General features: G+C 70.0%; 55 protein-coding genes and 1 tRNA gene (2 of these 56 only partly in view). 32 read left to right on the top strand and 24 right to left on the bottom strand.

Annotated features, from left to right (window positions below):
• From ACMGFG_RS02490 to ACMGFG_RS02475, 4 genes are all read left to right on the top strand, one after another.
• Positions 1–56 carry the 3' portion of a class I SAM-dependent methyltransferase gene (locus ACMGFG_RS02490; protein ID WP_436928770.1) on the top strand. Its footprint begins 772 nt before the window's first position, so the window shows 56 of its 828 coding nt (coding positions 773–828); its start codon lies off the left edge, out of view; it ends in the stop codon at positions 54–56.
• 58 nt (positions 57–114) lie between these two features.
• Positions 115–1,071: a lipoyl synthase gene (gene lipA, locus ACMGFG_RS02485; protein ID WP_436928769.1), complete on the top strand. Its 957-nt coding sequence runs from the start codon at positions 115–117 to the stop codon at positions 1,069–1,071.
• Positions 1,072–1,164: 93 nt separating this feature from the next.
• A complete protein-coding gene (locus ACMGFG_RS02480; RefSeq protein ID WP_436928768.1) occupies positions 1,165–1,899 on the top strand; it encodes a 2-phosphosulfolactate phosphatase in 735 nt (244 codons plus the stop codon).
• The gene (locus ACMGFG_RS02475; RefSeq protein ID WP_436928767.1) at positions 1,899–2,675 is read left to right on the top strand and encodes a PHP domain-containing protein; all 777 of its coding nucleotides are present in this window, start codon (positions 1,899–1,901) and stop codon (positions 2,673–2,675) included. Before ACMGFG_RS02480 ends, ACMGFG_RS02475 begins: the two co-directional genes overlap by 1 nt.
• Positions 2,676–2,716: 41 nt before the next feature.
• Here ACMGFG_RS02475 and ACMGFG_RS02470 read toward each other — a convergent pair whose 3' ends face one another.
• The 3 genes from ACMGFG_RS02470 to ACMGFG_RS02460 are packed head-to-tail and all read right to left on the bottom strand — an operon-like array spanning position 2,717 to position 6,360.
• On the bottom strand, positions 2,717–3,676 hold the full coding sequence (locus ACMGFG_RS02470) for an energy-coupling factor transporter transmembrane component T family protein (RefSeq protein WP_436928766.1): 960 nt from the start codon (positions 3,674–3,676) through the stop codon (positions 2,717–2,719).
• Positions 3,673–5,478 (bottom strand): ABC transporter ATP-binding protein, encoded by a 1,806-nt coding sequence (locus ACMGFG_RS02465; RefSeq protein WP_436928765.1) that lies wholly within the window; start codon positions 5,476–5,478, stop codon positions 3,673–3,675. The genes ACMGFG_RS02470 and ACMGFG_RS02465 overlap by 4 nt, the downstream gene beginning before the upstream one ends.
• An 18-nt stretch (positions 5,479–5,496) precedes the next feature.
• A complete protein-coding gene (locus tag ACMGFG_RS02460; protein ID WP_436928764.1) occupies positions 5,497–6,360 on the bottom strand; it encodes a DUF8171 family membrane protein in 864 nt (287 codons plus the stop codon).
• A gap of 392 nt (positions 6,361–6,752) precedes the next feature.
• Between ACMGFG_RS02460 and pdhA the strand changes: the two genes are divergently transcribed.
• Genes pdhA through ACMGFG_RS02445 form a run of 3 tightly spaced genes read left to right on the top strand, consistent with a single transcriptional unit; the run spans position 6,753 to position 10,636 of the window.
• On the top strand, positions 6,753–7,856 hold the full coding sequence (gene pdhA, locus ACMGFG_RS02455) for a pyruvate dehydrogenase (acetyl-transferring) E1 component subunit alpha (protein WP_436928763.1): 1,104 nt from the start codon (positions 6,753–6,755) through the stop codon (positions 7,854–7,856).
• 2 nt (positions 7,857–7,858) lie between these two features.
• Positions 7,859–8,890, top strand: coding sequence for an alpha-ketoacid dehydrogenase subunit beta (locus ACMGFG_RS02450; RefSeq protein ID WP_436928762.1), 1,032 nt, complete (start codon positions 7,859–7,861; stop codon positions 8,888–8,890).
• A 3-nt stretch (positions 8,891–8,893) separates the two neighbouring features.
• The gene (locus ACMGFG_RS02445; RefSeq protein ID WP_436928761.1) at positions 8,894–10,636 is read left to right on the top strand and encodes a dihydrolipoamide acetyltransferase family protein; all 1,743 of its coding nucleotides are present in this window, start codon (positions 8,894–8,896) and stop codon (positions 10,634–10,636) included.
• A gap of 1 nt (position 10,637) precedes the next feature.
• Here the strand turns inward: ACMGFG_RS02445 and ACMGFG_RS02440 are convergent, their stop codons facing one another.
• From ACMGFG_RS02440 to ACMGFG_RS02430, 3 genes are all read right to left on the bottom strand, one after another.
• Positions 10,638–10,970, bottom strand: a complete 333-nt coding sequence (locus ACMGFG_RS02440) for a DUF5615 family PIN-like protein (protein WP_436928760.1) — start codon at positions 10,968–10,970, stop codon at positions 10,638–10,640.
• A gap of 1 nt (position 10,971) precedes the next feature.
• A complete protein-coding gene (locus tag ACMGFG_RS02435; protein WP_436928759.1) occupies positions 10,972–11,289 on the bottom strand; it encodes a DUF433 domain-containing protein in 318 nt (105 codons plus the stop codon).
• 110 nt (positions 11,290–11,399) lie between these two features.
• Positions 11,400–12,032 carry a hypothetical protein gene (locus ACMGFG_RS02430; RefSeq protein ID WP_436928758.1) on the bottom strand — a complete coding sequence of 211 codons (633 nt, stop codon included), beginning with the start codon at positions 12,030–12,032 and terminating at the stop codon, positions 11,400–11,402.
• Between the two features lie 283 nt (positions 12,033–12,315).
• Between ACMGFG_RS02430 and lpdA the strand changes: the two genes are divergently transcribed.
• Entirely contained in the window at positions 12,316–13,740 is a 1,425-nt protein-coding gene (lpdA, locus tag ACMGFG_RS02425) for a dihydrolipoyl dehydrogenase (RefSeq protein ID WP_436928757.1), read from the top strand.
• 99 nt (positions 13,741–13,839) lie between these two features.
• A tRNA-Arg gene (locus ACMGFG_RS02420) sits at positions 13,840–13,914 on the top strand.
• A 198-nt stretch (positions 13,915–14,112) separates the two neighbouring features.
• Here the strand turns inward: ACMGFG_RS02420 and ACMGFG_RS02415 are convergent.
• From ACMGFG_RS02415 to ACMGFG_RS02400, 4 genes are all read right to left on the bottom strand, one after another.
• Positions 14,113–14,409, bottom strand: a complete 297-nt coding sequence (locus ACMGFG_RS02415) for a type II toxin-antitoxin system RelE family toxin (RefSeq protein WP_436928756.1) — start codon at positions 14,407–14,409, stop codon at positions 14,113–14,115.
• Positions 14,399–14,596: a hypothetical protein gene (locus tag ACMGFG_RS02410; RefSeq protein ID WP_436908312.1), complete on the bottom strand. Its 198-nt coding sequence runs from the start codon at positions 14,594–14,596 to the stop codon at positions 14,399–14,401. The genes ACMGFG_RS02415 and ACMGFG_RS02410 overlap by 11 nt, the downstream gene beginning before the upstream one ends.
• A 361-nt stretch (positions 14,597–14,957) precedes the next feature.
• Complete coding sequence (locus tag ACMGFG_RS02405; RefSeq protein WP_436928755.1) at positions 14,958–15,257, bottom strand: hypothetical protein; 300 nt, start codon at positions 15,255–15,257, stop codon at positions 14,958–14,960.
• Between the two features lie 45 nt (positions 15,258–15,302).
• The gene (locus tag ACMGFG_RS02400; protein WP_436928754.1) at positions 15,303–16,076 is read right to left on the bottom strand and encodes a creatininase family protein; all 774 of its coding nucleotides are present in this window, start codon (positions 16,074–16,076) and stop codon (positions 15,303–15,305) included.
• Positions 16,077–16,185: 109 nt separating this feature from the next.
• Between ACMGFG_RS02400 and ACMGFG_RS02395 the strand changes: the two genes are divergently transcribed.
• Positions 16,186–16,977, top strand: a complete 792-nt coding sequence (locus ACMGFG_RS02395; RefSeq protein WP_436928753.1) for a class I SAM-dependent methyltransferase — start codon at positions 16,186–16,188, stop codon at positions 16,975–16,977.
• A gap of 56 nt (positions 16,978–17,033) precedes the next feature.
• Here ACMGFG_RS02395 and ACMGFG_RS02390 read toward each other — a convergent pair whose 3' ends face one another.
• Entirely contained in the window at positions 17,034–17,684 is a 651-nt protein-coding gene (locus ACMGFG_RS02390) for a DUF7344 domain-containing protein (protein WP_436928752.1), read from the bottom strand.
• Between the two features lie 227 nt (positions 17,685–17,911).
• A complete protein-coding gene (gene hemL / locus ACMGFG_RS02385; protein WP_436928751.1) occupies positions 17,912–19,252 on the bottom strand; it encodes a glutamate-1-semialdehyde 2,1-aminomutase in 1,341 nt (446 codons plus the stop codon).
• Between the two features lie 172 nt (positions 19,253–19,424).
• On the opposite strand from hemL, the gene ACMGFG_RS02380 reads away from it, so the two are divergent.
• From ACMGFG_RS02380 to ACMGFG_RS02370, 3 genes are all read left to right on the top strand, one after another.
• A complete protein-coding gene (locus ACMGFG_RS02380) occupies positions 19,425–20,456 on the top strand; it encodes a Gfo/Idh/MocA family protein (RefSeq protein ID WP_436928750.1) in 1,032 nt (343 codons plus the stop codon).
• A gap of 106 nt (positions 20,457–20,562) precedes the next feature.
• Positions 20,563–22,224 carry a sulfatase family protein gene (locus ACMGFG_RS02375; protein WP_436928749.1) on the top strand — a complete coding sequence of 554 codons (1,662 nt, stop codon included), beginning with the start codon at positions 20,563–20,565 and terminating at the stop codon, positions 22,222–22,224.
• Positions 22,225–22,281: 57 nt separating this feature from the next.
• Positions 22,282–23,331 (top strand): AAA family ATPase, encoded by a 1,050-nt coding sequence (locus ACMGFG_RS02370; RefSeq protein ID WP_436928748.1) that lies wholly within the window; start codon positions 22,282–22,284, stop codon positions 23,329–23,331.
• Positions 23,332–23,730: 399 nt separating this feature from the next.
• Here the strand turns inward: ACMGFG_RS02370 and ACMGFG_RS02365 are convergent, their stop codons facing one another.
• Entirely contained in the window at positions 23,731–23,886 is a 156-nt protein-coding gene (locus tag ACMGFG_RS02365) for a hypothetical protein (RefSeq protein WP_436908755.1), read from the bottom strand.
• 119 nt (positions 23,887–24,005) lie between these two features.
• Between ACMGFG_RS02365 and ACMGFG_RS02360 the strand changes: the two genes are divergently transcribed.
• The 3 genes from ACMGFG_RS02360 to ACMGFG_RS02350 all read left to right on the top strand — a co-directional run bounded on the left by ACMGFG_RS02360 (position 24,006) and on the right by ACMGFG_RS02350 (position 27,958).
• The gene (locus ACMGFG_RS02360) at positions 24,006–24,905 is read left to right on the top strand and encodes an alpha/beta fold hydrolase (RefSeq protein ID WP_436928747.1); all 900 of its coding nucleotides are present in this window, start codon (positions 24,006–24,008) and stop codon (positions 24,903–24,905) included.
• A 693-nt stretch (positions 24,906–25,598) separates the two neighbouring features.
• Entirely contained in the window at positions 25,599–26,789 is a 1,191-nt protein-coding gene (locus ACMGFG_RS02355) for a hypothetical protein (RefSeq protein WP_436928746.1), read from the top strand.
• Positions 26,790–26,824: 35 nt separating this feature from the next.
• Positions 26,825–27,958, top strand: coding sequence for a hypothetical protein (locus ACMGFG_RS02350; RefSeq protein ID WP_436928745.1), 1,134 nt, complete (start codon positions 26,825–26,827; stop codon positions 27,956–27,958).
• 34 nt (positions 27,959–27,992) lie between these two features.
• On the opposite strand, the gene ACMGFG_RS02345 is transcribed toward ACMGFG_RS02350, so the two are convergent.
• The gene (locus tag ACMGFG_RS02345; RefSeq protein ID WP_436928744.1) at positions 27,993–28,532 is read right to left on the bottom strand and encodes a TspO/MBR family protein; all 540 of its coding nucleotides are present in this window, start codon (positions 28,530–28,532) and stop codon (positions 27,993–27,995) included.
• A gap of 217 nt (positions 28,533–28,749) precedes the next feature.
• Between ACMGFG_RS02345 and thsA the strand changes: the two genes are divergently transcribed.
• The gene (thsA, locus tag ACMGFG_RS02340; RefSeq protein ID WP_436928778.1) at positions 28,750–30,432 is read left to right on the top strand and encodes a thermosome subunit alpha; all 1,683 of its coding nucleotides are present in this window, start codon (positions 28,750–28,752) and stop codon (positions 30,430–30,432) included.
• Positions 30,433–30,843: 411 nt separating this feature from the next.
• Here thsA and lrp read toward each other — a convergent pair whose 3' ends face one another.
• On the bottom strand, positions 30,844–31,299 hold the full coding sequence (gene lrp, locus ACMGFG_RS02335; protein WP_179910192.1) for an HTH-type transcriptional regulator Lrp: 456 nt from the start codon (positions 31,297–31,299) through the stop codon (positions 30,844–30,846).
• Between the two features lie 127 nt (positions 31,300–31,426).
• On the opposite strand from lrp, the gene glnA reads away from it, so the two are divergent.
• From glnA to ACMGFG_RS02315, 4 genes are all read left to right on the top strand, one after another.
• Complete coding sequence (gene glnA / locus ACMGFG_RS02330; protein ID WP_436928743.1) at positions 31,427–32,800, top strand: type I glutamate--ammonia ligase; 1,374 nt, start codon at positions 31,427–31,429, stop codon at positions 32,798–32,800.
• Between the two features lie 240 nt (positions 32,801–33,040).
• Positions 33,041–33,823, top strand: coding sequence for an endonuclease/exonuclease/phosphatase family protein (locus tag ACMGFG_RS02325; protein ID WP_436928742.1), 783 nt, complete (start codon positions 33,041–33,043; stop codon positions 33,821–33,823).
• Positions 33,820–35,058 (top strand): GNAT family N-acetyltransferase, encoded by a 1,239-nt coding sequence (locus ACMGFG_RS02320; RefSeq protein WP_436928741.1) that lies wholly within the window; start codon positions 33,820–33,822, stop codon positions 35,056–35,058. Before ACMGFG_RS02325 ends, ACMGFG_RS02320 begins: the two co-directional genes overlap by 4 nt.
• 77 nt (positions 35,059–35,135) lie before the next feature.
• The gene (locus ACMGFG_RS02315; RefSeq protein ID WP_436928740.1) at positions 35,136–35,822 is read left to right on the top strand and encodes a DUF502 domain-containing protein; all 687 of its coding nucleotides are present in this window, start codon (positions 35,136–35,138) and stop codon (positions 35,820–35,822) included.
• Between the two features lie 105 nt (positions 35,823–35,927).
• Here ACMGFG_RS02315 and ACMGFG_RS02310 read toward each other — a convergent pair whose 3' ends face one another.
• Positions 35,928–36,215, bottom strand: a complete 288-nt coding sequence (locus ACMGFG_RS02310) for a hypothetical protein (RefSeq protein ID WP_436928739.1) — start codon at positions 36,213–36,215, stop codon at positions 35,928–35,930.
• A gap of 144 nt (positions 36,216–36,359) precedes the next feature.
• Here ACMGFG_RS02310 and ACMGFG_RS02305 point away from each other — a divergent pair, with 144 nt between their 5' ends.
• From ACMGFG_RS02305 to ACMGFG_RS02285, 5 genes are all read left to right on the top strand, one after another.
• Complete coding sequence (locus tag ACMGFG_RS02305) at positions 36,360–36,836, top strand: peroxiredoxin family protein (protein ID WP_436928738.1); 477 nt, start codon at positions 36,360–36,362, stop codon at positions 36,834–36,836.
• A 587-nt stretch (positions 36,837–37,423) separates the two neighbouring features.
• Positions 37,424–38,662 (top strand): outer membrane protein assembly factor BamB family protein, encoded by a 1,239-nt coding sequence (locus ACMGFG_RS02300; protein ID WP_436928737.1) that lies wholly within the window; start codon positions 37,424–37,426, stop codon positions 38,660–38,662.
• A gap of 84 nt (positions 38,663–38,746) precedes the next feature.
• Complete coding sequence (gene purM / locus ACMGFG_RS02295) at positions 38,747–39,739, top strand: phosphoribosylformylglycinamidine cyclo-ligase (RefSeq protein WP_436928736.1); 993 nt, start codon at positions 38,747–38,749, stop codon at positions 39,737–39,739.
• Positions 39,740–39,843: 104 nt separating this feature from the next.
• The gene (locus ACMGFG_RS02290; RefSeq protein WP_436928735.1) at positions 39,844–40,257 is read left to right on the top strand and encodes an SCP2 sterol-binding domain-containing protein; all 414 of its coding nucleotides are present in this window, start codon (positions 39,844–39,846) and stop codon (positions 40,255–40,257) included.
• Between the two features lie 34 nt (positions 40,258–40,291).
• Positions 40,292–40,480, top strand: a complete 189-nt coding sequence (locus ACMGFG_RS02285) for a DUF7470 family protein (protein ID WP_436928734.1) — start codon at positions 40,292–40,294, stop codon at positions 40,478–40,480.
• Here ACMGFG_RS02285 and ACMGFG_RS02280 read toward each other — a convergent pair.
• Both ACMGFG_RS02280 and ACMGFG_RS02275 read right to left on the bottom strand, forming a co-directional pair.
• Entirely contained in the window at positions 40,477–40,929 is a 453-nt protein-coding gene (locus tag ACMGFG_RS02280) for a hypothetical protein (RefSeq protein ID WP_436928733.1), read from the bottom strand. The genes ACMGFG_RS02285 and ACMGFG_RS02280 overlap by 4 nt on opposite strands.
• Before the next feature lie 124 nt (positions 40,930–41,053).
• Entirely contained in the window at positions 41,054–41,479 is a 426-nt protein-coding gene (locus tag ACMGFG_RS02275; protein ID WP_436928732.1) for a hypothetical protein, read from the bottom strand.
• A gap of 189 nt (positions 41,480–41,668) precedes the next feature.
• Here ACMGFG_RS02275 and ACMGFG_RS02270 point away from each other — a divergent pair, with 189 nt between their 5' ends.
• Complete coding sequence (locus tag ACMGFG_RS02270) at positions 41,669–42,445, top strand: MOSC domain-containing protein (protein WP_436928731.1); 777 nt, start codon at positions 41,669–41,671, stop codon at positions 42,443–42,445.
• Positions 42,446–42,496: 51 nt separating this feature from the next.
• Here ACMGFG_RS02270 and ACMGFG_RS02265 read toward each other — a convergent pair whose 3' ends face one another.
• The 4 genes from ACMGFG_RS02265 to ACMGFG_RS02250 all read right to left on the bottom strand — a co-directional run bounded on the left by ACMGFG_RS02265 (position 42,497) and on the right by ACMGFG_RS02250 (position 47,057).
• Positions 42,497–42,751, bottom strand: coding sequence for a hypothetical protein (locus ACMGFG_RS02265; protein WP_436928730.1), 255 nt, complete (start codon positions 42,749–42,751; stop codon positions 42,497–42,499).
• A 206-nt stretch (positions 42,752–42,957) separates the two neighbouring features.
• Complete coding sequence (gene ric, locus ACMGFG_RS02260) at positions 42,958–43,674, bottom strand: iron-sulfur cluster repair di-iron protein (RefSeq protein ID WP_436928729.1); 717 nt, start codon at positions 43,672–43,674, stop codon at positions 42,958–42,960.
• A gap of 14 nt (positions 43,675–43,688) precedes the next feature.
• Positions 43,689–44,885: a DUF2249 domain-containing protein gene (locus ACMGFG_RS02255; RefSeq protein WP_436928728.1), complete on the bottom strand. Its 1,197-nt coding sequence runs from the start codon at positions 44,883–44,885 to the stop codon at positions 43,689–43,691.
• Positions 44,886–45,077: 192 nt separating this feature from the next.
• Positions 45,078–47,057 (bottom strand): DUF460 domain-containing protein, encoded by a 1,980-nt coding sequence (locus ACMGFG_RS02250; RefSeq protein ID WP_436928727.1) that lies wholly within the window; start codon positions 47,055–47,057, stop codon positions 45,078–45,080.
• A 145-nt stretch (positions 47,058–47,202) separates the two neighbouring features.
• Between ACMGFG_RS02250 and ACMGFG_RS02245 the strand changes: the two genes are divergently transcribed.
• A complete protein-coding gene (locus ACMGFG_RS02245) occupies positions 47,203–47,595 on the top strand; it encodes a VOC family protein (protein WP_436928726.1) in 393 nt (130 codons plus the stop codon).
• A 29-nt stretch (positions 47,596–47,624) separates the two neighbouring features.
• Here ACMGFG_RS02245 and ACMGFG_RS02240 read toward each other — a convergent pair whose 3' ends face one another.
• Complete coding sequence (locus ACMGFG_RS02240) at positions 47,625–47,990, bottom strand: DUF7522 family protein (RefSeq protein ID WP_436928725.1); 366 nt, start codon at positions 47,988–47,990, stop codon at positions 47,625–47,627.
• Positions 47,991–48,149: 159 nt separating this feature from the next.
• Here ACMGFG_RS02240 and ACMGFG_RS02235 point away from each other — a divergent pair, with 159 nt between their 5' ends.
• Together ACMGFG_RS02235 and ACMGFG_RS02230 are read left to right on the top strand one after the other, a co-directional pair.
• Positions 48,150–49,121: an aldo/keto reductase gene (locus ACMGFG_RS02235; RefSeq protein ID WP_436928724.1), complete on the top strand. Its 972-nt coding sequence runs from the start codon at positions 48,150–48,152 to the stop codon at positions 49,119–49,121.
• 147 nt (positions 49,122–49,268) lie between these two features.
• Positions 49,269–50,069, top strand: a complete 801-nt coding sequence (locus ACMGFG_RS02230; protein ID WP_436928723.1) for an acetoacetate decarboxylase family protein — start codon at positions 49,269–49,271, stop codon at positions 50,067–50,069.
• On the opposite strand, the gene ACMGFG_RS02225 is transcribed toward ACMGFG_RS02230, so the two are convergent.
• Entirely contained in the window at positions 49,995–51,542 is a 1,548-nt protein-coding gene (locus ACMGFG_RS02225) for an FAD-dependent oxidoreductase (protein ID WP_436928722.1), read from the bottom strand. The two genes, ACMGFG_RS02230 and ACMGFG_RS02225, sit on opposite strands and share 75 nt — an antisense overlap.
• A 205-nt stretch (positions 51,543–51,747) precedes the next feature.
• Here ACMGFG_RS02225 and ACMGFG_RS02220 point away from each other — a divergent pair, with 205 nt between their 5' ends.
• Together ACMGFG_RS02220 and ACMGFG_RS02215 are read left to right on the top strand one after the other, a co-directional pair.
• A complete protein-coding gene (locus ACMGFG_RS02220) occupies positions 51,748–52,659 on the top strand; it encodes an SDR family NAD(P)-dependent oxidoreductase (protein ID WP_436928721.1) in 912 nt (303 codons plus the stop codon).
• Positions 52,660–52,791: 132 nt separating this feature from the next.
• Positions 52,792–55,238, top strand: the 5' portion of a protein-coding gene (locus ACMGFG_RS02215) for a sensor histidine kinase (protein ID WP_436928720.1). It continues 7 nt past the right edge of the window; the window shows 2,447 of its 2,454 coding nt (coding positions 1–2,447); it begins with the start codon at positions 52,792–52,794; the stop codon falls past the right edge of the window.

The following is a 55,238-nucleotide window of genomic DNA, read 5'->3' as shown; positions in this document are numbered from 1 at the left end:
ACGACCGCACCGTCGCCGATATGTCCGCCCACATGCTCGCCGTCTGTCGGGCGTAGCGGGACTCGCCGCTCGGCCGCCGGCCGGGACCGGGGCGGACCCGACTCCCGCACCCTTTTGCCCGACCGAACCCAAGCTTCGACAATGAGTCGCGCTCGCAAGCCCGAGTGGCTCAAGAGTCGACCCCCCTCGGGCGAGCGCTTCACGGAGATCAAGGAGACCCTCCGGGACCACGACCTCAACACGGTCTGCGAGGAGGCCAACTGTCCGAACCTCGGGGAGTGCTGGTCCGGTCGCGACGGGCCGGGCACGGCCACGTTCATGCTGATGGGCGACCGCTGCTCGCGGGGCTGTAACTTCTGCGACGTGGAGACCGGCGGGATGGAGCCGCTAGACGACGAGGAACCCGAGCAGGTTGCCGACGCCGTCGCCGAGATCGGGCTGGACTACGTCGTCCTGACATCCGTCGACCGCGACGACCTGCTCGACCAGGGCGCCGGCCACTTCGCCCGCACCATCGAGGCGATCAAGGAGCGCCACCCGGGCATCCTCGTCGAGGCGCTCGTCCCCGACTTCCAGGGGGAAGAACGGCTCGTGCGGAAGGTGCTGGACGCCGAACCGGACGTGTTCGCGCACAACGTCGAGACGGTCGACCGCCTGCAGTGGCCGGTGCGGGACCGCCGCGCGGGCTACGAGCAGTCGCTCGGCGTCCTCCGGCAGGCCGCCCGCGGGTCCGACTCGTACGTCAAGACCAGCCTGATGCTCGGCGTCGGCGAGTACGACCACGAGGTCTACCAGACGCTCTCCGACCTCCGGAGCGTCGGCGTCGACGTGGTGACGCTCGGCCAGTACCTCCAGCCCTCCCGGTCGCACCTCGAAGTCTCGGAGTACGTCCACCCCGACGCCTTCGACACCTGGCGGCGGGTCGCCGAGGAGGAACTGGGCTTCCTGTACTGTGCCTCGGGGCCGATGGTCCGCTCCTCGTACCGCGCGGGCGAGCTGTTCGTCGATGCGGTAGTGCGGGACGGCAAAAGCGTCGAGCGGGCGCGCGCCGAGGCGCGAGCGGGCGACTGAGAGAACGGACCGTTCGGTACGGCTATAGACCCGAAACCCGCCGACAATAGGGCTCTTAGCAAGGGGCTTCCGTCCGGTCCGCGCCCATCGGGTATGGCGTCGCTCGCCGACACCGACCTGGAGGACCGACTCATCGACCGCATCCTGCCCTCGCGCGCCCGGATCCCCGCGGACCCGCCCGCGGGCAACTACGTCGTCATCGACGTGACCCACTTCTCGACGACCGTCGTCGAACTGTTCGAGAACGGCGCCGAGTACGTCCACGTCACCGAACAGCGCGGCGACGAGCACGCGTTCAAGGACGAGCACCCCGAGGCACGGATCGGCGGCGGGTCCAGCGACGACTACACCCCAACGGAGGGCTACGACTTCTTCAACTCGCCGACGTGGGTGAACGACACCGACGTGGCCGGGCGCCCGACCGCGCTCACCTCGACCAACGGCGGGGCGGCGGTGACGGACCTCCGGCTCGCCGGCGGCGACGACGTGGACGTGTACGTCGGCACGCTCGCCAACGCCCGCGCGGTGGCCGACCACCTCGACGGGACCGAGAAGCCGACGTACATGGTCGCCGCGGGCTCGAAGGGCAAGCCCTCGCCCGAGGACACCGTCGGCGCGGTCGTCATCGGGCGGCACGTCTACGGCGATTCGCCGACCGACGCCGAGCGGGATCTGTACCGCCAGGTCACCAAGCTCGGCAAGGCGCCGAAGTACGAGGGGAAGGCCGACATCCGGCTGAACGACCTCCTGGAGTACGACCTGCGGTTCAGCGAGAGCGCGGTCGTCCCGAAGCTCAAGGGCCAGCGGCTCCACGACGTGAGCGAGTGATGTACGCCGACCTGCACGCACACACCACCTACTCCGACGGGTCGCCGCTGCCGGCGATGTGCCGCGCGGCGGAGGCGGCGGGCCTGGACGCCGTGGGGTTCACCGACCACTGCATCGTCGTCGACGACGAGTTCGGCCGCCGGGAGCGCTACCGCCTCGTCGAGACCTACGAGCGCCGCCGCGAGGCGATCGAACGGTTCCGCCCGCGGACCGGCCTCACGGTCTACGACGCCGCCGAAGTCAGCTACGTCGGCGACGCGGAGACGGAGACCGCGGAGTTCCTCGCCGCCGCCGACTTCGATTACACCATCGGGAGCGTCCACTTCGCCGGCGAGTTCGATTACACTACCCCCGCACAGTACGCCGACGCGAGCGAGGCGGAACGGCGGGCCGCCGTCGAGCGCTACTACGACGCCGTCGTCGCGGCCGTCGAGTCCGGACTCTTCGACGTGCTCGGCCACCTCGACCTCCCCGAGCGGATGGGCGCCCTCCGCGGCCACGCCCGCCGCGAGGACTACGAGCGGGTCGCCGCGGCGCTTTCCGACTCGGAGACGGTCCCCGAGGTCAACGCCGGCCGCGTCCACGACTCGCTCGGGCGCGTACACCCGGACCCCGCGATGCTCGACTGCTTCCGCGACCGGGACGTGCGGTTCGTGCTCGGCACCGACAGCCACTCGCCCGCCGAGATCGAGCGCCGCGTCCCCGCGCTCCGCGAGGTCGTCGACGAGTACGGAATCCCGGTGGCCGAGTTCGAACCGGCAGCGGTCGTCCAGTAGCCTCGCGCGGAACGTTTCGGAGAGCGGAAAGTCGGCGACCGTCAGGTGAACGCCCAGACGGCCGCGACGAAGAGGATCGACCCGAAGACGAACGAGACATCGCGCGTCCGGATCATCATCCCTTCGGTCCGGAGGGCGCGGCTCTCCTCGTCGCCGAGCGAGCGGGAGAAGCCCTTGGTCTCCATCGCCTCGACGGTGACCCGGGCGCGCTTGGCGACGTTGAAGATGAGCGGGTAGAACGCCTTCACCGACAGCTTCAGCAGATAGGCGTAGTACCGCCACTTGAGGAAGCCGGTGTTCTCGGGCACCTGGCTCCGCAGGCGGAAGGAGTTGACCAGCGCGTGGTACTCCTCGACGAGCAGCGGCATCATCCGGTAGCCGTAGGCGATGGCGAAGGTGAGCTGGCGGGGGACGCCCAGCCGTAACATCCCCTTGGAGAGCTTCCGCGGGCTCATGGCGGAGAAGACGGCGAGGCTGACCACCGAGATGATGGTGAGTTTCAGGAAGAAGGGGACGACGGCACCGACGGCGTCGATCCCGACCTCCTGGCTGGTGAGCGCGGTGTCGACGCCGCGGGCGGTCGCCCCGGCGGCGACGGCCCAGATCTCGCCGAACACGGCGGGATCGAGCGTCGCGAGCGCCTCGGTGACGCGGCCGGTGTTGTCCCCGAGGTACCCGAACGCCCGGATCGCCCCGCCCATCGCCGGGACCATCACGACGAAGAAGCCGATGTTCGTGACCTGGCCGAACAGCAGCAGGGCGAGCAGGTACTTGCTGACCTGCGAGAGCGCCGCGAGGACGAACGCCGCCCCGAGCAGGACCGCGAGCGGGAGCGGGTCGTAGAACAGCCACGGCACGACCATGAACAGGACGCTCCACAGCAGGACCACCCGCGGGTCGAACGTGTTCAACAGCGCGCGGTCGTTGTCGTAGGCCGTCCGCATCAGGTCGACCTTGATGTCCGCGATGGAGATGTCGGTGACCGCGTCGACGTACCTCATCGCCGCTCGCCTCCCCGAGCCCGACCGCCGTCGGCGCGGGCCTCGGTCGGCTCGTCACCGGAGAGGCGGCCGACCAGTTCCTCGGCGGTCAGCGCGGGCGGGTCGACGCCGAGCCGGTCGCTCAGTTCGACGACCTGCGGGCGGCGCAGGCCGGTCCGCGCCAGCAGGTCCGGGTCGTCGAAGACGACGCCCGGCGGGGCGTCTGCGAGCACCTCGCCGTCGCCCATGACGACGACCCGGTCGGCCCAGCCGGCGACCAGTTGCAGGTCGTGGGAGGCGATGACGACCGTCTCGACGCGGCTCTCGGCCTTCCGGAGCATCCCGGTCACCTCGCGGCGGCTCTGCAGGTCGAGGCTCCCGGTCGGCTCGTCCAGCAGGACGACCGTCGGGTCGGTCGCGAGGCCGATCCCCAGCGAGGCGCGCCGTTGCTGGCCGAGGCTCAACAGGCGTCCGTCGCGGTCCGCGAACTCCTCGAGATCGAGATAGTCGACGATCTCGTCGACGCGCTCGTCGACGTTCGGGTCGCCGCGGTTCCGCAGATAGTAGCCGATGTCCTTCCGGACGGTGTCCTCGACGAACATCTCCTCGGGGTTCTGGTGGATGTAGACGGTGTCGTCGGCCAGTGTCTCCGGTAGCGTCTCGCTCGTGTCCTTCCCCAGGACCGTCACGGTTCCCTCGTCGGGGGATTCGAGGCCGGTGATCAGCCGCAACAGCGTCGACTTGCCGGCGCCGTTGGCGCCGACCAGCGCCACCCGGTCGCCCGCGTAGAGGTCCAGATCGACGCCGTCGAGGACGCGGTTGTACCCCTCGCGGAGCGTCGGGTAGCCGTGGCCGACCCCGTCGAGCGTGACCAGGGGGGCGTCGGTGTCGTCGCGGCCGGCCCCGGTCCCCTCGGTGGCCGACGCCCGTCGCTCGGCCCGCCCGCCGCCGTCCGCCGCCGGCGGTCGCTCACCGCGGCCGACCGACGGGAACGCGTCGGTCGCCTCGCCGACGGTGACGGGGTAGCGCCCGTCGGACAGCTGGCCCGCGTCGCCGGGCAGGTCGGCGGCGATCCCCGTGACCTGCGGCGGGTGGATGTCGTGGGCCGCCATGTCGTCCAGTCTGTTGAGGCCGACCTCGACCGGCTCCTTCCAGGCGACGCCGCCGTCGGACACGAGGACCATCTCCTCGCAGTAGTCGGCGATGAACTCCGAGTGGTGCTCGATGACGATCACCGTCTTGTCGTGGTCCTCGTGGAGTCGCCGGAGCTGGTCGTAGGTCTCGCGGGCGTTCTGGGGGTCAAGCTGCGCGGCGGGCTCGTCGACGAAGACGAACTCGGGGTCCATCGCGAGCACGCCCGCGAGGGCGACGAGGTGTTGCTGCCCCCCGGACAGCTCCCAGACGAAGCGGTCCGCCAGGTGGTCGAGCCCCACCAGTTCCAGCGCGCGAGTCGCCCGCTCGGCGTAATCGTCGAGGCCGTAGTTCAGCGGGGCGAACTCCACGTCGTCGCGCACAGTCTCCTGGACGAGCTGGTTCTCGAAGTCCTGGAAGACGTACCCCACCGTCCGGGAGAGGTCCGCCACGTCCGACTCGCGGGTGTCCGTGCCGGTGACGGACACTCGGCCCTCGAACCGGCCCTCGAAGAAGTGAGGAATGAGCCCGTTGAACGTCTTGCACAGCGTGGTCTTGCCGCTGCCGTTGCCGCCGACGACGGCCGTGAACTCGCCCGGCTCGATCCGCAGGTTCGCGTCGCGCAACACCGGCTCGTCGCCCCCGGGATACTGGAACGTCAGATCCTCGACGACGATGTCTGATGAACTCATAAAAGAGGGACCGTCGGGTTACACTCCGCCCTCGACCTTGCGCTGGCGGTAGGCGACGAGGCCGAACGCGATCAGGGCCGCGGCGGCGATCGGCACGAACAGGAACGTCTGGCCGTAGGTCTCGACGAACTGCGGCGTGAACGTGATGAGGCCGCCGCTGGTCTCGCTGAGCGTCTCGACGGCGAACGCCACGGGCAGCAGCCCCACCCACGCGGCGAGCCGCTTCAGCGACGAGCGCGTGAACATCGGTCCGTCGCGGCCCTCGACGGAACGCATCCCCAGCAGCGGCTCGATCTTCCCGCGCAGCCGCGGGTAGAGGAACAGCGTCGGGATCGCACCGAAGACGATGCCGGCGACGATGATCTGGATGAACGCGCCCATCCCCTCGGTCGCCCACACCGTCTCGGGGAGCCAGGAGATGGCCTCCAGTTCCTCGACGCCGACGTAGAACTTCCCCACGTCGATGAACCACGCGGCGGTCTCCTCCATCGCCTTCGCGAGGAAGCCGACCGCCGCGATCTGTTTCACATCGGCCGGGTCGGTGATCAGCGACATCGCGAAGAACCAGGACGCCGTGATGACGACGAGCCCCTCGACGGCGCCCAGCGCGCTGAAGTCGCCGATGAGGATCTCGCCGAAGACGATCCCGCCGACCGGGATCGCGAGACACGCCCAGAACGACCGGAACAGGAGGACGACCGACATCGCGACGAACCAGAACGGTCCGATCGAGACGCCGAGGCCGCCCACCGAGAACTCCGGCAGCAGCTCCGTGATCATGCTCTGCAGACCGTGCAGCGACATGACGAGGATGAACACCATCATGTCCCTGTGGTCGAAACTGAACACTCCACCTGACTCCGTGGATGCGGTCGTTGCCATACGAGCGGTGATCCACTGACTCGACCCTTAACCGCTGGTATGAGCCCTCTATCGCCGGACAGAGCGTTCGATACCGAGATGTCAACCCGGTAGACGATCCCACACCTATTGAGCAGTCATAGCCCGACGGACTCGCAACGTCACCGACGGTCGGGCAAGCGGCGCGGAAGCTCCTCGAGGGACCGGCGTGCCCACGAAGGCAGGCCCATCCGCCTGGACGAATGCCCAGCTTCAGCCCGTTTCGGACGCGGAAATCGTCGGGATATCGGACCCGATCGGCCCGTTTCGCCCACCACGACCGGCAAGAATGGACCACAGCGAAAGCTATTTACGAAAATCCTTAAGCCGACAGCCCCCGTTGGCTCGGGTATGTTCCCGAGGAGGGAGTTTTCGTGAGTACTCTACAGCGCGACCCGGAGGACCGGGTCCAGGTCCTCGACGAGGACGGCCAGGTACGGGAGGGGGCGACCGTCCCGGACCTGTCGGAGGAGCGCCTCGTCGAGATGTACCGGGAGATGAAACTCGCCAGGCACTTCGACCAGCGGGCGGTGAGCCTCCAGCGCCAGGGGCGGATGGGCACCTACCCGCCCCTGTCCGGCCAGGAGGGCGCCCAGATCGGCAGCGTCCACGCGCTGGCCGACGGCGACTGGCTGTTCCCGAGCTACCGCGAGCACGCCGCAATGGTCCACAGGGGGCTGTCGCTGAAGCAGACCCTGCTGTACTGGATGGGTCACGAGGAGGGCAACGTCCGCGACGAGGAGAACATCTTCTCGGTGGCGGTGCCCATCGCCACGCAGATCCCCCACGCGACGGGGGCGGCGTGGGCGTCGAAACTGCAGGACGAGGACACGGTCTTCCTCTGTTACTTCGGCGACGGGGCCACCTCGGAGGGGGACTTCCACGAGGGGCTCAACTTCGCCGGCGTGTTCGACGTGCCCGCGGTGTTCTTCTGCAACAACAACCAGTGGGCCATCTCGGTCCCGCGGGAGCGCCAGACCGCCAGCGAGACGCTCGCACAGAAGGCCGACGCCTACGGCTTCGAGGGCGTCCAGGTCGACGGGATGGACCCTCTCGCCGTGTACCAGGTGACGAAGGCCGCCGTCGAGAAGGCCAGACACCCCAACCCCGACGAGCTGCGGCCCACGCTCGTCGAGGCGGTACAGTACCGCTTCGGCGCCCACACGACGGCCGACGACCCCTCCGTCTACCGCGACGACGAGGAAGTCGAGGAGTGGCGGGCGAAAGACCCCATCCCGAGGATGGAGACGTTCCTCCGCGAGCGGGGGATCCTCGACGACGAGCGCGTCGAGGCCATCCAGGCCGATATCGAGGACGAGGTGGCCGACGCCATCTCGGCGGCGGAGTCGGTCAAGCGGCCCGACCCCGAGGAGCTGTTCGCGCACGTCTACGAGGGGATGCCCGACCGGCTGGACGAACAGCTCGCGTACCTGCGGCGGCTGCGCGAACGACACGGCGACGAAGCCCTGCTGGAGTGACCATGAGCGAGACCACCGACACCCAGAGTGAGACCGACGGCGACGCATCGAACGGCGAGACGGAGAGCCTGACGCTGGTCCAGGCGGTCCGCGACGGGCTGGCGACGGAGATGGCCCGCGACGACCGCGTGCTCGTGATGGGCGAGGACGTGGCCGAGAACGGCGGCGTCTTCCGCGCCACCGAGGGCCTGCTCGACGAGTTCGGCGAGGACCGCGTGATCGACACGCCGCTGGCCGAGTCGGGCATCGTCGGCACCGCAATCGGCATGGCCGCCTACGGGCTGCGCCCGGTGCCCGAGATCCAGTTCATGGGGTTCATCTACCCCGCATTCGACCAGATCGTCTCCCACGCCGCCCGCCTGCGGACCCGCTCGCGCGGGGAGTTCACCTGCCCGCTCGTCGTCCGGGCGCCCTACGGCGGCGGCATCCGCGCCCCCGAGCACCACTCCGAGTCGAAGGAGGCCTTCTTCGTCCACGAGCCGGGCCTGAAGGTCGTCATCCCGAGCACGCCCTACGACACGAAGGGGCTGCTCGCCTCGGCCATCCGGGACCCCGACCCGGTGATCTTCCTCGAACCGAAACTGATCTACCGGGCGTTCCGCGAGGACGTGCCCGCGGGCGACTACACCGTGCCGCTCGGCGAGGCCGCCGTCCGCCGGGAGGGGTCGGACATCTCCGTCTACACCTGGGGCGCGATGACTCGCCCGACGATGGAGGCCGCGGAGAACCTGGGCGGGGAGGTCGACGTGGAAGTCGTGGACCTGCGGACGCTCTCGCCGCTGGACGAGGAGACCATCGTCGAGTCGTTCAAGAAGACCGGCCGGGCCGCGGTGGTCCACGAGGCACCGAAGACGGGCGGGCTCGCCGGCGAGATCACCGCGACCATCCAGGAGGAGGCGCTGCTCTACCAGGAGGCGCCGGTCGAGCGGATCACGGGGTTCGACGTGCCCTATCCGCTGTACGCGCTGGAGGACTACTACCTGCCCGAGCCCGAGCGCATCGAAGACGGCATCAGGGACGCCGTCGAGTTCTGAGCCATGGTCCGCGAGTTCAAGCTCCCCGACGTGGGAGAGGGCGTCGCCGAGGGCGAACTGCTGGAGTGGCACGTCGAACCCGGCGACCAGGTCACGGAGGACCAGGTCGTCGCCGAGGTCGAGACCGACAAGGCCGTCGTCGACGTGCCCGCCCCGGTGAACGGCACCGTCCGCGAGCTGCTCGCCGAGCCGGGCGACGTGGTCCCCGTCGGCGAGGTCATCATCACCTTCGATGTCGAAGGCGAGGAATCGGCGGAGACAGCGGCCGAAGCGGACGACGGCGAGTCGGCCGGCGAGGCGACTGACGCGGGGGCGACCGCCCCGGAGTCGTCGGGTGAGTCCGGGGGCGCAGCCGCCGAGACCGCGGAGTCGTCGGTCAACGGCAAGGGCGGGCGCGTCTTCGCCGCGCCGAGCGCGCGGCGGCTCGCCCGTGAACTCGGCGTAGACATCGCCGCAGTCGACGGCGCCGGCCCCGGCGGCCGGGTCACCGAAGCCGACGTGCGCGCCGCCGAGGGCGACGCGGGCGGCACCGAAGGGGGCGCCGCCGGGAGCGAAGCGGGCGAAAGCGACGACGGTAAACAGCTCAAGTCCGCCGTCTCGCGGATCGACGACGGCGAGTCCGGCGACGGCAAGTCGAGCGGCGGCGACGGGCTGAAGTCGGCGGTCTCCCGCGTCGACGACGGCGAGAGCGGTGACGGAACCGGGAGCGACGAGGGGGGCGCGGCCGCCTCGCGTGCAGCCGGGGCGACTTCCGTCGAGGCCGCGGGGCGCGAGCGGACGCTGGCCGCGCCGGCCACCCGGAAGGTCGCCGACGAGCTGGGCGTCGCCATCGACGACGTGCCGACCGACGAGGTGCGCGACGGCCAGGCGTTCGTCGACGAGGCCGCCGTTCGCGAGTACGCCGAGGCCCAGCGACAGGCCCAGGAGGCCGACGCCGAGGCGCTCGCGAGCGCCGAGAGCGCCGGTGATACCGGGGCCGAACCCGCCGCGGGCGCTGAACCGGCGGGGGCGGCCGAGCGCGACGCCGCGCGGACGGTCGACGCGGCGGAGGGCGACCGCCGCGAGCCCTACAAGGGCGTCCGCAAGACCATCGGCCAGGCGATGGAGCGCGCGAAGTTCACCGCGCCCCACGTCACTCACCACGACAAGGTCGACGCCACCGCGCTCGTGGAGACACGCGAGAAGCTCAAGGAACGGGCCGACGAGCAGGGCGTGAAGCTCACCTACGTCCCGTTCGTCATGAAGGCGGTCGCCGCCGCGCTGGACGAGCACCCGGTGCTCAACACGCAACTCGACGAGGACAACGAGGAGATCGTCTTCAGGGGCGACCGGAACGTCGGCGTCGCGACCGCGACCGACGCGGGGCTGATGGTCCCAGTCGTCGACGATGTCGACGAGAAGGGCCTGCTGCGGCTGGCCTCGGAGACGAACGAACTCGTCGCGAAGGCCCGCGAGCGGTCGATCGCCCGCGAGGAGATGCAGGGCGGCACGTTCACGATCACCAACTTCGGCGCCATCGGCGGCGAGTACGCCACGCCGATCATCAACTACCCCGAGACCGCGATCCTGGGGCTCGGTGCCATCGAGGAGCGACCGATGGCCGTGGACGGCGAGGTCGTGGCGCGGGACGTGCTGACGCTGTCGCTGTCGGTCGACCACCGGGTGATCGACGGCGCCGACGCCGCGCGGTTCGTCAACACCCTCAAGGAGTACCTCGAGGACCCGACGCTGCTGCTCCTGGAGTAGGTTACAGCCAGTCGCCGACGTAGGCGACCGACCCGTCGAGTTCCGGATAGGCGCGGTCGATTCGCCGTACTGCGCGTCGAACTGCGCCACCCGAGCCGGAGGGATCAGCGACGATCACGATGCCGGCGTGGTCGTCGCGGGGCGGGTCGGCGAAGTCCGACCGGTCCGCCGTCAGGAGTACCCGGTCGGCTTCTGCGGCCGCCGCCAGGACGAGCGGATCGGCCGCACCGGGGGACAGCGAGTCGGCGTCGACGGCGCGGACCACGTCGTGGCCGTCGTCGGAGAGCGCCCGAAGCCACTCGGCGTCCGTGTTCTCGTCCGCGAGTAGCCGCATCTCACTCCGCGTCCTCGGGGCGGACCCGGTCGGTCGCCGCCTCGCGCGCCGCGCGGTCCCGCTCGGCGATCGCCTGCATCTGGTCCGCGTTCGAGAACCCGTAGGCGAGCGCGGCGTGGACCGCGGCGAGCGAGATGTCGTACCCCGCGGCGATGCGCTCGGGCGACTCTCCGCCCTCGACGTGTCGCCGATAGACGTGAGCGACACCGACCCGCGTCCCCTCTATCCGCGGGTCCCCGCCCAGCACCTCGTCGCTGGAGACGATCCGCGGGACCTCGTCGGTCGTTCCCCCCGTCGGTCCCTGCCCGGTCTTCGCCATGTAGTCTCGGACGGAACTACGCCCGTCTCGACATAAAAACCCGCGGACGGTCACCCCGGTTCGGTACGAGGCGGTCCCGGAAGCGGGGCGTATCGCGCGGCGCGGCGCTACTACAGGTCCGCGAGCAGCGACTCGGTGTACCGGTGGGCGAGGGTGACCGCGGCGGCGCCGAGGATGGCTGCCGTCGCGAACGTCCGGACGGAGACGCCGAGGCCGCTCTGGCGGAACGGGCCCTCGCTGGCCGTCTCGACGTACGACGCGAGCATCGGTTCGCCGCCGAGTCCGAGCGCGAGCAGGCCGACCGTGGCGAGCGTCGCCAGTCCGCCGGTGCCGAAGCCGACGTAGGTGGCGAACGTCTCGGTGGTGAACAGCCGCTCGGCCTTCCGTTCGGTCAGCGGTTCGTTGCGCGCCCGGGAGACGACGACGCCGACCAGCAGCGCCGCCGTCCCGAGTTCGAGGACGAGCGCGAACAGCCCGACCACGAGGACGACCGGCGAGGCCGTCGCGGGGTCGGCCGTCGGCAGGTACGACGCCGCGCTCGCCGGGTACAGCAGGTACAGCGGCAGCGCCAGCGTCAGCGCGCTCACCAGCAGCGACTGGACCAGCAGCTTCTGGGGCACCGGCTGTTTGAAGTGTGAGAACCGCTCGGTCCGGACCCGGTCGTAGGCCGAGTCGCTCAGCACCCGCTGGAGGATGGGATCCTCCGGCGAGTCGTCCGATCCGTCCCTCGAGTTTCCGTTCATGCGAACCTCGTCTATCTTCCGGTCCACGATTCCGGTATAAGACCTTTGCGTTGCGAGCATCGATGGCAATAATCACCGTCGAGCGGCGCGCTTCCGACCGGTCTGTTCCGGGGACCGCGCCGGAATCGCGGCCAGTCGTCGGCGCCGAACCCGGCATCCGTCGCGGGCCTGCGACTGCAACCACCGCCGGTCGAGCCCGGGGTCGCGCGGGCCAGCGCGCGGTCGGAAACGGGGCCGGCGCGCACACCCGCCTCTTTTTAGCCGGGCACTCCACCCTCCGACAATGGTCGTCGGAGACGTGACTACCGGAACTGACGTACTGGTCATCGGCGGGGGGCCGGGCGGCTACGTCGCCGCCATCCGCGCCGGGCAGCTCGACCTCGACGTGACCCTCGTCGAGAAGGACGCCTACGGCGGCACCTGCCTGAACTACGGCTGTATCCCCTCGAAGGCGATGATCTCGGCGACGGACATCGCCCACGACGCGGGCGACGCCGAGCACATGGGCATCTACGCCGACCCCGCGGTGGACCTGCAGGGCATGGTCGAGTGGAAGGACGGCGTCGTCGACCGGCTCACCGGCGGCGTCGAGAAGCTCTGCAAGGCCGCGGGCGTCAACCTCGTCGAAGGCCGCGCCGAGTTCGCCGGCGAGGACCGCGCCCGCATCGTCCACGGTGGCGAGGGCCAGGGCTCCGAAACTATCGAGTTCGAGCACGCCGTCGTCGCCACGGGCTCGCGGCCCATCGAGGTCCCGGGCTTCGAGTTCGACGGCGAGCACGTCCTCTCCTCGCGCGAGGCGCTCGATCTGGACGCCGTCCCCGAGAGCATGGTCGTCGTCGGTGCCGGCTACATCGGCATGGAACTCTCGACGGTCTACCAGAAGCTCGGCTGTGACGTGACCGTCGTCGAGATGCTGGACGACGCCCTGCCGGGCTACGAGGACGACGTGGCCCGCGTCGTCCGCGAGCGGGCGGAGGACCTCGGGGTGGAGTTCCACTTCGGCCAGGCCGCCGATAGCTGGGAGGCGGCCGGCGACGGCATCACCGTCCGTACCGAGAACGAGGACGGCGAGATCGCGGAGTTCGGCGCCGAGAAGTGCCTCGTCGCCGTCGGACGCCAGCCCGTCACGGACACCCTTAACCTGGACGCCGTGGGCCTGGAACCGAACGAGGACGGGTTCCTCGAAACCGACCACGAGGCCCGGACGGACGTGGAGCACGTCTTCGCCGTCGGCGACGTGGCCGGCGAGCCGATGCTCGCCCACAAAGCCAGCGCCGAGGGCGAGGTCGCCGCGGAGGTCATCGCGGGCGAGCCCGCCGCACTGGACCACCAGGCGATCCCCGCCGCCGTGTTCACCGACCCCGAGATCGGTACTGTCGGGATGACCGAGGCGGAGGCCGAGGAGGCCGGCTTCGACCCCGTTGTCGGGCAGTTCCCGCTCCGGGCGAACGGCCGCGCGCTCACCCTGAACCACGAGGAGGGGTTCGTCCGCGTCGTCGGCGACGGCGACAGCGGCTTCCTCCTCGGTGCGCAGGTCGTCGCGCCCGAGGCCTCCGAGCTGGTCGCCGAACTCGCCCTCGCCGTCGAGATGGGCGCGCAACTGGAGGACGTGGCCGCCACCATCCACACCCACCCCACCCTCTCCGAGGCCGTCGGCGAGGCCTGCGCCAACGCGCTCGGCGAAGCGATCCACACGCTGAATCGGTGACCGGCCGCTGATCCGGTCTTTCTGTTGGTGGGGGTGCCCGAGCGCGCCGCAACTGAACCCGGGCCGCTTTTTACGCGCGGCCGTCCAACCCGAGACACGGGGCACGTAGCTCAGTCCGGAAAGAGCGTCGGACTTCTAATCCGACGGCCGTGGGTTCAAATCCCACCGTGCCCGTCCACCTTTTTCCGGACGGGGTTTCCTCGGTCGCCTGCGGCGACCTGCGGGAACCCCGCCCGCAAAAACGTGGGCGAAAAAGGCCGCTCGCGCTCCGCGCGAGCGGTGAACCGGCGCCTCCGGCGCCGGATGCTCGATCCCAATTCGGTCATAGCCGCTCTCGCGCTTCTGCTGGAGCCATTACGCTCCGTCGCCCATCTACTCGAATCCGTAGCGTTTGTGGGCTTCGTCGATATCCACGATCTCGATCACGCGGACTTCCTCGTCGGCTTCGAGAACGTCGTAGAACGCAGTGTGGGTCCGACCGATATGTAGTCGGTACAGTTCTTCCCCCTCGACCACCAGTTTCTCTTTGTCGCCGGACCCGGAATCCGGTCTCGGGTACGGATCGGCTGCCAGTTTCCGCAGATTGTCTTTTACGATGCGGGTACTCTTCTCGTCGAGCGCGGCGACGTACTCGCGGGCTTCCTCCGCGAGGAGGACCTCATAACTCATCGAGGGATGTCAGTTCCTCGCTGTCTGCTTCGCGGACCTCCTTCGCTCGCTCGGCGAGTTGTCGGCGCTGGTGTTCCTGGATCAGTTCCCCCAGTAGGTCATCGTACGTCTCGCCTGCCTCTTTCAGTTCGTTCAGTTCCTTCCACCGTTCCTCCGTGACTGGGATTCGCTTGCTGGCGTTGGACACGCGTATCGACTCCTACGTTCAATCCTTACAACGCTTACAGCCAAAAGGTTTCGGTGGACGGGTCACGTTCGTCGCTATCGAGGCCGCGTGTCGCCGGAGAACCAGAACCCACCGTGCCCGTCCATCTTTTTCCCGCCCGGGTTTCCTCGGCGCGCAAGCGCGCCTGCGGGGAACCCGGGCGGCAAAAACATGGGTGAAAAAGGCCGGACGACTCGGTCGCTCCGCTCCCTCGCATTCGGCTCCGCAGGAGTGAGCACCGCGAACGACTGCAGGCTCGTCAGAGTGTGCTAACAGTGAACCGGCGCCTCCGGCGCTGGATGCTCGACTCCAGTAGCCAGACGCTCCGGTCCGGGGAGACCGCTCAGAACCCCTGGTTCGGGTCGGCCGCGAGGTCGCCGTACCCGGCGATGCGGTACTCGCGGGAGTCGGTGCAGTCGTCGTTCGCCGACGCCAGGTCGCCGACGGCGTAGTCGAAGCGGTGCACGAAGTCACCGCTGTGGACCGCGACGCGGTCGAGCACGTCCTCGACGGTCAGGTCCTCGTCGTACTCGTCGCGGAAGGCGGCGGCGTTCCCGGCGGCCGTCGCCGCGGTGTCGGCGTCGGCGTCGAACTCGTCTTCGAAGGCCGCTGCCAGTTCCGTCTCGAAGTCGTCGTCGCTCATACCCGACGGTTCCGGGTCGTCACACCTGTCTCTTTCCACTCGGACTCAGACGTGGTCGCGGGGCATCAGGTCCTCGAAGGGCTGGTCGTCGAGCCACTCGGCCAGCCGGACGAGCTGGTCGCTGGCCGCCGCGAACAGCTGGGCCCCTTTCTCCCTCGTCGCGTCGGTCTGGTCGCCCAGCACCCCGCTCTCGGTGTTGTCGATGGCGTCGTAGAAGGTGCGGGCGCCGTGTTTCCGGAGGCCGTCGTAGTTCGCCACGTCGCGGACTCCCTCGTCGCGGGCGCGCTCGAACTGGTCCTCGCGGACGAGGTCGTCGTCGATGTGGAGCATCATCGCGGTCTCCTTGGGGCCGCCGTGGGGGCCGTTGTGTTCGAACAGGTCGTCGACCAGCTCGGGGATGGACTCGTCCCACATCCACTCGACGGCGTAGGCGACCTCGTCGTCGCGCAGACGGCGGCCGACTTCCCGGAGATGCTGGACGTTGCCGCCGTGGGCGTTGACGAAGACCACGCGGTCGATCCCGTGGTAGGTGAGGTTGCGGGTGAGCGACTCGACGTAGTCGCGGAAGACGCCGGGCTCGACCCACATCGTCCCGTTGAACTGGCGGTGGTGGGGGCTGACGCCGACGTTGACCGTGGGGGTACAGAGGTAGCCCGTCCGCTCGGCGGCCTCGCGGGCGAGTGCCTCGGCGATGCGGTGGTCAGTCGATTCGGGGAGGTGCGGGCCGTGCTGTTCGGTCGACCCCAGCGGCACCAGGGCCAGCGACTCCTCGGCGAAGTACTCGCCCAGTTCCGGCCACGTCCGGTCTCCGAGGTACATACCCCATCCCGAGGACCGCCCCGCCGTTACTGTTTCCCTCGCCGCGGGCGCGTGTGGGTGAGTGACACGGAACCCCGGGACTCATCCCCCAGCGGGTCGACCGTGGCGTATGGACGACGGTGCGACCGACGAGCCGACCGCCGCGGCGGCCCCGGAGACGGGCGACGCCGTCGGCGCGATGCTGCGCGCGTACGCCGAGGCGGGGGAGGGACGGGAGATCATCGAGCGCGACGACGGCTGGATCGGCGTCAGCGCCGGCGGCGAGTTCTACTTCGCCGACTACGACGAGTGGCCGGCGCCCGACCGCCGCGCCGCCGACCGCGCCGAGGGGCGCGTCCTCGACGTGGGCTGTGGCGCGGGCCGGGCGGCGCTGTACCTGCAGGAGCGGGGCCACGACGTGACTGCCATCGACGTGTCCGAGGGAGCCGTCGCGGTGGCCCGCGACCGCGGGGTCGCCGACGCCCGCGCGGTCGATATCGCGGACGTGGCCGAGGAGTTCGAGCCCGATACCTTCGACACGGTGCTCATGCTCGGCAACAACTTCGGGCTGGTCGGGACGGCAGAGACCGCGCCCGACCGCCTCCGGGGACTGGCCGAGGTGGCGACCGACGGCGCGACCCTGGTCGCCCAGAGCCGCGACCCGGTCGCGACCGACGACGAACACCACCTCGCGTACCACGAGAAGAACCGCGAGCGCGGCCGGCTCCCGGGCGCGCTCCGGATGCGCGTCCGCCACGAGCGGCTCGCGACCCCGTGGTTCGACTACCTCATGGCCGCGCCCGACACGATGGCTGACCTCGCGAGCGAGACGCCCTGGGAGTTTGTCGACACGCTGGAACCCGACGACGGGCTGGACCCGGCGGGCGGCGACTACGTGGGGATCCTGAAAGCGAACCACTGAGGCATCCGTGGTCGGCGGATCGCGGCGCTCGCCGCGGTGGGAGGGGTCCCGTCGACTCACTCGGCGGCCGCCCACTCGGCGATCGGGCTGGCCGCGACCCAGGGGTCGGACCGCCAGGGCATCGAACCGGCGACGACGGTCGCGTCATCGCGGGCGACGAAGCCCGCGCCGGCCAGCAGCGGCAGGTGCGTGTGTGCCAGCGAGAGTTCGACCACCTCCGTGACGGAGCCGGGGACGGTCGCCCGGTCGACGCCCCGCTCGTGGGCGGCCACGGCGACGGCCAGCTCGCGGTCGGTCGCCGGCCCCTCGACGAGGAGTTCGCGGAGGACGACCTGCCGGCGGCCGCTCGCCAGCGCGGCGAGCGTCGCGTCGTAGGCCGGGTCGGGGTGGTCGGTGACCAGGCGGGCGACCCACTCGCGGTCGAAGGGACACTCCGAGGGGGCCGCGACCAGCCCCGTCTCGGGGTCGAAGGTGACGCCGCCGGCCTCTGCCAGCGTCGGGAGGTGGACGTGGTGGAGCGCGGTCCGCAGGTCCGTCCGGTCGGCCGTCGCGTCGGGCCCCGCCGCGGCCGGGTGGTCCGCGAGCGCCGCGACCAGCTCCTCGACGGTCGCGGTCGCGTCGCTGTCGACCAGTTCGGCGAGCACCGCCCGCCGCGTCGCGTCGGCCAGCGCGTCGAGCACGACCGGCGACGCCGTCGGAATCGCCATCGTATGTCCCCTCCCGGCCGGCACCGCCATAAACCGTTGCGTGACGTTTCGCGTAGCGATACCGCCGCATCCCGCCGCCTCCCGCCGCGTCCCGCTCCTGGGGCCCGTTCCTGTCTCTCGAATATCAGAACTCGGAACTGCCGGCGCCTGCCGATGCCCCTGACGGCACCCGACACCTGCCGACGCCCGCCGACGCCTGCGACACCCCTGACCCACTGGCGATCCCCCTACAGCGCGTCCTTGTACGCCTCGAGGGTCTCCTCGACGTCGTCGTCGGTGTGGGCGTAGGTGACGAACTGCGCCTCGAACTGGTTCTGCGAGAGGAACACGCCCTGTTCTTTCATCTCCTGCCAGAAGACGCGCCGCCAGCGGTCGGTCTGGCCGGCCGCCACGTCGGCGGCCGACTTCGGACAGCTGTCGTAGCGCGGGCAGTCGGGCCGCTGGGAACAGCCGGCCTCGCAGTGGTTCTCGAAGGTTTCGGGCGCCTCGCGGGTGAACAGAACCTTGAAGATCCCCTCGGTGCCGGCGACGGTGTACTCCGGCGCCTGGTCCGCGACGATCTCCTGGAGTCCCGAACGGAGCCGCTCGCCCAGATCGTTGATGTGCTCGTGCACGTCGTGTTCGGCGGCGTAGCGCAGCGATTCGAGGCCGGCGGCCATCGTGACGGGGTGGCCCGAGAAGGTGCCGGCCTGGAACACGTCGCCCGAGGGGGTGAACTGCTCGATGAGTTCCGAGCGGCCGCCGATGGCGCCGACGGGGAAGCCGCCGCCGATGAGCTTGCCGAAGGTCGTGATGTCCGGGTCGATCCCGAACTTGCCCTGGGCGCACTGGAGGCCGCCGACGCGGAAGCCCGTGATCACCTCGTCGAAGACGAGCAGCGCGCCGTTGTCCTCGGTCAGGTCGCGCAGCGTCTCGTGGTAGCCGTCGACGGGGTGGACGATCCCCATGTTGGCGAGGATCGGTTCGACGAGGACGGCCGCGATGTCCTCGCCGTGGTCCTCGAAGACCCGGTGGGCCGCCTCCTCGTCGTTGAACGGCACCGCGAGCGTGTGCTCGGCGAACTCGTCGGGGATGCCCGGACTGGACGGCTCCACGTCGTCGTACTCGCCCTCGACGAGGGTGGTCTCCTGGGCACCGTGGTAGCCGCCCTGCATGACGACGATCTTGTCGCGACCGGTCGCCGCGCGGGCCAGCCGGCAGGCCGACACCGTCGCCTCCGTCCCGGAGTTGACGAAGCGGATCATCTCGACGCTCGGGACGTGGCGGGTGACGAACTCGGCGTGTTCGACCTCGATCTCCGTCGGCGCGCCGAACATCGGCCCCTCGCTGACGTGCGACTGGACCGCCGACTCGACGGGCTGGGGCAGGTCGTGGCCGTACAGCAGGGGTCCGAGGCCCATCACCCAGTCGATGTAGCGGTTGCCGTCGGCGTCGATCACGTGGCCGCCGTCGCCGCGCTCGACGAAGAAGGGGTAGGGCTCGATGGCGGCCCGCACCGAGGAGTTGACGCCGCCGGGCATGACCGACAGCGCGCGATCGTAGAGGTCCCGTGACCGGTCGTGGTTCATACCCCCCGCTTCTCACTCGTCGCCCAAATGCGTACCGAGGTGCGCCGGCGCTTCCGCGTTCGCGCCCGCCGCGGGGCCGAACGCGTTCGTTCCGGGCGCCCGCTCCCCCCGCGGGGCCGCCCGCGCTTCCGCGTTCGGTAGCTTCTTGGCTCGACACGCGGTGGCACACCCCATGACTGTACGACTCGCGGCGATCGGCCTCGGCGACCTCGGGCGGATGCAACTCGACGGCGTGACCGCCCACCCCGACGCGGACGTGACGGTCGTCGCCGGCGCCGACGTGGCCGCCGACGCCCGCGAAGCGTTCGCCGCCGACTACGACGCGCCCGTCTACGCCGACTACGAGGCGATGCTCGACTCGGAGGCGATCGACGCCGTCACCGTCGTCACGCCCCACACCCTCCACTACGAGCAGACCGTCGCCTGCCTGGAGCGGGGGCTGGACGTGCTCCTGGAGAAGCCGATGGTGGCCGACACCGGCCACGCCGTCGACCTCGTCAATCGCGCCCGCGAGCGCGACGCCGTCCTCCAGATCGGCTACCAGCGACACCTCCACCCCGGCTACCAGGCCGTCCGGGAGACGGTCCTCGGCGGCGAGATCGGCGACGTACACATGGCCGCCTGCTACCTCGCCCAGGACTGGATCAGCGGTACTGAGGGCACCTGGCGCGTCGACCCCGACCTCTCCGGGGGCGGCCAGCTCAGCGACTCCGGGTCGCACCTGCTGGACGCGCTGCTGTGGACGACCGACTCGCGGGCCCGCGAGGTCGCCGCCGTGATGGACGACCGCGACCACGCCGTCGACATCAACGCCGCGCTCTCGGCGACGCTCGACGGTCCCGACGGCCCGATCACCGCGAGCATCGGCGTCAGCGGCGACGGCACCGGCTTCGAGGAGTCGCTCGTCCTCTGGGGGACCGACGGCCACCTCCAGTTCGGTCACGGTGGACTCACCGTCTTCGACGGCTCGGGCGGCGAACCCGACCACCGCGAGTTCGACGCCGGCACCTACGCCGAGCAGACCACGAAGAAGGTCGTCGCCTTCCTCGACGCCGTCGAGGGGAACCGCGACAACCCCGTCCCGCCGGAGTTCGGGCTACGGGTCACCGCACTGACCGAGGGAGCCTACCGCGCCCGCGAGGCCGGCGAGACCGTCGACGTGACGGAACTCGTCGCCGCCGCGCGCGAGGAGCACGGGGCGTAGTCGGACAGCGGCCGTTCGGCGGACGACGCCCCGGGTTCGTCGGGACGGGACCGCTCCCGGACGACCACGCAACAACACTTAGGGCGCCGGCGGCCGCCCGTGGCGTATGCCCGGGGCCGACCGGCCGAACGTCCTCTGGATCGCGATGGAAGACACGACGCCCCGCCTGGGGTGTTACGGCGACGACCTGGCCCGGACGCCCGCGATCGACGGGCTCGCGGCCGAGGGGCGGCGCTACCCGAACGCCTTCTCGACCGCGCCGGTCTGTGCCCCCAGCCGCTCGGCGGTGATGACCGGGTGCCACCAGAACGCCATCGGCACCCACCACATGCGGACGACCCACACGAACGACGACGCGCCCGCACTCCCGACGCCCTACGAGGCCGTCCCGCCCCACTACGTGACGGCGGTGCCCGAGCTGTTCCGGCGGGCGGGCTACTACTGCACGCTCGACTCGAAGGCCGACTACCAGTTCGGGACGCCCTTCTCGATGTGGGACCACCACGGCGACGGTGCGGACTGGCGCGACGACGCCCGCGGGTCGGACCAGCCCTTCTTCGCGATGGTCACCAACGGCGTCACCCACGAGAGCGGCCAGTGGGACCCCACCGAGCCCGGCACCGACGACCAGTTCGGGGGGAGCGTCGCGGACCCGGATACCGACCCCGACGCGGTCGAGGTGCCCCCGTATCTCCCCGACACCGAGACGACCCGGCTGGCCATCGCCCGCCAGTACGACAATATCGCCCGCTCGGACGACTGGGTCGGCGACGTGCTCGACCGCCTGGCGGCGGACGGGCTGGCCGAGGACACCATCGTGGTCCTCTGGAGCGACCACGGCGAGGGGCTGCCCCGCAGCAAGCGCTGGCCCTACGACGGGGGGATCCACGTTCCCCTGGTCGTCCGCTGGCCCGGCGAGCTGGACGCCGGGAGCGTCGACGACCGCCTCGTCAGCATGATGGATCTGGGGCCGACGATGCTCGACGCGTGCGGGCTCGACGTACCGCAGTACATGAGCGGCCAGCAGTTCTTCGGCCCGGACGCGGACGCTCGCGAGTACGTCGTCGCCACCAGGGACCGCTACGACGAATCGTACGACATGGTCCGGGCCGTCCGCGACCACCGGTTCAAGTACGTCCGCCACTACCGACCGGGGACGCCCTACCGCCAGTGGATCCCCTTCCGGAACCGCCACCCCGTCATGCGCGAGCTCCTGGAGCGCGCCCGCGAGGGCGAGCTGGCGGGGGCCCAGCAATGGTTCGACGCGACCCGGCCCGCCGAGGAGCTGTACGACCTCGCCGCCGACCCGTGGGAGGTCGACAACCTCGCCGACGACCCCGAGTACGCCGACACGCTGGCGCGGATGCGGGCGGCGTTAGACGACTGGCGCGACCGGGTCGACGACGCCGGCGACACCGCCGAGGCCGAGACGGTCCGCGACCGCTACGGCGGGGACGACCAGCCCGAGACCGCCGCGCCGCGGTTCGTCGTCAACAGCCCGAACCACGACGAGCGGACGGCCAGGACGAGCGGGCTGGAACTCGATGGGCCGGCGACGCTCTCGCTGTACTGCGCCACCCAGGGCGCGTCGATGGCCTACGCGTTCGCCGACGACCCGGTGAAAAACGACGGGTCCGACCCCCAGTGGGAACTCTACACCGGACCGATCGAGTTGCCCGAGGGCGAGACGGCGGTGCGGGCGAAGGCCGTCCGCTACGGTTTCGCGGAGAGCGACGAGCAGGTGGGCATCTTCACCGTCCCGGGGTGAGCCGTCAGAAGAGCTATCCGGCTGGACACGAAATCCTCCGGTGATCGACCGAACAGCATGACAGACGACACGGACCGGCCGACCGCGGACGGCCGCGCTGGCGAGACGGAGACGGTCGGCGACCTCGTCGAGAAGATCCGGGCGCTGGACGACGACGGCGAGCGCAGCCAGGGCGTCCTCCTGGACCAGCTCGCGGAGGTCGAGAACCGCCTGCTCGCGTTCGGCCGCGCGCTCGGCGGCGACCCCGACACCGTGGCGGATCTGCCCTTCACCGAGGAGGCGGGCACCGACCGGATGCCCGAACCGCTCTACGTCCGCCACGACACCGAGATGCTCAACCAGGTGACCGGCTGGCTGCTGCAGGAACAGCACATCGGCCTCGTCAGCCACTACGGCACCGGCAAGACGGCCTTCCGGGAGATCGTCCGCCGCGACCTGGGCGAACACGACGACTTCGTCGTCGCCGTGCTCGACAACCCCCGCGAGACCACGCCCCGCAAGCTCTACGCGACGATCCAGACCACCGCCGAGGCCGCGGGCTACGAGGTCGAGGACCGTGACTACTGGCAGACCCGCGACGGCGTCCCGTGGGCCACCGAGGACGCCAAGGAGGCCGCCCGCGAACTCGTCGAGGACGTGCGCGCCGACGGCAAGACCTTGCTTCTGGTCGTCGACGAGATCGAGGTCCTCCCCGCGGAGATCCTCTCGACGCTCCAGGTCGCTGGCGACATGGGCGTCCGCCTGTTCCTGATGGGCACCCCCGAGGGCAAGGAGCGCGTCGCCGACCTCCGCGGGACGCTCGACTCGCGGCTGCGCTACTACGAGGGCATCGAACCGTTCGGCCCCGAGGACATCGCCGAGTACATCGCCCGCTCCTTTGCCTACTTCCGGGACGAACCCTACGAGGACCAGGGGGTCGAGCTGTTCACCGAGGCCGCCATCCGCGACGTCCACGAGCGGTCGGAGGGGATCCCCCGCGAGGTCCGCATCGAGTGTCGCGAACTCTTTACGCGGGCCGCGTTCGTCTGGTACCGCACCGGCCAGGAGATCGACCGCATCCAGATCACCCCCGAGTTGCGCCACCGTCGCTTCGGGATGGGTCGGTGAGTTTCACGATCTGCGGCCGGTACTGCAGTCACGGTTGCAGCTGGCTCCCTCTTCGCGACCGCAACTAGCGATCCGACCGCAAACAGCGTGAAAGCCCCGGCGCGTTCGACTCGGGCGTCTCGCTGCGCTCCTCGGTCGTTCCACTCCCTGCGGTGCTTGCGTCGCCGGCCTTCGTCGAACGCGCCGCCCCTTTCATTCCCACCCGTGTCGGCTGGTCGGTCAGTCTGTGCGGGTGGGAATGAAAGGGGCCGACCGCTCCGGGAAGACGGGCGACGCAAGCACCGCAACGAACGCAGTGAGTGAGGAGCGCAGCGAGCCCCTCGACCGGAGCGGTCGGGGGCTTTCACGCTGTCCGCGGTCGCCGCGTTCGTCCTCGCGTTCTACACGCAAATCCGACGACTACGACGGGTGCCGATGCTTGATACGCTCGGCGTGGACGCTGGGCACCTCGCTGAGACACTCCCGGCACTTCCAGGTCGGGTACACCTCCCCCTGCTCTTTCAGCAGGTCCTGCTTGTACTCCAGGGTCGCCCCGCACTGGCAGGTGTAGGCCATACGCGAGCGCACGCGACGAGCGGGAATAAATCGCCCGGCGGTCCCAGCTACCGGACTCCGCCGACCGGACCCCTCGAACCACCAGAATCTACAGGGGCCTCCCGGCCCCACTCACGGACATGACCGCGACCGACGCGAGCCTGCTCGACCTGTCCTCTGCCGAGTCGACTCGCCACGCCGTCAACGGCGTCGACCTGCACGTCGTCACGGCCGGCGACCCCTCGAACCCGATGGTCGTCCTGCTGCACGGGTTCCCCGACTTCTGGTACGGCTGGCGCCACCAGATCCCCGCCCTGCTCGACGCCGGCTACTACGTCGTCGCGCCGGACCAGCGGGGGTACAACCTCAGCGAGAAACCGCGCGATCTGGACGCCTACCGGATGGGCGAACTCTCCGGCGACGTGGCCGACCTGATCGACGCCGAGGGCCGCGACGACGCCCACGTGGTCGGCCACGACTGGGGCGCGGCGGTCGCGTGGGACCTGGCGCTGCGCCACCCCGACCGGGTCGACCGGCTCGGGATCGTCAACGTCCCGCACCCGTCGGTGATGCGCCGGACGCTCAAGCGGAATCCACGCCAGCTCGCCCGGAGCTGGTACATGTTCTTCTTCCAGCTCCCGGTCGTCCCGGAACTCGTCCTCGGCCGCGACGACGCCCGCGGCGTCCTCGACCTGCTGGAGGGCAGCGCCAACCCCGGGGCGTTCACCGACGCGGAACTCGCCCACTACCGCGACGCCTGGCGTCGCCAGGGGGCGATCCGCGGCGCCGTCAACTGGTACCGCGCCCTGTTCCGCCGCCGCGACGACCCGCCACGGGAGACCGTCGCGGCGCCGACGCTGGTCGTCTGGGGCGACGAGGACGTGGCGCTGCTCCCGTCGATGGCCGCCGAGAGCGTCGGCCACTGCACCGACGGCCGCCTCGAACGGGTCCCCTGGGCCTCCCACTGGGTCCACGACGAGGAACCCGAACGCGTCAACGACGCCCTCGTCGGCCACCTGAACGACGGCGCCGGGGACTGATTCCGACCGTTCGACGCTTCTGTGTCGTCTGGAGACAGCAGCTGACCAACGTAGTTCGGTCGAACGATACGAGATTCGCCCCTCCGGGAAGGGCACGACCCGTCGCCGTTCGGTATCACCCACCCGACGATCATCATCGACGGCCGGGAGTACGAGGTCGACGACCCGAACTACTTCGACCGGGACATCGACGCCGGATTCCTCGGGACGATCCAGGAGGGACTGGCGACGACGAAACTGAAGGTCCGCGCGACCGACGAGTACGGCAACAGCCGGACGACCCTCGCCGCGGCCCGCTCGAACGGCCTCGTCGAGGCGGTCAAGCAGAGCGGTTCGCTCGACAGTCTCTCGGAGACGGAAGCGTTCACGCTCGGCACGGGGACTGGGATATCCGGTGGCGCCGGACAACTGACCGGGACGGTACAGAACGTCGTCACCGAACCGGGGGAGACCCTCGCCCGCTTCAGCGACCTCTCGCGGTACGAACGGCCCATCGAGAACGCCGACGACATCCCCGGGCTGCTGGTCCAGCAGTACCAGCGCCAGCAGCGGACCGCGAACCCCTACTACCGACAGGGTGAGGTCGCCAACGAGCAGCTGTACGACGACTTCCGGCGAGGGTATTACTCGGGGCTGGTCGTCTTCGAGGTCGCGCTGTCGGCGGCCGGTGGTCAGGTCAAGAACGTCGACAAGGTGCAGGACCTGGCCGACAGGGCCAGAGCGACGCGGGCAGTGCGCTACTATCGATCGGCGCGGACCCGGTTCGTCAGCGCACCGGCCAGTCGGCTCGGGTCGAAGGTGACCCGTCGGGTGGTCGACCGCGTCGACGTAGACGCGCCCGGGACCGTCCGCGAGACCATGGCGGGCATCGAGACGGTCGGGCGGTCGTGGTCGCTGTCGCGACGGCTCGGGACTACGCCGAGCGACGTGTTGCGCGGCCTGAGCGACCGGGGCCGGTCGCAACTGCGGGCGTACTACCGCGGGATTCGCGGAACCCGCAGTGATAGTGACACCGGACTGGACGCGCTGACCGTCGGCGGGCGTGCGGAGTTCCGGGAAGCGCTGAACGACGAGACGATCACGGGACGGGTGCTGGCGCAGTTCCGCCGCGGGAATTCCGACCGGACGTGGCGCGAGTTGTTCGACCGCGATGTCTGTAACAGTCCGTGTGAGTCGACTATCCGGTCGGTCTACCAGTATACGAAAGATTCCGACGAAGTCGACGAACTCGGCGATTACGATCCACTCGACAACGACAAGGCAAATAAGCTTCTGAACGCCTATAAGAAAGCCGACCAGGTGTCGGTTGGTCCGGGGTCGGACGGTTCAGCGAAAGTCCAGCAACGGATCGACGACCTCGCTTCCGAAAGTGTTGACGGGGTCACCCGGAGCATGCGTCGCGTCTCTACTGGTCTGAAAGGATACAAGCAAGTCGCCGGTGAGGTTCGTATCGCTGATAACGCGCTAGGCCAAGATACGGTGAGTGGGAGCGACCTCAAACTATCGGTAGATGTACCAAACAGCAAGGTGCCCGACGATCTTAGTAAATCGGGTTCGGAAATCGACGTTAACCTGAAATCGGAGATCACCATCAAAGGTGAAACGGTCGATTCACCCGCACTCGAATCGAAGAACTGGAATCCAGACAGTTACAACGAGGACTTTGTCGAAAATGTGTTACTCCGTGACGTGAGAAAAAAGTTCGCTGCGCAGGCTGCATCCGGGCAAGATGAACTTGTCCTCGTCACTACCAGCGAGTTCAAAAACGCCTTTAGCAACCAGCTAGATGGGCTCTCGGAGAGGGTCCAACAGGAACTCGATACCAGTGGGATAGATTCGGATCCGACCGTCAGAGTCGTAAGCTACGACGAGATAGGTGACTGACAATGGTTCATGGTCTCGCAGTCATGGAGTTTCACGTGTCCTACCCGCCAGCGGAGGTCAAAGAGGAGACGCTCGAGGTCGCTGAATCGCTCGGTTTCGATGTCGGCTCTGCTGAGGTGGACCCAGTCGCGAGCTCGGACGATGCACCGGTTCTCGACATTACGTACGGCGAGTCTGGATTCAGCTTCTTCTTTACCTTGACAGAGGACCGAAAACCGACCACACCCGTCCTACGAATTGCGATTGGGGATAGCCTCTACGGTTCGGAGGTCGACAACGACGGCGACTATCGGGACTTGTTGGAAGCGATCTTTGAGCTACTGTGCCGTCTCTCGGTCGCACTGGACGCCGATTATGCGCCGATATATAACCCCGAAAGTCGGAACGCCATGCCGCACGATAAACCGCTCGTCGACGGGATCGAGGAGCTCCCGCGGCTCGCCGTCTACTCTGGAGAACTCGTAGACGAATTCGGCGGAGCCGATTCCATGTTTGACCCCGATCCGTGGTATACGGCAACGCTCGCGGGGGACAAATTCGTCGTCGCCGATGCACCGTCGGACTGGCTGGGTGGGCCGTGGCAGCCCCCGACCGACGCCGAGTACCTCGACCATGCGGAGTTCGTCGACCACGAAGACTCCGGCCAGACGGTCGGTCTCTCCGACCCGTTCGCCGATCTCGAATCTGGTGAGTACGGTGCGGACGTAGGGGTCGAGCCGGACGATATCTCCGGTGAGTTCACGAACGACGTGCTCCGCCTTCGTCGGGTTCGCGTCGACGACGAGCGGAACCTCCGGCGAGTCGACGACAACGCGTTCGTTCGCAACGTCGTCGACGAAAAGCACGACGACCAGCTCGACCTGATCCAGGCGATGCTGGCGGAGATTCCCCGGGAGCCACACACCGACGAACACGCGTCGGCGTTGCTGCACGAGGCGATTCCACCGTCGTTCGTCCGTCTGGACGGTCCCGACGACGAGAACGTCGTGACGAAAGTGATGGCCCTCGATACGGACGTGAACAAACACCAGTTGTTACTCTCGCTGGGGCGAGTCGCCCAGCAGGACGATCTCGACGACGATCTGGCCTCGGTCGACGGCGCGCTGGACACACTTGACGACCTCGACGGGGAGGTCGTCGACGAATACATCCGGCAGAATCTGCTCTGAGCGGCCGTGTAGTTCGGCTCCGGCCACTGGACTCTCAGTTCAGCGCCAGGAACCGGTAGTTCAGCACCGCGGCGAAGGTGACCCAGACGAGATACGGCACCAGCAGCGCGGCCGCACGGCGGTCGACGCGGTCGAAGGCCCGGATAGTAACGGCGACCGCGGGCCACAGGGCGACGATCACGACCAGTCCCGCGAGCAGGTTCTCCGCGGCGAAGAAGGCGGGCGTCCACGCGACGTTGAGGACCATCTGGCCGGCGAACGCGGCGAGCGCGACGCGGCGGTCGGTCCAGCCGTCGCTGCTCCGACTCTCCTCGACCGTCCCACCCCCGTCGGCCAGCCACACGAGCGCGAGAGCGACGCCCATCAGTGTAAAGAGGAGCGTCCAGACGACGCCGAACAGCCACGGTGGCGGGTAGATAGCGGGTTTCACGAGTGTCTGAAACCACGGCGACCCCGGCCCGGACAGCACCGCCGGCGCGGCGCCGACGAGGTTGACCGCCACGACCCCGGCGACGACCGCGACCGCCGGCCGGCGGCCTTCCTGGTCGGCACCGAGTGCTCGTGTTTCTGCCATTGTCTCGTGTACACGCTCCACGGCCATACGTGTCCCCCTCACGCCGTCGACGATACCTGTCCGTCACGCCGCCGGTGCTCTCCGCTATCGTATATAAACACATCTTTGACATCGGTTGCCATACACCGCTCGGGGGCCCAGCGAGGGGAATCCCGCCGATACCCGGTACTTTTATATAGAATCGCAATCAACCTGTCTCTTGACTATGGCTCAGCAGATGGGTAACCAGCCCCTCATCATCATGTCCGAGGACTCTCAGCGCACCTCGGGCAAGGACGCACAGTCCATGAACATCACGGCCGGGAAGGCCGTGGCCGAGTCCGTACGGACCACACTGGGTCCGAAGGGGATGGACAAGATGCTCGTCGACGACTCCGGCGGGGTCGTCGTCACCAACGACGGCGTCACCATCCTCGAGGAGATGGACATCGAGCACCCGGCGGCCAACATGATCGTCGAGGTCGCCCAGACCCAGGAGGACGAGGTCGGCGACGGCACGACCACGGCCGTCGTCATCTCCGGCGAGCTGCTGGGCAAGGCCGAGGATCTGCTCGACCAGGACATCCACGCCACCATCCTCGCGCAGGGCTACCGCCAGGCCGCCGAGAAGGCCAAGGAGGCCCTCGAGGACATCGCTATCGAGGTCGACGCCGACGACACCGAAATTCTGGAGTCCATCGCCGCCACCGCCATGACCGGCAAGGGCGCCGAGAACGCCAAGGACACCCTCTCCTCGCTCGTCGTCGACGCCGTCCAGTCCGTCGCCGACGAGGAGGGCGTCGACACGGACAACATCCAGCTCGAGACCGTCGTCGGCGGCTCCATCGACGAGTCCGAGCTCGTCGAGGGCGTCATCATCGACAAGGAGCGCGTCCACGAGAACATGCCCTACGCCGTCGAGGACGCCGACGTGGCGCTGCTCGACACCGCCATCGAGGTGCCCGAGACCGAGCTCGACACCGAGGTCAACGTCACCGACCCCGACCAGCTCCAGCAGTTCCTCGACCAGGAGGAGGAGCAGCTCAAGGAGTACGTCGACAAGCTCAAAGACGCCGGCGCCGACGTCGTCATCTGCCAGAAGGGCATCGACGACATGGCCCAGCACTACCTCGCCCAGGAGGGTATTCTGGCAGTGCGCCGCGCGAAGAAGTCCGACATGAAGGCGCTCTCCCGGTCGACGGGCGCCCGCATCGTCTCGAACATCGACGACATCACCGCCGACGATCTGGGCTTCGCGGGCAGCGTCGCCCAGAAGGACGTCGCCGGCGACGAGCGCATCTTCGTCGAGGAGGTCGAGGACGCCAAGGCCGTCACGATGATCCTCCGCGGCGGCACCGAGCACGTCGCCGACGAGGTCGAGCGCGCCATCGAGGACTCGCTGGGCGTCGTCTCGGTCACGCTCGAAGACGGGCAGGTCCTCCCCGGCGGCGGCGCCCCGGAGGCCCACCTCGCGCTGGAGCTCCGCGACTTCGCCGACTCCGTCGGCGGCCGCGAGCAGCTCGCCGTCGAGGCCTTTGCCGACGCCATCGACGTCGTCCCGCGCACGCTCGCCGAGAACGCCGGGCTCGACCCCATCGACTCGCTGGTCGACCTGCGCAGCCAGCACGACTCCGGTAACCACCAGGTCGGCCTCGACGCCTACTCCGGCGACGTGGTCGACATGGTCGAGGACGGCGTCGTCGAGCCGCTCCGCGTCAAGACCCAGGCCGTCGAGTCCGCCACCGAGGCCGCGGTCATGATCCTCCGCATCGACGACGTGATCGCCGCGGGCGACCTGAAGGGCGGCGGCACCGACGACGACGACGAGGGTGCCGGCGGCCCCGGCGGCCCCGGCGGCGCGCCCGGCGGCATGGGCGGCGGCATGGGCGGCATGGGCGGCGGCATGGGCGGCATGATGTGAGCCCACTTTTTGCGACGGAGAGTTCCTCGGCGCGCTTCGCGCGCCTGCGGGAATCCTCCGTCGCAAAAACTTGGGGAAAAAAGCCGGACGCCCCGGTCGCTTCGCTCCCTCGCGTCCGGTGAACCGCGCGCCGTCGGCGCGCGGACGCTTACCCGCCGACCCTCGAACCGCCCGCCGACCGCTGCGGCTCCCGAACCATCGCAGTCCGCGATTCTCCGTTTTCGACCGGCCAGCGGCCGCTACGGTCGCGTGTCGCACCGGGGCATCCGCTCGTCCACGAGAACCCGAGACCGCTCTACGGGACGCTGGCGGTCGCTACGAGAGTGGAAAACCGGTGGTAATCGCGCCACCCACACCCGGTGGGTACACGCCGTCCGGCGCGGGCGCGACTGTTCGCTGCGCGGCGTCGAGCTACTCGGTCTCGAGTTCGAACTGCTCGTGCTCGGAGGCGGCGTTGAGCACGACGCTCGTGTTGGATTCCTTGATCTCGGGGTCGACGAGCAGCTCCTTGATATGCTCGTTCATGCCGTCCGTGTCGGTGAACTTGCCGATGGCGATGATGTCGTAGTCGCCGGTCACCTCGTAGACGGAGATCATCTGGTCGTGCTCGCGCAGCGAGTCGGTGACCTCCGGGAGGGAGCTGCCCTCGATCTTCAGCTGGAGGATGGCGGTCACGTCGTAGCCGAGCTTGTCGTAGTCGACCTTCGGGGTGTACCCCTCGATGATGCCGTCCTCCTCCAGGTCCGAGAGGTGGTTCGACACGGTCGTCACCGACACGTCGAGGTCCTCGCCGAGGCTGCGCAGGCTCGCCCGCCCGTCGCCCAGCAGCGCATTTACCAACTTGCGGTCCAGATTTTCGTACGTCATTACGTCCACAGACGACACCGGGGCATTAGAATTTTACGAATATACAATTCCGTCTCTCGAAGGGGAAGATTTGCGCAGATGGGTAGGATTTTAATACTATGGGTATACCCTTCAGGTGTCGATAACAATGACAAGCGAAAACGCGAAACCGGACGGGGGTCTCTCCGCCGAGGCACAGGACGTACTCGACGAGATCGAGGAGCAGAACGTCGACTTCCTGCGGCTGCAGTTCACGGACATTCTGGGGACGGTCAAGAACGTCTCGATTCCGGCCGACCAGGCCGAGAAGGCGTTCACAGAGGGTATCTACTTCGACGGGTCGTCGATCAACGGCTTCGTCCGCATCCAGGAGTCGGACATGCGCCTGGACCCGGACCCGTCGACGTTCGCCGTCCTGCCGTGGCGCAACGACGACGACAGCGCCGCCGGCCGGCTCATCTGTGACGTCATCGACACCTCCAGCGGCCAGCCGTTCTCCGGCGACCCGCGCGGGGTGCTCAAGCGCGCCATCCAGCGCGCCGAGGACATGGGCTACACCGTCAACGCCGCGCCCGAGCCCGAGTTCTTCCTCTTCGAGGAGGACGAGGAGGGTCGCGCGACGACGAAGACCAACGACGCCGGCGGCTACTTCGACCTCGCGCCCAAGGACCTCGCCCAGGACGTGCGCCGGGACATCATCTTCGGGCTGGAGGACATGGGCTTCGACATCGAGGCCTCCCACCACGAGGTCGCACAGGGCCAACACGAGATCAACTTCACCTACGACGACGCGCTGTCGACGGCCGACAACGTCGCCACCTTCCGCGCCGTGGTCCGTGCCATCGCCGCCGAGCACGACCTCCACGCCACCTTCATGCCCAAGCCGATCCCGCGCATCAACGGGTCGGGCATGCACACCCACCTCTCGCTGTTCACGGAGGACGGCGAGAACGCCTTCCACGACGGCGACGACGAGTTCGACCTGAGCGAGACGGCCAAGCAGTTCACCGCCGGCATCCTCGAACACGCGCCCGCCATCGCGGCCGTCACGAACCCGACCGTCAACTCCTACAAGCGCCTGGTCCCGGGCTACGAGGCGCCCGTCTACGTCGCCTGGTCCGACCGGAACCGCTCGGCGCTCATCCGCAAGCCCGCCGCGCGCGTCCCCGCCGCCTCCCGCATCGAGGCGCGCTTCCCGGACCCGTCGTGTAACCCCTATCTCGCCTTCGCCGCGCTGATCCACGCCGGCCTCGACGGCATCGAGCGCGGCCTCGACTGCGACGACCCGGTCCGCGAGAACATCTACGAGTTCGACGAGGAGAAACGCGAGGAGTACGGCATCGACACGCTGCCGACGAACCTCGGCGAGGCCCTCGACGCCCTCGAGTCCGACGAGGTCGTCCAGGACGCCCTCGGCGAGCACGTCTACGAGAACTTCGTCGAGGCGAAGACCCAGGAGTTCGACGACTACCGCGTCGACGTCTCCGACTGGGAACTCGACCGGTACCTCGAGACCTTCTAACCCGACACCGCGTCGACCCACAGTCGCTCCCGGCGGGTCGCTCACCGCCGCCCCGTCGCCGCCGCCCCGTCGCCGCGGCGGGCGCGGTACCCGACCCGCGTTTCGCTTCTCGCCAGCCGCGCCTCCGCGTCGGGGCGCCGACGCCCTCCTCCGCCGACAGATCACCGCCGCCTTTATACCCTCATCCCGGCTCAGTCCCTCCAACGGACGGTCGGTCGCCCCAACGGCGACGGAGAACGTGTGAAGATACTCTCGTGTAACGCCGGCTACCTGCTCGACTACGACGGATCGCTGCGTGAGTACGCGCTGAAACCCCACCGGGCGATGCTCGGCGACGACGCCGCCGAACAGCGGGCCACCGAGCGCCTCGTCGACGTGATCGCCGACGAGCGCCCGGACGTGGTCTGCCTGCTGGAGGTCGACCAGGGCTCGGCCCGCACCATGACCGAGGGGCAGGTCACCCGCCTCGCGGAGGCGCTGACCGACCGCGGGCTGGCCTACCACGCCCGCGCCGACGCCAAGTACGGCGACGGCAACGTCCTCGGGCGACTCCCCGTGCTCTCGCATCTCTCGAACGGCCTGCTCGTCCGCGACGACATCGACGCCACCATCGAGGCCCACTACCTCGAGACCGGCCCCAAGCGGCTCGTCACCGAGGTCCGCATCGGCGACCTGTCCATCTTCGCGGTCCACCTCGCGATGAGCGGCCGCGGCCGCCGCAAGCAACTCGACGAGATCGCCGCCATCGTCGCCGAGCGCGAGCGCGTCGTCGTCGCCGGCGACTTCAACGCCTACGACGGCCTCGAGGAGGTCGAAACCGCCCTCGAAGAGACGGGGCTGGTCCTCCACGACCCCGGCGAGACGGTGCCCAAGCGCCCGCTCGACAGCCTGGTCTCCGAGACGCGCACCCTCGATTTCTTCCTCGCCTCCCCCGACATCGAACCCACCCGCTGTGACGTGATCGACGTGCAGGTCTCCGACCACCGCCCCGTCGTCCTGGAGTTCGAGAACGGGAGAGTATGACGGGCGACGGCACCGGCGACACCGACGACGCGAGCGCCACGGTACGACCGCTGTCGGCCGACCGCTTCGCCGAGTTCCGGCGGATCGTCGACTACGCCTTCTCGCCGGAGGACGGGCCACAGACCTACGACGACGAGCCCGAGCGGATCGCCGACCGGTACGGAGCCGTCGCCGGCGACGAACTCCTCGCCGTCTGCGGCCACTACGACTTCCGGGCGACCCTCCGCGGCGAGTGGGTCCCGCTCGCCGGCCTGGCCGCCGTCGCGACGCCGCCGGAACACCGGCGGGCGGGGCACGTCCGCGCGCTGGTCGACGACGCGCTGGAGCGGTGGCGCGGCGAGTACCCCCTGGCCGCGCTGTGGCCGTTCTCGCGGGCGTACTACGAGCAGTTCGGCTGGGCGACAGCCAACACGTACAGCGAATACACCTGCCCGCCGGCCCAGCTGTCGTTCGCCCGCGGGGAAGCCGACGGCCGCGCGCGCCCGGTCGACCCCGACGAGTGGCGCACCCTCCAGTCGGTCCACGAGGCGGCCGCCGAGGCGACGACGCTCGCGCTCCGGCGGCGCTCGGAGACGTGGTGGCGCGAGCGCGTCCTCGCGGAGGGGAGCGACGACCGCCCGTGGGCGTCCGTCTGGGAGCGGGCGGGCGAGCCCGTGGGGTATCTCGTCTACAGTTTCGCGGACGCCGGCGAGGGGTTCGGCGAGCGCCGACTCACCGTCGACGATACGGCCGCCGTCGACCACGAGGCGTGGCTCGGGTTGCTGGGCTTCCTCGCCGACCACGACTCGCAGGTGACCGAAGTGCAGTTCGAGCGCGAGGGCCGGACGGATCTCCTCGACCTCGTCGACGACCCCGAGGCGGTCGACTGCGAGGTGTCGACGGGCCCGATGGTCCGCGTCGTCGACGTGACGGACGCGCTGGCGGCCTGTCCCTACCCCGACGACGCGAGCGCCGACCTCGCCCTCGCCGTGACCGACGGGACAGCCGAGTGGAACGACGGCGTGTTCCGACTGACCGTCGAAGACGGGTCGAGCGAGTGCGCGGCCGTCGACGAGCCGGCGGCCGAGGCGGACGCGACCCTCGACGTGGGGACGCTCTCGCAGCTCGTGGTCGGCTATCACGACGCCGCGACCGCCCGCCGCGTCGGCGGGCTCTCGGTGGCCGAGGAGTCGGTCGTCGACGACCTCGCGGCGCTGTTCCCGCCCGAGCGGGTGTACCTGCGGACGTTCTTCTGAGAGGCTGGGGCCGGCGGAAAACCGGGTGAGCCCCCGACCCGAACAAGGCACTTCGCCCTCGGGCCCCAACCGGTCGTATGTCCGGACCGGACGTGAACGACATCGCGCACGTCGCCGCCGAGGAGACCAGGGAAGTGCGGCGGGACCTCAGACAGACGCTGCTGTCGGGGCTGGCGCTGACGGTCCCGTTCCTGCTCACGGTGCTGGTGCTGATCTGGGCGCTGGGGTTCGTCGCCGGCGCCCTCTCGCCGCTGGTCGGCGTGCTCGTCGCCGTCGGCCCCGGCGGGGAGATGAGCACCTGGGTCGTCCAGTTGCTGGCCGGCGCCATCGTGGCGGGGTTCGTGTTCGCCGTCGGCTTCGCCGCCCAGCACGGCCCGGAGACGCACATCGCCCGCCGGTTCGACGTGCTCATGGAGGACCTGCCGGGGATCGGCTCGATCTACACCAGCGTCGAGCGCATGAGCGACGTGATGGTCGAGGGCGACACCGAGAGCTTCCGCGAGGTGAAAATCGTCGAGTTCCCCCGCGAGGACTGCTTCGCGCTGGCCTTCCTCACCGCGAGCGCGCCGGCCACGATCGAGGAGGCCGCCGACTGCGGGGAGATGGAGACCGTCTTCGTCCCGATGGCGCCCAACCCCGTCATGGGCGGCCACCTCGTCAACCTCCCCGAGGACCGGATCTTCGACGTGGACCTGTCCGTCGAGGAGGGGATGCAGGCGGTCATGACGACCGGGATGGCCATCGACGAGAGCGTGGAGGAATAGCGCGGATATCGACGTATCGCCGGGTTCGCCGAACATCCCACCGGGAACTCCGAGTTGACCCGTCGAAACCGGGTGAGAGCCGTCTTGCGGCCGGACGCTGGCGTGTCAGGCGTCAGCCGACTCGGACTCGGTGAGGGGTTGTTCGCCCCGGAATCCGGCCATCAGTTCGTCCATTATGACCTCGTTGTCGGCGACCAGTCGCTCGCCGAGTTCCCGCTTCTGTATCAGCGAAAACACGATCGAGACCAGCTTGAGCTGGACGTTCACGTAGAACCAGACGATGGGGCGGACGACCAGTCCGGAAAGCGGGATCGATCCGACCCCCTCGCCCATGGAATAGGCGAGTTCACGCCGCTCGTCGCCGGCGAACACCATCTCGGAGTTGTCAGACATACCTCGTGAGGCTCTCGACTGTCGAATAAACGTTCTCACCCGAGTATTGGTTCTGATACTGTTTCTGTCAGATGATGTCGAGAATCGGCGCGGCCCGCACACTGCCGGCCGACGACTTACCCCCTTCGCGCCCCTCGCCCCGGTATGAGTCTCGACGGCGAATCCGCGCCCGAGTTCGAACTGCCCAGCACCGCCGGCGACACCGTCTCGCTGGACGACGAACTGGAGGAGGGGCCCGCCGTCGTCCTGATCAACCGCGGCGTCTGGTGTTCCTTTTGCGCCGAACAGCTCCAGACGTTCAGCGAGGTGTCCTACGACATGTGGTTCCACGACGACGTGAGCGTCGTCCCGGTCGTCCCCGACCCGCTCCCGAAGGTGACCGAGATGCGCGACCGCTACGACCTGCAGATCCAGCTACTGGCCGACCCCGACGGCGAAGTCTGCGAGCGCTACAGCGGCACCGAACAGACCAGCCACGGCCTGACCGGCAAAGCCGGTACCTACGTGATCGACGAGTCGGGGACCGTCCGGTACGAGGACGTCTCCGACACCCCGGCCGACCGCACGTACGGCAACTGGGTGCGCTACTACATCCGCAACGACTACGAGCCGCCGTTCTGACGGGCGAGCGGTCCTTCAGGCGTGGCCGATCCAGAGCCGCCGGATCCCGCCGTCGCTGACCTCGTAGACCGCGAGCGCCTCCCTCGGCTCTCCCGGTGGTGCGCTCATGAACGGCGTCGAACGGCCCCACGTCACCCGGCCCGCGAACTCGCAATCCAAGTCCGGATGGGCCTCGAAAGGTCCGGCGTACTGCTCACGGCCCGCCTCGCGACCCTCCGCAGTCCTGCCTCACCCGGCAGCGGCGCGACGACCGCGTTTTCGGCGAAGGGGGTGATTTGCAGTAGACCAGACTATCCATAACTATCTAGAAGGGGGTTACTAGCAACAAAATTATGCAACCTGGTCGTGATAGATTTTTGAAATGAAACGGAGTAAGGTAATACGAAATTCAGAAGTACCGTGATGGGGCCCGAAAAGCCGGGCTGCAACGGAAACAACCCCGGTTTCTGGAAAACGTTCAATATCGCACAGTCGGGTGAGGAGTGTACCGACGGGGTCTATCAGTCCACGGAGAGTAGAATTGTCGGATTCATGTACGACGAGTTGTAACCGACCGCACTGGGGACCATCGCTCGACGCTGGAACGCATGACCACGCGACGAACGTATCTGACCGCGGTCGCCGGGGCGGTCGCCGGGCTGTCGGGTTGTCTCGGCGGAACGCGGGACTGCGACATCGAGGGCAGGGCCGTGTCGAGTTCCGTCGCGGCGGGCGGTTCGTTCCCGAACGTTCGCGCGGACTCGCGGCAGACGGGCTACGTCTCGACGCGGGGAACAGACAGTAACGGCGAGAACTGGACAGTGGCGACTGGCGACCTCCCGCCGGAGGGACGGGGTGTCGTCGTCGCGGACGGCAACGTGTTCGTCGCCGGGGACGTACTCTACGCGCTTGACCAGGCCGACGGGTCCGTGCGGTGGTGTCGCAAGCCGGGGACGAGAACCCCCACGTCGCCGGCCGTCCTCGGCGACCGCGTGGTCGTCGCCACCGACCACGTGGCCGACGACGCGGGCGGACTGCAGGCGTTCGCCACGAGCGACGGGACTAGGGAGTGGCGAAACGGCTCGGTCGGGGAAGCTGACGAACCACCGACGGCCGCCGACGGGACGGTGTACGTGTCGGGAACTCGCGGCAACCCCGTCGTCAGTGCCGTCGACGGGTCCTCGGGTGCCCTCCGCTGGCAGTCGGACGTCGGGTCCGGCGACATCAGCGCCCCCGCAGTATCCCCAGCCGGCGCGTTCGTGCAGACGGACGGGCGGCTGCTGCGTCTCGCGCGGTCCGACGGGTCGGTCGACTGGACCGTCGCGACGGACGGGCCGACCGGTCCGCCGGTGGTTGCGGACGGGACGGTCTACGCGTCGCGCGGGCCGGCGACAGTCGGCGCCTGGGACGCCCGGTCGGGAACGCTCAGGTGGGAGTTCGACGGCTTCGCCGCCGCGGCGCGCGCCCGGTATCTCTGTGCCGCTCCGGAACGGCTCGTGGTCGCGTCGAAGACGGAGCGGGGGGGTGAACTCGTCGCGCTCCGGAGAGCGGACGGACGCGAACTGTGGCGACGGGACGCCGCCGCGCTCGCCGGGAGCCGTTCCGGGTCGGTCGACCCCTCGCTCGGGCCACCCCTCGCGACGGACGACTCCGTCTACGCGGGACTCGGTGCGGGCCTGCTCGCGGTGTCGAGCCACGACGGATCGACGCGATGGTATCGAGCGTTCCCGAACCGCGTCCACGAAGGGGACATGGCGCTCCCGGGCGACCCCGGCCCTCCCGCGCTGGCCGGCGACGCGATGTTCGTCCTCGCGGGAACCGGCACCGTATACGCGCTGGACCACTGACCCGCCCGCCGCGTGGCTCCGGTGTACGTCCGACCGGTCGCCCGAAACGGTGGCCTTTTGCTCGCGGCCGGCGCGCTCACAGGTATGACCGACGACAGCGGCGCGGACAGCGACGAGGGACTGACCTACGCGGAGGCGGGCGTCGACATCGCCGGCCAGGAGGCGGCGACGGCGGCGCTCGTGGGTGCCACCGGCGACTTCGAGGGTGACTTCGCCGGCCTGCTCGACATCGGCGACCGCTACCTCGCGCTGGCGGCCGACGGCGTCGGGACCAAGCTGCTGGTCGCCGAGGCGCTGGACGACTACTCGACCATCGGCATCGACTGCATCGCGATGAACGCCAACGACCTCGTCGCGGCGGGCGTCGACCCGGTCGCCTTCGTCGACTATCTGGCCGTCGAGGAGCCCGACGACGAGACCGCCGAGCAGATCGGCGAGGGGCTGGACGAGGGCGCCGAGCGCGCCGGCGTCGCGCTGGTCGGCGGCGAGACGGCCGTGATGCCGGACGTGATCAAGGGGCTGGACATCGCCGGCACCTGCGCCGGCCTCGCCCCGAAGGATGCCATCTTCCCCGGCGAGGCCGAGGCCGGCGACGTGGTCGTGGGGTGGCCCTCCTCGGGCATCCACTCCAACGGGCTGACGCTCGCCCGCGAGGCGGTCACCCGCGACCACGAGTACACCGACCCGTTCCCGCCGAACACCGACCGCTCCATCGGCGAGGAACTGCTCGAACCGACGCGCATCTACAGCGACCTGCTCGGCCCGCTCCGCGAGGCCGACACCCACGCGGCCGCCCACGTCACCGGCGGCGGGTGGACGAACCTCACCCGGATGGGCGAGTTCCGCTACGAGATCACCGACCCGTTCGACGCCCAGCCCGTCTTCGCGTTCGTCCAGCGGGAGGGGTCGGTCGACGACGAGGAGATGCACCGCACGTTCAACATGGGGACCGGCTTCGTGGCGACCATGTCCGAGGACGACGCCGAAAAAGTCGTCGAGGCGACCGATGACGGCCGGATCATCGGTCGCGTCGAAGACGGCGAGGCGTCCGTCGCGATCCGCGGGCTGGAGCTGTAGCGGGACGCCGTCGCTCTTTCCCGACGGCCCACGCCGTCGACGGACGTGTCGCTCGCCGTCGGAACCCGAAACACCAAAGCCGCCGAGCGAGCCACACCGGACCAATGACACCGACGCTGCCGGACGACGCCGACGAGTGGGCCGACCGGCTCCAGGCGCGACTCAACGACCGCGAGGCGTTCACCGACGCGGCGGCGGGCTTCGACGCCACCTTCCGGTTCGTCATCCTGCCGGACGACCGCTACGACGGCGACCCGGTCACGCTCACCGTCGTCGTCGCCGACGGCGCCTGCGTCGCCGCCCGCGGCAACGACCCCGACGCCGACTACGACTTCGGGCTGGCCGGCCCCTACGCGGTGTGGGTCGACCTGCTGGAGGACGAGATCGACGTCACCGAGGCCGTCATGGGCGGCTCGCTGGAGTTCGAGGGCTCGGAGATGGCGCTGCTCTCCAACCGCGAGGCGGTCACCGAACTCGTCCGGGCGGCCCAGGGCGTCGACGCCGAGTACGAATACTGAAACCGTTAAGTCCGGGCGGGGAGCACCGGGAGACGTGATCGACAAACTCGGCGCCGCCGGGATCGTCGGCGTGCTGGTCGTCGTCGCCGGTATCGGTCTGCTCGCGTGGATCAACCCGCTGATCGCCGCCGGGATGGGGCTGGTCGTCGCCGGCCTCGGCCTGCTGGTCTACGGGCTGGTCTCGAACCTGCTCGCCTCCTTCGGCATGGGCGGGATGGTCTAAGGGTACGCTTCTCCGACCAGCCGTCCCAGCCCGCGGCCGACGGCGTAGCCGGCCGCACAGACGACGAGGACGAACGCGACCGACGTGAGCAGCCGCTGGACCGCGAACCGCGTCGCGTCGGGCGGCGCGAGCAGACACCGGTCGGAGCCGTCGGCCTCCGGGAAACAGCCGTAGTGGAACGGCCAGTACTCGCTGCGGAGCGCGAGCGCGACGCCGGGCGCGCTCGTGGCGACGACCCCCTCGGGGACGTGGAACCTCCGGTAGCCGGCCGCGGCCGCGACCAGCCCGAGCACGCCCGCGAGGTAGAAGGGGACCGCCCCCCACAGCCACCCCGGCGGGAGGACGAGCCAGTGGGTGAGGAAGACGCCGCCGCCGAGCGCCAGCACGACCCGCCGGTGGGCGCGCTCCTCACCGGCTCTGCTCGCCGGGACCCGACCGGGCGGCCGCATGCGGGACACCCCGTCCCCGGACGGCAAAAACCGACCGGCCGACCGCACAGTCGCGGCGCTGGTCGTCCGGCCGGCCGACGGCGCCGCGCGGTCGCCGGGACGGCCGTGTCCCGGGGTCGCCGCGCTACACGATGTCGTCGCGCTCGAACACGATGTGGAACGCGACGACGTAGCCGAGGAAGGTCACGACCGGGTACAGCGGCCCGACGAACAGGCCGAAGCCGACCTCGAACGACGACTGCAACAGGTCCCAGAGGACCGACTCGAGGAACGAAACCCCGTAGATCGCCGCCGTCGTGCGGAGGAGCAGGTCCCCGCTGGTGCCGCGGGCGAACACCAGCAGTACCGACGCGATCACCGCCACCGTCGAGAGGTGACTGACCGCCTCGTACTGGATCCCCGACGGCGCGAACGCCCCGACGAGGTCGCCGTGCAACAGCGAGTTGAGCACGCCGACGATGAATCCCCCGAAGATGACGCCGAGCACCGCGATCCCGGCCGCCGCCGCCACCGATTCGACCCCTACCTGATCGTGTCGAACCTCTGCCATACGACCCCTCGCTCGCGCCGCCCTAATAAAACCCGACCCCGCGACGGCGGTCGTGTCCGGCCGATCGAGAGGGGTGCGGACCGTGGTCCCGTGCCCTCCGGACCGTCGTTCCGTGGCCGTTCGATCGCGACCGCGCGTCGATCGTGTTCGAACGAATAGCTATTGTGCTGTGCGGAACACGTCCGCACGATGGCACGCCTGGAACGGCTCAGAGTGTTTCCGGTCAAGGGGCTGGACGGCATCGACGTCGAGACGGCCGCGGTCCTCGACGGCGGGACGCTGCGGTACGACCGCGAGTACGCCCTCTTCGACGCCGACGGCGAGGTGGTCAACGGCAAGCGGACCGACCGGGTCCACGACCTGGCGACCGACTTCGACCCCGAGACGGGGACGCTCCGCGCCGAGGCGCCCGACGGGACGACCCGGGCGTTCGAGCTCGAACGGGAGCGCGAACGAGAGCGGGCCGCCGAGTGGTTCGGCGACTTCTTCGGGATGGGCCTCACGCTGGAGCGCGATACGGCACTGGGATACGTCGACCGCCGGGAGATGGGCCCGTCGGTCGTCAGCACGGCGACGCTCGAGGCGGTCGCGTCGTGGTTCGACGACGTGACCGTCGCGGGCGCGCGCCGGCGGCTCCGCGCCAACGTCGAGGTCTCCGGGGTGCCGGCGTTCTGGGAGGACCGGTTCGTGGGCGCCGACGCCCCCGCGTTCGAGGCCGGCGGCGTCCGCTTCGAGGGCGTCACGCCCTGCGGGCGCTGTGTCGTCCCCCAGCGCGACCCCGACACCGGCGACCCGGTCCCCGAGTTCCGCGAGCGGTTCGTCGAGCGCCGCGAGGCGACGTTCCCCGAGCGGGCCGACGAGGCCGCCTTCGACCACTACTACACGCTGATGATCATCGCCAGCGTCCCCGAGTCCGACCGCGGCGCGTGCCTCGATGTCGGCGACCCCGTCGAAGTCGTCGAGTGACCGGCGAGCCGCTGGTGGGTCGGCGTCCCGAACGCGTCGAGGGGGTCGCCGTCACGCCGACCGGTCCGACCGACACACGTCGCAGCCGATCGACCAGACGGCGACGAGCGCGACGACGACCGGCACGTGGGCGAGCACCAGGAGCGGGAGGACGAGCCGCCCGAGGTCCAGCGCCGCGCCCAGGCCCCTGACCGCCGTCCCGAAGACCGGGAGCGACGCCAGCGCCGCGAGGGTGATCACGCCCCGGAGCGGGAGCGACTGCTCGTCGATCGCGCGGTGCAGGTGGCGGACGTGGTCACGGATCACGGCCGACCCACCCCCGTGAACGGCCCGTCGGTTCCGGCGGGTTGCGCTCCGACCACGTTTTAGGCTGGCCTAAAGTCATGCGGATACCGATCCGACGAGCGGGGGCAAGAGGATTGGTGCGAACATCTTCCCGGGCGGGTTCGACGCGCCGGCGTCCGGACACCACGGGTCCGTCGAGGGTCGACGGCGGGCGGTCGGCGGGTCCGTCAGGCCTCCGCGGAGTCGGCCGGCAGCCGCTCGGCGGCCCGCGGGAACAGCACGTTGTTCTCCTTGTGGACGTGCATGTGGGTGTCGCGTTCGAGGCGTTCGAGCCGCTCGAGCATGCTCCGGTAGCTCGCGCAGGCGTCCCCGGGGACAGCGTAGTCGTCGGTCAGCTCCGCGATCCGGTCGAGACGGTCGGCCGTCGCGGCGTGGTCGTCCTCGAACGTCCGGATCGCCTCGCGGAGCCGGGCGGCCTCGTCGGGGCCCAGGGACTCCCCGCGGTCGAGTCGCTCGACGACCGGGAACAGTTCGGTCTCTTCCTCCTCGATGTGCTCGCGCATCTCCCCGGCGAGGTCGGCGAACTCCGCCTCGAGTTCGCGGAGTTCGGGGTGGTTCTCGCCGTGGACCCGGGCGACCTTCGCGACCAGGTCCTCGAGCGCGGGCAGCTCCTCGCGGAGGTAGTCGTGGTGGGTCTCTACGACGTGGTCCGCGAGGTCGGCGAGGTCCGTCCAGTCGTAGTCCGCGTCGGCCTCCCGGTCGCGCGTCTCCCGCAGCCGTGCGCGGACCTCGTCGACGGCCAGGTCCGCCTGGTCGCAGGCCGTCGCCAGCGTCCGGTCGCCGTCACAGCAGTAGTCGAGCCCCAGCGACTCGAACGCCCGGGCGCAGGCGGGCGTCTCCTCGACGAGCGATGCGAGCGTGCGGTCGGGGTCGATCTCGGTCATGGTGTGGTGGTCGGTCAGAACGGCGCGTCGGGCGTCTCGTCGGCCGCACCGTGGTCGGCGCCGCCGTGGTCGTGGCCGTGGCTATGATCGTGGCTGTGCCCGTGCCCGTGTCCGTGGTCCTGTTCGGCGGCGTCGGCCTTGCCGATCAGTACCCTGAACTCGCCGGGCTCTTTCTGCCGGTACTCCCACCGGAACTGTGGCCCCGCCTCGGCCTCGAACTGGTGGTAGAGCGGCTTGGGGTCGTGGTCGTTGACGAGGACGAACCCCTCGCCGCCCGCCAGGTCGGCGTACGCGTCGAAGATGGCCTCGTGTCGCTGCGCCGGCGGCCGGTCCCGCACGTCCAGCACCTCGACCACTTCGAGGTCGTCGCCGACCGTCACCGAGTCTGACTCCGCGTCGGTCGCTTGCGCCGCCCCGGCGGCGCCACATCCTCCGGCATCGTGCGCTCCGGCAGCCTGGTCCCCGGCGTCGCTCGCTCCGGCGTCCCGGTCCCCGGCGTCGTCGGCCTTCGTGATGTGGACGCGACAGCGGCCGGGTTCGCTCTCGACGACCTCCCAGTCGAACGCGTCGCCGTAGCGCTCGCGGAACTCCCGGTGGAGCGGCCGCGGCTCGTGCGGGGCGACCAGTTCCATCGTCCCGCCCTCGGGGATCATCCCGTAGCGGTGGTGGATCGTCGGGTGTCGCTCCGCCTTCGGGATCTCCCGGATGTCGTACCGCGTGACGACGTCCCCGGTATCGCCCTCCGACACCCCGGTCTTTGCGATCTCGACGCGCCACGCGTCGGCGCCGCGGTCCCTGTACTCCCACTCGACCACGTCGCCGTGCATCGACGTGAGTTCGTGGTACAGCGGCTTGGGGTCGTGGTCGTTGACGAGGACGAACCCCCCGCCGGGGTCGAGTTCGTCGAAGATCGACAACAGCGCCTCGTGGCGCCGCTGGGGCTTCAGGTCGCGGACGTCGACCGCCCCGCGGTCGCCCTCCAGCGGCTCCCCCCTGGTCACCTCGAGTTCCCTCGGTTCGGCGTCCGGGTCGGCGTAGGTCCACTCGAGTCGCCGGTCGTGCTCGATCTGGTAGCGCACCAGGTCGGTATCGACGTCCCGGTCGGCCACCACCGCGACGGACTCGCCGACGTCTACCGCCGCCAGCTCGTCGAAGAGTGTCTGCCGGGACTCCTCGTCCGGATACTCGCGCAGGTCGAGTGCTGGTCCCATCCCCCGATCGTTCTCGGACCGGCCGTAATACCCCGTTGGCGAATCCCTTCGGGTCCGGGTGGTTGCCGGGGCGAGCGGCGCGGGCGGTGGTCCGCTGGCGGCGACGACCGCGGCCCCCCCCGCGGGTCGCGGCTGTTCGACCTCGCCGGGCGCGACGAAACCCGGTGGGGCGAGCAGTCGGGGCGACGCCGGTCAGTCGCTCTCGCCGCGGTCGCCGGCGCGGTGTTCGCTGATGAGCCGGTCGACCATCTGGGCGTTCTGCTCGCGCTCCCGTTCCTCGGCGCGGTCCTCCCAGTCCGCGACGGCCGCCTCGATCTCCCGCTCGCGGGCGACCGCGAGTTCGTCGACCTCCTGGACGGTCACCATGTCGGCGGGCGCGACCGGGATATCGTGCTTGAAGAGGATCTCGTCGGCCACGTCCGAGAGCCCGCCGTTGCGGAGCACGAGCTTCGGGTCCACGTCGACGACCTTGTCGGCCGTCGAGGCGCCCGCGCCGGAGGCGTCGCGGAACATGACCACGTCGTCCTCGGCGAGCCCGAACCGCTCGTCGGCGTCGTCGATGGCGTCGCTGGTGAACTGCTCGACGACCTTCACGGGCGTCAGCCCCTCCTTGGCCTCCGACACGTCCGCGAAGTTCGAGTGGTCGAGCTTCCAGAGGGCCTTCAGCCGCTCTAACTTGCCCTCCAGTTCCTCGATCCGGTCGTCCTTCTCGTCGATCTCGCCCTGCAGGCGACGGTTCTCCCGCTCCAGCCGGGTGACCTCCCGGTCCTTGCGGGCCTCCTTGCGCGTCTCCGAGCGGGCCTCGGAGAGCTTGCCCTCCAGGTCGTCGATCTCGGCGTCCTTCTCGTCGATCGTGTCCTCGAGGCTCTCGACGTGCGATTGCAGCTGGGCGACCTGCGATTCGAGCTGGGAGATCCGCTTCTGCTCGGGCGACTGCTCGTTGTCCGGCTGGTCGGGCTCCGCGCTCTCGTCGCCGCCGTCGTCGCGGAGGTCGTCGAGGACCGTCTCGACGCTCTCCCCGCCGGCGACGACGCGGGCGACGACCGGTCCCACGTCCTGGCCGGGCGGGACCTTCGCGGCGATCCGCTCGAACTGGTCTTTGTGGGCGTCGAAGGCCCCGAACGCGGCGGCCATGGCGTCGCGTTCGTGGTCGTTGTCGTAGCCCTCCTCGCGGGTGCGGTGCTGTTTCACGTCGACCGGGAGGTCTCGGTCGGGCGTCCAGCCAGCGGCATCGAACGACCGCCGCAGTTTCTCGACGGTCGAGGGCATCGGCGTCACGTCGGCGGCGACGATGACGGGGCGGCCCCGCTCGACGATCCACTCGGTCACCTCGGCGCTGTCGGCGGTCCTGGTACTCAACACGTCCAGCACCTCGCCGTCGAGGCCGACGATGGCGACCGCGGTGGTGGTGCCGGGGTCGACGCCGACGACGACGTGGTCGCGGCGCTTGGCGAGCGGACGGAACTCGATGCCGTCCCGGCGGACGCGTTCGACCTCGACGCGCACGTCGCCGGCCCGCTCGTTGGAGACGGGGATGTCCCGCGGCCGCCCCTCGACGGTGAAGACGGCGTTGGAGAAGCCGCCGTACTTCTCGGTCACCTCGCGCTCGTAGTCCAGCCCCGCCTCCTGGAGTTCCGACTCGACCTCGCGGGTGCGCTTCTTGACCGAGCCGTGGATGCGGCGGGTGTAGCGGTCCTCCGACCAGCCGCCGCCACCGCCGGTCGAGCGGCCCCGCGAGACCTTCACCTCGGTCTCGTCTGTGAAGGCGGAGACGACCTGGCCGACGTTGTTGGCGGCGAGGCGGGCGGCCGCCTCCGCCTCCTCCATGGGGTCCTTGCCGTAGGGCACGTCGTGGCGGTTGGCGACGCGGGAGAGCGGCTCCGGCCGCTCGGCGCCGGTGACCTGGACCAGCGTCGTCTCGTCGGGGAGTTCGCCGAGGAAGTGGACCAGCGCGTCCTTGTTCTCGGCGAGTTCGTACATGTTGTCGGTGGCGACGATGGCGGGCTGCTCGTCGCGGATCAGCCGGCGGAGCTTCCGCCGGGAGACCACGTCCCGGTCGACGTGCTCACCGTCGAACGCGACCAGCGCGTAGGAGACGTCCCCGCGCACGTCGCCGCTCTGCACGTCCACCCCGAAGACGACGGCGTCCAGCGCACTCGTACGGGTGCTCACACGCACGCGTATGCAACAGGCGAATATAAACCCGGCGCGGGTCCCGACCGGACCGTGGCCGCCCGGTCCCGAGGGCGCGACGGTCGACCGAGGATGTGTCTCCGAAACCACAAGACAGAAGCACCGGTTCGGCGAACCCGCCGGCATGAAAGCGACCGCGATCGACCACGTGAACCTGCGCGTCCCCGAGGACGGCGTCGAAGGCTTCGCCGCCTTCTACCGGGACGACATGGGCTTCGACCTGGAGTACTACGACGAGTACCGCGACGGCGAGCGCGGCTTCTTCTACGTCCGCCTCGGCCCGGAGTGCATCCTTCACGTCTCGCCGCGCGAGACGGTGCCGGAACCGACCGGTGAGACGGTCAACCACTTCGCCGTCTTCGTCGACGAGTCGATGGACGAGGTGATGGCGCGGATCGACGCGGCGGGCGTCGAAGTGGAGACCGAGGCGGTCCGGGAGGGCGCCACCGGGGAGTACCCCTGCGTCTACGTCGAGGATCCGGCCGGCTACACGGTCGAGTTCAAGACCGCCGAGTGACGGCCCCGCTCGCGGTCGCCGGGGACCGCTCAGAGGGACTCCTTGCAGGTTTCGGCGAACGTCGCCAGCGGCAGGTCCGCCTCGGAGTCGACGCTGACGAAGAGACCGGAGAACTCTCCGGAAGCGAAGTGGAAGGCGGTCAGGTCGTCGAAGCGGTGGATCGAACACTGCAGGTCGCCGGCGTCGAACAGGTCCTCCAGGTGGCCCCGTCCGAGCCCCTGCAGGACGAGTTCGTCGTGGACCCGTTCGGCCTGGGCGGTGAGGTGGCCCTCGACGTCCTCCCGGACGTACACCGGGTCGTAGCCGTCCCGGTCGTAGGTGGCGACGACGCGCAGGGCGTCGCCGGCCTGCTCCCGGAGGGCCGCGACCAGCGCGTCCGCGTCATCGATTACCATACACTCCACCATTCCGCGCCCCCCATTGTCAAACCAGCGGGCGTTCGGGCGGTCGGCGAACGCGTCGGGGGGCGCCGCCGGCCGTCCGCGACCGCACCGGGAGCGTCGGCCGGCTTCCGCGAGCGGGCGTTTTACGTCCACTCGTTCCTTGCGTCGGCCATGGAGTACACCACACTCGGCTCGACCGGGATGGAGGTCTCGAAGGTCTGTCTCGGCTGCATGAGCTTCGGCAGCGGCGACGACTGGATGCTGGACGAAGCGGAAGGGCGGGAACTCGTCGAGCGGGCCATCGACCTGGGCGTCAACTTCTTCGACACCGCCAACACCTACTCGGCGGGCGAATCCGAGCGGGTCCTCGGCGACGTGCTCGCCGACTACGACCGCGACGAGCAGGTCGTCGCCACCAAGGTCCGGTTCTCGGGTGCCAAAGACCACCGCAACGCCGAGGGCCTCTCCCGGAAGACCATCGAGCAGGAACTGTCCCACTCGCTGGACCGGCTGGGCATGGACACCGTCGATCTGTACCAGATCCACCGCTGGGACTACGACACGCCCATCGAGACGACGCTGCGGGCGCTCGACGACGCCGTCTCCCGGGGGCAGGTCCGCCACATCGGCGCCTCGTCGATGTGGGCCCACCAGTTCCAGGAGGCCCTGCGGGTCAGCGACGAGCAGGGACTCGCCCGCTTCGAGACGATGCAGAACCTCTACCACCTGACCTACCGCGAGGAGGAGCGGGAGATGTACCCCGTCTGCGACCGGGAGAACGTCGGCGTCATCCCCTGGAGTCCGCTGGCCGCCGGCTACCTGACCCGTCCCCACGAGGAGTTCACCGCGACCGACCGCGGCGAACACGAGCAGGACTACGGCGTCCCCTACCACGAGGGTCCCGGTAGCGAGGCGATCAACGAGCGCGTGCAGGAGCTGGCCGAGGAAGAGGGCGTCACGATGGCCCAGATCGCCCTCGCGTGGCACTTCCAGAACGACAACGTCGACGCGCCCATCGTGGGTACGTCGAGCATCGAACATCTGGAGGAGGCCGTCGAAGCCCTGGAGATTTCGCTGTCCGACTCCGACGTGGAGTACCTCGAAGAGCCGTACCACCCGGTGCCCGTCTACGGCCACGAATAGCCGGGTCGCGTGAGTCTCTCGGCGCGACAGCCGCAAGCTAAACTACCGCAAGCCCGGCAAGCCCGACCACCGCAGGCTCGATCACTGCAACGCCGCAACGCCGCGGGGACCGCCATCCTTTCGGCGGACTCGCCCGGATCGGCGAACGTGTTCGACCAGCCGCCGGAACCGCGAACCCTCTCGACGGGTCAGGAGGTCGCCGTTCCGCTGGAGACGGAGGCCGAGGCGACGGCGGTGGTCGTCACAGGCGACGCGGGGACGGCCGCCGAGTGGCTGCCCGACCCGCTCGCGCCCCTCAGCGTCGCCCCGGGGCGAACCGCGGTCACCTTCCTCTCGGTGGACTACCGCCGGATCGGCGACGACGCGATGGCGCCCTACGAGGAGGTCGGCGTCCTCCTGGCCGTCACGCCCGCCGACGGGCCGGTCCGGGAACTCGGCGCCCTCCGGCGCGGACTCGCGGGATCCGCGGGCGCCCTCGGCGGTTACGTCGCGGCGCTGCCGGTCACCACCGAACCGGCGCGGGCGCTCGGCGTCGAGATCTGGGGGTATCCGAAGTCCGTCGCCGACGTCCGGGTCACCGACCGCGGCGGCCGCCGGCGGACGGCCGTCGGCGACGAACGGGGCCACCTCGTCACGTTCGAGGCGCCCTGGAATCCGCGGGTCGAAGCGACCGTGCGGACGGCGAGCTACACCGGCGGGGACAGACACGGGACAGGAGAGCGGGCCGAAGTCGGAACCGGAGCCGGTACTGGCGACAGAGTGGGAGCCAGTCGCCAGCCGCTGGAACTATCGGGACGGTTCGGCGCCCGGCCGTTCGGCGGGACTTACACGCTGGGACACCACCCGCTGGCCGAGCGCCTGCGCGACCTGGGGCTAGGTCGGTCGCTGGGGACGCTCGCGTTCGACGGCCGATTCACCATCGGCGGCGGGCGACGGGCCGACGCCTGAGGGGTCCGGGTCCCCGCCCGAGATGGTCGTCTCGGTGTCTGAAGCGGCCGCTGCGGGATCTGAACCGGCCGAATCGGAGTCCGACGGGACCGCAGCCCGCGGGGGGTCCGTCTCTGTCGTGTCGCCGCCGATGGGGAGGAACACGCGGGCAACGATTCCGGGTCGGAGCAGCGAGGCGGGCGAGCGTTCGAGGTCGAGCACCTCGCCGTAGGCCGCCGCGAGGACGCCGTCGTCGTTGGCCGCCCGGAGCAGGCGGTCGAAGTACCAGTTGAACAGCTTCGCCCCGAGCGACGGCTCCCCCTCCGTCCCGGGGTACTGGTAGTCGACGCCGGTCGCCATCCGCCAGGCCGTGTCGACCACCGGGGCCAGCCGGTCGAAAAACCGGGTGGGCAGACTGTCGAGGCCGCCCTCCGCCAGCGCGTGGTGGAGGACCACGGCATCGAGGGCGGCGACGGACATCCCCTGGCCGTACGCGGGGTTGAAGCTGGAGACGGCGTCGCCGGTGACGACCAGGCCGTCGGGGAACCGGTCCAGTTGCTCGTACCGGCGGCGCAGGCTCGCAGGGAACGGGTAGCGGGCGACCTCGTCGGAGACCCACCGCTGGCGCCGCAGCAGGTCGCCCACCAGGTCAACCGGGAGGTCGTCGGCGAACGCCAGCACCGCCTCGCGGTCGGGGGGCGCGTCGTCGGCGTGGACCTCCGCGAGGAGCACGTCCCACTGGCCGCCCTCGATCGGTATCAGCACGGCGCCGCGGGTCTCCGGCGGGTCGGCGGGGACGCTGATCATCCGCCTGTCGCCCGGCGGGCGTTCGATCCGTAGCGAGGCGTACTGCAGGTCGATCCCGACCCGGTCCTCCGGCGGCGCGGCGAAGCCGTGGTCGGCCAGCCACTCCGGCGTCCGGCTCGCCCGCCCGGTCGCGTCGACGACCAGGTCCGCGTCGATTTCGTCGACGGCCCCGTCCTCGCGGACGGTGACGCCGGTCACAGCCGTCTCCGTCTCGTCGGTGCGGTAGCCGACGAACTGGCAGCCGTCGCGGAGCCGGACGGCCTCGCGGGTGCGAAGCCGCTCGCGGACGACGTGTTCGAACAGCGGCCGGCTCGCGCAGTAGGAGGGGGTCCGCTCGTCGCCGCCCGCGAGGTAGCCGCCCTTCTGGTACTCGACCAGCTGGCGCGTCACGTCGACGATCAGCCCGCCCTCGGCCGCCAGGTCCTCGCCGAACCCCGGGAAGAGGTCCTCGAGGGTCGCCTGGCCGGCGCCCAGCAGCGCGTGGGGGTGGCTGGTCTGGGGGGCGCCCTCGCGCTCGGCCGGCCCGTCGGGCAGGGAGTCGCGCTCGACGACGACCACCTCCGCGAAGCCGTCGGCGAGCACCCGCGCCGCACAGAGGCCGGCGACGCTCCCGCCGAGGACGACCGCGCGCTCGCCCAGCCGGTCGAGCCGGCCCGGCCGGTAGCGGTCGAGGCTCGACAGCGTCACGGGGACCACCCCCGGGTCGGGGGCCGCGTCGCCGACCGAACCCTGTTCGTCGTCGCTGGAGGGGACAGTTCGCTCACGTGATCGACTCGGGCCGGCAGCAGGATAGGCGATCTCCCTCATCGGTGGCCCGGGTTTATGTTCTGAGAGCTACGGACCGCCCGGATGCGTCGGAATCCTTTTGTTCCGGGCACGCGCCCGGTCGCCCGTGTCACGGAACGCCGGACCGGGCCCGGAGGGCCGCGGGGAACGCCGCAAGGATGGCGGCGACGCGGGTGGCGAGCGGCCGGTCGCGCTCGTAACGGGCGCGGGCGGCGGGATCGGCGCGGCCATCGCGCTGGCGTTCGCCGACCGCGGCTGGCGGGTGTACGCGACCGACCTGGCGACGCCGCTGCCCGAGCGGGTCCGCGCCGACTGCGAGACGCGCGCGCTCGACGTGACCGACGACGAGCGGTGCGAGGCCGTCGTCGACGCGGTGGTCGCCGAGACCGGGCGGCTGGACTGCCTGGTGAACAACGCCGGCTACGCCGAAGCCGGGCCGGTCGAGGACGTGCCCGTCGACGCGGCCCGCGCCGAGTTCGACGTGCTCGTCCACGGGCCCCACCGACTCGCCCGGGCCGCCCTGCCGCACATGCGCGAGCGCGGTCGGGGTCGGATCGTCACCGTCTCCAGCGTCATGGGGTTGCGCTCCTCGCCGGGGCTGGGCGCCTACGCCGCGGGGAAAGCCGCCGTCGAGTCGCTGCACGACGCGCTCCGGGTCGAGCTGCGCGGGACGGGCGTCGACGTGAGCCTGGTCGAGCCGGCGTGGGTCGACACCGACTTCGCCGACGCGGCCCGCGAGCGGCTGGCCAGCCGCGAGCGGACGCCCGCCTACGCGCGAACTTACGCCGCGCTCGACGACGGCTGGCTCCTCGACGGGAACCCGCTGGCGACCACCCCGGAGCGCGTCGCCGCCGCGGTCGTGCGGGCCGCCGAGGCCGACGACCCGCACGCCCGCTATCCGGTCGGGGCGTTCGCCCGCTTCGTCCGGTGGACGACCTGGCTCCCCGCGCCAGCCGCCGACGCTATCCAGGCCGGCTACGAACGGGCGACGGCGGCCCTCGGCCGCTGGCTGGGGTAGCGGGTGGACCGCCGAGGGGATCGGCCCGACGGGCACCGCCAGGGGGACGCTACCGTGCCCGTGCCGGCCGGAGATTTTCGTTCTGATACTGGTGTCCGTAGCTATTTCAGGGTCCGTTGCCAGGGGACGCGTATGACGCAGTCGATCCGTGTGCTCCTCGTCGACGACGACCGGGGGTTCACGGAGGCGGCCGCCGAGCGACTCGCAGCCGCGGCCGAGTCGTTCGACGTGACCGCGGTCGCCCGGGCCGACGAGGCGCTCGACGAACTCGGGGGCCGGCGGGTCGACTGCATCGTCAGCGGCTACCGGTTGCCCGAGCGGGACGGGCTGTGGCTCCTCGACGCCGTCCGCGAGCGCGACCCGGGCCTCCCGGTGATCCTCGCGGCGCCGGCCGACGAGTCCGTCGCCGAGCGGGCGCTCGACGCCGGCGCGGCCGAGTACCTCCGGAAGGGCGAACCCGGCCAGTACGCCCTCCTGGCGAACCGGATCGGCGACGCGGTCGAGCAAGCCGGTCGCACCGGCGACACCCCAACCGGGGACGCGACCGGGCGCGACGAGAGCGGCGCGGACGACGAAGGCAGTGCGGACGACGAGAGCAGTGCGGACGCGGAACGCGGTGGGCCGGACAGCGCCGACGGCGGCGAGCCAGACTGGCCGCGGGTAGTGGTCGAGCACATGAGCGAGGGGGTCTACGTCGTCGACGGCGACCACCGGTTCCGGTTCGCCGACCACCGGATGACCGAGCCGCCGGCGGCGATCGCCGACGGCCTGCCGGGGCGCCGGCTCCCGGTACTGGCCGAGACCGGGGTCCTCGAACCGGGGGACGTGCGGCGCGTGACCGAGGCCGTCGACGCCGTGGTCGGCGGCGAGGCCGCCGAACGCCACGTCGAGTTCGAGTCGCCGGTCGAGTCGCCGACCAGAGCGGTCGACCTCAGGGTAGTCCCGGTCGACCCCGGCGGGTCCGAGCGGTTCGCGCTGCTGACGACCCGCGACGTGACCGAGCGCCGCGAGCACGAGCGCGAGCTGGCCCGCTACGAGACGCTGGTCGAGGAGGTCACCGACATCGTCACGGTCCTCGACGAGACGGGGGTGATCGAGTACCAGAGCCCCGCCGTCGAGCACGTGCTGGGCTACGACCCCGACGACCTCGTCGGGGAGACGGCGTTCGAGTACGTCCACCCCGAGGACCGCGAGCGGGTCACCGAGCGGTTCACGGAGCTGGTCGAGCAGCCGGGCGCGACCGAGGACATCGAGTTCCGGATGCGGACCGCCGACGGCGAGTGGCGCTGGATCGAGGCGAAGGCGACCAACCGGAGGGAGACGACCCTCGAGGGGTACGTCGTCACTTCGCGGGACGTGACCCGGCGCAAGCGCCGCGAGCAGCGGCTGGGTGCGCTCCACGAGGCGACGCGGGCGTTCATGGAAGCGCCCGACCGCGAGTCGGTGGCCGAGCGGGCCGTCGAGACGGCCCGAGACGTGCTGGACATGCCCGTCAACGGGCTCTGGTTCTACGAGCCGGACGCCGACGCGCTCGAGCCCGCGGCGATCACCGACGAGGCCGCGGCGCTGCTCGGCGAGGCGCCGACCTACGACAGCGGCGAGGGGCTCTCCTGGAAGGCCTTCCAGTCCGGGGAGGTCCGCGTCTACGACGACCTCGCGACGGCCGAGGGGCTGTTGAACCCCGACACGCCGATCCGCAGCGAGCTGATCCTCCCGCTGGGGGAGTACGGGGTGATGAACCTCGGGGCAACCAGCGAACAGGCCTTCGACGAGGTGGACGTGTCGCTGGCCCGCATCCTCGCCAACACCACCGAGGCCGCCCTGGCGCGGGCCGACCGCGAGGAGGAACTGCGCCGCCGGCGACGCGAGCTGTCCCGCCAGAACGACCGGCTGGAGGAGTTCGCGAGCATCGTCAGCCACGACCTCCGGAACCCGCTGAACGTCCTCGCGGGGTCGCTGGAGATGGTCGAGGCCGACGACGACGACCACCTCGACCTGTGCGAGCGGGCGGTCGAGCGGATGGAACAGCTGGTCGAGGACATCCTGACGCTGACCCGGGAGGGCGAGCGCATCGAGTCGACCGACCCCGTCGACCTCGAACGGGTCGCCCGGACCAGCTGGGCGACCGTCGCCACCGGCGACGCGACGCTGCGCGTCGACGGGGCGAGGGTGATCGCGGCCGACGAGTCGCGGCTCCGCCAGCTGTTCGAGAACCTGTTCCGCAACGCGGTCGAACACGCCGGCGACGACGCGACCGTCCGCGTCGGCGTCCTCGACGACGAGCCGGGGTTTTTCGTCGCGGACGACGGCCCCGGCATCCCGCCCGACCGACGCGACCGGGTCTTCGAGAGCGGCTTCTCGACGGCCTCGGGCGGCACCGGGCTCGGCCTCTCGATCGTCGCGCAGACGGCCGACGCCCACGGCTGGGACGTTCGCGTGACCGACGCCGACCACCCGGGCGGCACCGGCGAGGGAGCCGGCGACGACACCGACGACGCAGGTGCGGGATCCGGCGACGCCGGTGACGACGCCGACAGAGACAGTCCGGGCGCCCGCTTCGAAGTCGTCGGCGTCGACGA

This window comes from Halosimplex halobium, from assembly GCF_051414055.1.
GTDB lineage: Archaea > Halobacteriota > Halobacteria > Halobacteriales > Haloarculaceae > Halosimplex > Halosimplex halobium.
Note: the sequence above shows the minus strand (reverse complement) of the source record. Positions and strands in the feature narration are given on the sequence as shown.

What these genes read in the sequence shown, in the direction of transcription:
- ACMGFG_RS02235 (WP_436928724.1), top strand. Translation starts at nt 48,150, where the DNA reads ATGGAGTACACCACACTCGGCTCGACCGGGATGGAGGTCTCGAAGGTC.
- ACMGFG_RS02365 (WP_436908755.1), bottom strand. Translation starts at nt 23,886, where the DNA reads ATGGCCTACACCTGCCAGTGCGGGGCGACCCTGGAGTACAAGCAGGAC.
- lrp (WP_179910192.1), bottom strand. Translation starts at nt 31,299, where the DNA reads ATGACGTACGAAAATCTGGACCGCAAGTTGGTAAATGCGCTGCTGGGC.
- ACMGFG_RS02240 (WP_436928725.1), bottom strand. Translation starts at nt 47,990, where the DNA reads ATGGTAATCGATGACGCGGACGCGCTGGTCGCGGCCCTCCGGGAGCAG.
- hemL (WP_436928751.1), bottom strand. Translation starts at nt 19,252, where the DNA reads ATGAACCACGACCGGTCACGGGACCTCTACGATCGCGCGCTGTCGGTC.
- ACMGFG_RS02300 (WP_436928737.1), top strand. Translation starts at nt 37,424, where the DNA reads ATGACCACGCGACGAACGTATCTGACCGCGGTCGCCGGGGCGGTCGCC.
- ACMGFG_RS02270 (WP_436928731.1), top strand. Translation starts at nt 41,669, where the DNA reads ATGGCACGCCTGGAACGGCTCAGAGTGTTTCCGGTCAAGGGGCTGGAC.
- ACMGFG_RS02450 (WP_436928762.1), top strand. Translation starts at nt 7,859, where the DNA reads ATGAGCGAGACCACCGACACCCAGAGTGAGACCGACGGCGACGCATCG.
- ACMGFG_RS02435 (WP_436928759.1), bottom strand. Translation starts at nt 11,289, where the DNA reads ATGGCGAAGACCGGGCAGGGACCGACGGGGGGAACGACCGACGAGGTC.
- ACMGFG_RS02405 (WP_436928755.1), bottom strand. Translation starts at nt 15,257, where the DNA reads ATGAGCGACGACGACTTCGAGACGGAACTGGCAGCGGCCTTCGAAGAC.
- ACMGFG_RS02305 (WP_436928738.1), top strand. Translation starts at nt 36,360, where the DNA reads ATGAGTCTCGACGGCGAATCCGCGCCCGAGTTCGAACTGCCCAGCACC.
- ACMGFG_RS02465 (WP_436928765.1), bottom strand. Translation starts at nt 5,478, where the DNA reads ATGAGTTCATCAGACATCGTCGTCGAGGATCTGACGTTCCAGTATCCC.
- ACMGFG_RS02415 (WP_436928756.1), bottom strand. Translation starts at nt 14,409, where the DNA reads ATGAGTTATGAGGTCCTCCTCGCGGAGGAAGCCCGCGAGTACGTCGCC.
- ACMGFG_RS02395 (WP_436928753.1), top strand. Translation starts at nt 16,186, where the DNA reads ATGGACGACGGTGCGACCGACGAGCCGACCGCCGCGGCGGCCCCGGAG.
- ACMGFG_RS02475 (WP_436928767.1), top strand. Translation starts at nt 1,899, where the DNA reads ATGTACGCCGACCTGCACGCACACACCACCTACTCCGACGGGTCGCCG.
- ACMGFG_RS02280 (WP_436928733.1), bottom strand. Translation starts at nt 40,929, where the DNA reads ATGCGGCCGCCCGGTCGGGTCCCGGCGAGCAGAGCCGGTGAGGAGCGC.
- glnA (WP_436928743.1), top strand. Translation starts at nt 31,427, where the DNA reads ATGACAAGCGAAAACGCGAAACCGGACGGGGGTCTCTCCGCCGAGGCA.
- ACMGFG_RS02460 (WP_436928764.1), bottom strand. Translation starts at nt 6,360, where the DNA reads ATGGCAACGACCGCATCCACGGAGTCAGGTGGAGTGTTCAGTTTCGAC.
- ACMGFG_RS02390 (WP_436928752.1), bottom strand. Translation starts at nt 17,684, where the DNA reads ATGGCGATTCCGACGGCGTCGCCGGTCGTGCTCGACGCGCTGGCCGAC.
- ACMGFG_RS02290 (WP_436928735.1), top strand. Translation starts at nt 39,844, where the DNA reads ATGACACCGACGCTGCCGGACGACGCCGACGAGTGGGCCGACCGGCTC.
- ACMGFG_RS02400 (WP_436928754.1), bottom strand. Translation starts at nt 16,076, where the DNA reads ATGTACCTCGGAGACCGGACGTGGCCGGAACTGGGCGAGTACTTCGCC.
- ACMGFG_RS02430 (WP_436928758.1), bottom strand. Translation starts at nt 12,032, where the DNA reads ATGAACGGAAACTCGAGGGACGGATCGGACGACTCGCCGGAGGATCCC.
- ACMGFG_RS02255 (WP_436928728.1), bottom strand. Translation starts at nt 44,885, where the DNA reads ATGGGACCAGCACTCGACCTGCGCGAGTATCCGGACGAGGAGTCCCGG.
- ACMGFG_RS02370 (WP_436928748.1), top strand. Translation starts at nt 22,282, where the DNA reads ATGACAGACGACACGGACCGGCCGACCGCGGACGGCCGCGCTGGCGAG.
- ric (WP_436928729.1), bottom strand. Translation starts at nt 43,674, where the DNA reads ATGACCGAGATCGACCCCGACCGCACGCTCGCATCGCTCGTCGAGGAG.
- ACMGFG_RS02470 (WP_436928766.1), bottom strand. Translation starts at nt 3,676, where the DNA reads ATGAGGTACGTCGACGCGGTCACCGACATCTCCATCGCGGACATCAAG.
- lpdA (WP_436928757.1), top strand. Translation starts at nt 12,316, where the DNA reads ATGGTCGTCGGAGACGTGACTACCGGAACTGACGTACTGGTCATCGGC.
- ACMGFG_RS02345 (WP_436928744.1), bottom strand. Translation starts at nt 28,532, where the DNA reads ATGGCAGAAACACGAGCACTCGGTGCCGACCAGGAAGGCCGCCGGCCG.
- ACMGFG_RS02275 (WP_436928732.1), bottom strand. Translation starts at nt 41,479, where the DNA reads ATGGCAGAGGTTCGACACGATCAGGTAGGGGTCGAATCGGTGGCGGCG.
- ACMGFG_RS02440 (WP_436928760.1), bottom strand. Translation starts at nt 10,970, where the DNA reads ATGCGGCTACTCGCGGACGAGAACACGGACGCCGAGTGGCTTCGGGCG.
- ACMGFG_RS02320 (WP_436928741.1), top strand. Translation starts at nt 33,820, where the DNA reads ATGACGGGCGACGGCACCGGCGACACCGACGACGCGAGCGCCACGGTA.
- thsA (WP_436928778.1), top strand. Translation starts at nt 28,750, where the DNA reads ATGGGTAACCAGCCCCTCATCATCATGTCCGAGGACTCTCAGCGCACC.
- ACMGFG_RS02445 (WP_436928761.1), top strand. Translation starts at nt 8,894, where the DNA reads ATGGTCCGCGAGTTCAAGCTCCCCGACGTGGGAGAGGGCGTCGCCGAG.
- ACMGFG_RS02360 (WP_436928747.1), top strand. Translation starts at nt 24,006, where the DNA reads ATGACCGCGACCGACGCGAGCCTGCTCGACCTGTCCTCTGCCGAGTCG.
- purM (WP_436928736.1), top strand. Translation starts at nt 38,747, where the DNA reads ATGACCGACGACAGCGGCGCGGACAGCGACGAGGGACTGACCTACGCG.
- ACMGFG_RS02480 (WP_436928768.1), top strand. Translation starts at nt 1,165, where the DNA reads ATGGCGTCGCTCGCCGACACCGACCTGGAGGACCGACTCATCGACCGC.
- ACMGFG_RS02310 (WP_436928739.1), bottom strand. Translation starts at nt 36,215, where the DNA reads ATGTCTGACAACTCCGAGATGGTGTTCGCCGGCGACGAGCGGCGTGAA.
- ACMGFG_RS02380 (WP_436928750.1), top strand. Translation starts at nt 19,425, where the DNA reads ATGACTGTACGACTCGCGGCGATCGGCCTCGGCGACCTCGGGCGGATG.
- ACMGFG_RS02245 (WP_436928726.1), top strand. Translation starts at nt 47,203, where the DNA reads ATGAAAGCGACCGCGATCGACCACGTGAACCTGCGCGTCCCCGAGGAC.
- ACMGFG_RS02315 (WP_436928740.1), top strand. Translation starts at nt 35,136, where the DNA reads ATGTCCGGACCGGACGTGAACGACATCGCGCACGTCGCCGCCGAGGAG.
- ACMGFG_RS02375 (WP_436928749.1), top strand. Translation starts at nt 20,563, where the DNA reads ATGCCCGGGGCCGACCGGCCGAACGTCCTCTGGATCGCGATGGAAGAC.